Origin of the sequence: Methylobacterium sp. J-092, from assembly GCF_022829325.1 — a bacterium.
GTDB lineage: Bacteria > Pseudomonadota > Alphaproteobacteria > Rhizobiales > Beijerinckiaceae > Methylobacterium.
Genome location: NZ_JAKSXU010000128.1, coordinates 166,457 through 214,931, shown reverse-complemented (window position 1 = coordinate 214,931; position 48,475 = coordinate 166,457). Strand labels below are relative to the sequence as shown.

At 72.4% G+C, this 48,475-nt stretch carries 46 protein-coding genes, 1 tRNA gene and 2 pseudogenes (1 of these 49 only partly in view); 30 read left to right on the top strand and 19 right to left on the bottom strand.

Annotated features, from left to right (window positions below):
* Together MKK60_RS15770 and MKK60_RS15765 are read left to right on the top strand one after the other, a co-directional pair.
* Positions 1 to 533: pseudogene (locus MKK60_RS15770) on the top strand (ribonuclease E/G); the annotation flags it as partial.
* Between the two features lie 284 nt (positions 534 to 817).
* Entirely contained in the window at positions 818 to 2,080 is a 1,263-nt protein-coding gene (locus MKK60_RS15765) for a methyl-accepting chemotaxis protein (RefSeq protein ID WP_243987050.1), read from the top strand.
* Between the two features lie 20 nt (positions 2,081 to 2,100).
* On the opposite strand, the gene MKK60_RS15760 is transcribed toward MKK60_RS15765, so the two are convergent.
* A complete protein-coding gene (locus MKK60_RS15760; RefSeq protein WP_243987048.1) occupies positions 2,101 to 3,255 on the bottom strand; it encodes a pyridoxal phosphate-dependent aminotransferase in 1,155 nt (384 codons plus the stop codon).
* Positions 3,256 to 3,325: 70 nt separating this feature from the next.
* Positions 3,326 to 3,982: a DUF1345 domain-containing protein gene (locus MKK60_RS15755; protein WP_243951655.1), complete on the bottom strand. Its 657-nt coding sequence runs from the start codon at positions 3,980 to 3,982 to the stop codon at positions 3,326 to 3,328.
* A gap of 140 nt (positions 3,983 to 4,122) precedes the next feature.
* On the opposite strand from MKK60_RS15755, the gene MKK60_RS15750 reads away from it, so the two are divergent.
* From MKK60_RS15750 to MKK60_RS15730, 5 genes are all read left to right on the top strand, one after another.
* Positions 4,123 to 4,932, top strand: coding sequence for a DsbA family protein (locus tag MKK60_RS15750; protein WP_409567410.1), 810 nt, complete (start codon positions 4,123 to 4,125; stop codon positions 4,930 to 4,932).
* Positions 4,933 to 5,080: 148 nt separating this feature from the next.
* Entirely contained in the window at positions 5,081 to 5,551 is a 471-nt protein-coding gene (gene accB, locus MKK60_RS15745) for an acetyl-CoA carboxylase biotin carboxyl carrier protein (RefSeq protein ID WP_243937055.1), read from the top strand.
* A gap of 57 nt (positions 5,552 to 5,608) precedes the next feature.
* Entirely contained in the window at positions 5,609 to 6,961 is a 1,353-nt protein-coding gene (gene accC, locus MKK60_RS15740; protein ID WP_147729490.1) for an acetyl-CoA carboxylase biotin carboxylase subunit, read from the top strand.
* Between the two features lie 185 nt (positions 6,962 to 7,146).
* Positions 7,147 to 7,455 (top strand): hypothetical protein, encoded by a 309-nt coding sequence (locus MKK60_RS15735; RefSeq protein ID WP_243987040.1) that lies wholly within the window; start codon positions 7,147 to 7,149, stop codon positions 7,453 to 7,455.
* Positions 7,456 to 7,737: 282 nt separating this feature from the next.
* The gene (locus tag MKK60_RS15730) at positions 7,738 to 8,898 is read left to right on the top strand and encodes an acetyl-CoA C-acyltransferase (protein ID WP_243938322.1); all 1,161 of its coding nucleotides are present in this window, start codon (positions 7,738 to 7,740) and stop codon (positions 8,896 to 8,898) included.
* Between the two features lie 99 nt (positions 8,899 to 8,997).
* Here the strand turns inward: MKK60_RS15730 and MKK60_RS15725 are convergent, their stop codons facing one another.
* The 3 genes from MKK60_RS15725 to MKK60_RS15715 form a co-directional block, all read right to left on the bottom strand.
* Positions 8,998 to 10,122 (bottom strand): acyltransferase, encoded by a 1,125-nt coding sequence (locus MKK60_RS15725; RefSeq protein WP_147844088.1) that lies wholly within the window; start codon positions 10,120 to 10,122, stop codon positions 8,998 to 9,000.
* A gap of 457 nt (positions 10,123 to 10,579) precedes the next feature.
* Complete coding sequence (msrA, locus tag MKK60_RS15720; protein WP_243987076.1) at positions 10,580 to 11,236, bottom strand: peptide-methionine (S)-S-oxide reductase MsrA; 657 nt, start codon at positions 11,234 to 11,236, stop codon at positions 10,580 to 10,582.
* A gap of 82 nt (positions 11,237 to 11,318) precedes the next feature.
* A complete protein-coding gene (locus MKK60_RS15715) occupies positions 11,319 to 11,639 on the bottom strand; it encodes a PetM family of cytochrome b6f complex subunit 7 (RefSeq protein ID WP_147728517.1) in 321 nt (106 codons plus the stop codon).
* A 132-nt stretch (positions 11,640 to 11,771) separates the two neighbouring features.
* Here MKK60_RS15715 and MKK60_RS15710 point away from each other — a divergent pair, with 132 nt between their 5' ends.
* Both MKK60_RS15710 and MKK60_RS15705 read left to right on the top strand, forming a co-directional pair.
* Complete coding sequence (locus tag MKK60_RS15710) at positions 11,772 to 12,470, top strand: HAD family hydrolase (protein WP_243951650.1); 699 nt, start codon at positions 11,772 to 11,774, stop codon at positions 12,468 to 12,470.
* 394 nt (positions 12,471 to 12,864) lie between these two features.
* Positions 12,865 to 13,185 carry a hypothetical protein gene (locus MKK60_RS15705; protein ID WP_243937044.1) on the top strand — a complete coding sequence of 107 codons (321 nt, stop codon included), beginning with the start codon at positions 12,865 to 12,867 and terminating at the stop codon, positions 13,183 to 13,185.
* 54 nt (positions 13,186 to 13,239) lie between these two features.
* On the opposite strand, the gene MKK60_RS15700 is transcribed toward MKK60_RS15705, so the two are convergent.
* The 3 genes from MKK60_RS15700 to argH form a co-directional block, all read right to left on the bottom strand.
* On the bottom strand, positions 13,240 to 13,926 hold the full coding sequence (locus MKK60_RS15700) for an invasion associated locus b family protein (RefSeq protein WP_243938328.1): 687 nt from the start codon (positions 13,924 to 13,926) through the stop codon (positions 13,240 to 13,242).
* 150 nt (positions 13,927 to 14,076) lie between these two features.
* Positions 14,077 to 14,361 carry a hypothetical protein gene (locus tag MKK60_RS15695; protein ID WP_243987037.1) on the bottom strand — a complete coding sequence of 95 codons (285 nt, stop codon included), beginning with the start codon at positions 14,359 to 14,361 and terminating at the stop codon, positions 14,077 to 14,079.
* Positions 14,362 to 14,456: 95 nt separating this feature from the next.
* Positions 14,457 to 15,848, bottom strand: a complete 1,392-nt coding sequence (gene argH / locus MKK60_RS15690) for an argininosuccinate lyase (RefSeq protein ID WP_243937027.1) — start codon at positions 15,846 to 15,848, stop codon at positions 14,457 to 14,459.
* A gap of 146 nt (positions 15,849 to 15,994) precedes the next feature.
* Between argH and MKK60_RS15685 the strand changes: the two genes are divergently transcribed.
* Positions 15,995 to 16,654: a TlpA disulfide reductase family protein gene (locus MKK60_RS15685; RefSeq protein WP_243938377.1), complete on the top strand. Its 660-nt coding sequence runs from the start codon at positions 15,995 to 15,997 to the stop codon at positions 16,652 to 16,654.
* Positions 16,655 to 16,796: 142 nt separating this feature from the next.
* Positions 16,797 to 17,348 carry a PAS domain-containing protein gene (locus tag MKK60_RS15680; RefSeq protein ID WP_147844284.1) on the top strand — a complete coding sequence of 184 codons (552 nt, stop codon included), beginning with the start codon at positions 16,797 to 16,799 and terminating at the stop codon, positions 17,346 to 17,348.
* Positions 17,349 to 17,438: 90 nt separating this feature from the next.
* Here MKK60_RS15680 and MKK60_RS15675 read toward each other — a convergent pair whose 3' ends face one another.
* Positions 17,439 to 18,743, bottom strand: coding sequence for an MFS transporter (locus tag MKK60_RS15675; protein ID WP_243987034.1), 1,305 nt, complete (start codon positions 18,741 to 18,743; stop codon positions 17,439 to 17,441).
* Between the two features lie 100 nt (positions 18,744 to 18,843).
* Between MKK60_RS15675 and nhaA the strand changes: the two genes are divergently transcribed.
* Together nhaA and MKK60_RS15665 are read left to right on the top strand one after the other, a co-directional pair.
* The gene (gene nhaA / locus MKK60_RS15670) at positions 18,844 to 20,016 is read left to right on the top strand and encodes a Na+/H+ antiporter NhaA (RefSeq protein ID WP_147844285.1); all 1,173 of its coding nucleotides are present in this window, start codon (positions 18,844 to 18,846) and stop codon (positions 20,014 to 20,016) included.
* 583 nt (positions 20,017 to 20,599) lie between these two features.
* Complete coding sequence (locus MKK60_RS15665) at positions 20,600 to 20,761, top strand: hypothetical protein (protein WP_187274899.1); 162 nt, start codon at positions 20,600 to 20,602, stop codon at positions 20,759 to 20,761.
* Positions 20,762 to 20,769: 8 nt separating this feature from the next.
* Here MKK60_RS15665 and MKK60_RS15660 read toward each other — a convergent pair whose 3' ends face one another.
* The 3 genes and pseudogenes from MKK60_RS15660 to MKK60_RS15650 all read right to left on the bottom strand — a co-directional run.
* Entirely contained in the window at positions 20,770 to 21,702 is a 933-nt protein-coding gene (locus tag MKK60_RS15660) for a metallophosphoesterase family protein (protein ID WP_409567409.1), read from the bottom strand.
* Between the two features lie 87 nt (positions 21,703 to 21,789).
* On the bottom strand, positions 21,790 to 22,233 hold the full coding sequence (locus MKK60_RS15655; protein WP_147729846.1) for a DMT family transporter: 444 nt from the start codon (positions 22,231 to 22,233) through the stop codon (positions 21,790 to 21,792).
* 97 nt (positions 22,234 to 22,330) lie between these two features.
* Positions 22,331 to 22,810: pseudogene (locus tag MKK60_RS15650) on the bottom strand (VIT family protein); the annotation flags it as partial.
* Between the two features lie 464 nt (positions 22,811 to 23,274).
* On the opposite strand from MKK60_RS15650, the gene MKK60_RS15645 reads away from it, so the two are divergent.
* The 9 genes from MKK60_RS15645 to MKK60_RS15605 all read left to right on the top strand — a co-directional run bounded on the left by MKK60_RS15645 (position 23,275) and on the right by MKK60_RS15605 (position 30,839).
* Positions 23,275 to 24,036 (top strand): lysophospholipid acyltransferase family protein, encoded by a 762-nt coding sequence (locus MKK60_RS15645; protein WP_243987030.1) that lies wholly within the window; start codon positions 23,275 to 23,277, stop codon positions 24,034 to 24,036.
* A 24-nt stretch (positions 24,037 to 24,060) separates the two neighbouring features.
* Complete coding sequence (locus MKK60_RS15640) at positions 24,061 to 25,365, top strand: 3-deoxy-D-manno-octulosonic acid transferase (RefSeq protein ID WP_147860394.1); 1,305 nt, start codon at positions 24,061 to 24,063, stop codon at positions 25,363 to 25,365.
* Complete coding sequence (gene lpxK / locus MKK60_RS15635) at positions 25,365 to 26,363, top strand: tetraacyldisaccharide 4'-kinase (RefSeq protein ID WP_243987028.1); 999 nt, start codon at positions 25,365 to 25,367, stop codon at positions 26,361 to 26,363. Before MKK60_RS15640 ends, lpxK begins: the two co-directional genes overlap by 1 nt.
* Positions 26,364 to 26,534: 171 nt before the next feature.
* Complete coding sequence (locus tag MKK60_RS15630) at positions 26,535 to 27,227, top strand: 50S ribosomal protein L25/general stress protein Ctc (protein ID WP_147727247.1); 693 nt, start codon at positions 26,535 to 26,537, stop codon at positions 27,225 to 27,227.
* A gap of 116 nt (positions 27,228 to 27,343) precedes the next feature.
* Positions 27,344 to 27,961, top strand: coding sequence for an aminoacyl-tRNA hydrolase (gene pth, locus MKK60_RS15625; RefSeq protein ID WP_243987020.1), 618 nt, complete (start codon positions 27,344 to 27,346; stop codon positions 27,959 to 27,961).
* A gap of 47 nt (positions 27,962 to 28,008) precedes the next feature.
* Entirely contained in the window at positions 28,009 to 28,242 is a 234-nt protein-coding gene (locus MKK60_RS15620) for a hypothetical protein (protein WP_147727245.1), read from the top strand.
* Positions 28,232 to 28,717 (top strand): PIN domain-containing protein, encoded by a 486-nt coding sequence (locus tag MKK60_RS15615; RefSeq protein WP_243987006.1) that lies wholly within the window; start codon positions 28,232 to 28,234, stop codon positions 28,715 to 28,717. The genes MKK60_RS15620 and MKK60_RS15615 overlap by 11 nt, the downstream gene beginning before the upstream one ends.
* An 8-nt stretch (positions 28,718 to 28,725) precedes the next feature.
* Positions 28,726 to 29,823 (top strand): redox-regulated ATPase YchF, encoded by a 1,098-nt coding sequence (gene ychF, locus MKK60_RS15610; RefSeq protein WP_147727243.1) that lies wholly within the window; start codon positions 28,726 to 28,728, stop codon positions 29,821 to 29,823.
* An 11-nt stretch (positions 29,824 to 29,834) separates the two neighbouring features.
* Positions 29,835 to 30,839: a MaoC family dehydratase gene (locus MKK60_RS15605; RefSeq protein ID WP_243987004.1), complete on the top strand. Its 1,005-nt coding sequence runs from the start codon at positions 29,835 to 29,837 to the stop codon at positions 30,837 to 30,839.
* Positions 30,840 to 30,852: 13 nt separating this feature from the next.
* On the opposite strand, the gene MKK60_RS15600 is transcribed toward MKK60_RS15605, so the two are convergent.
* A complete protein-coding gene (locus MKK60_RS15600) occupies positions 30,853 to 31,851 on the bottom strand; it encodes an AraC family transcriptional regulator (protein ID WP_243987002.1) in 999 nt (332 codons plus the stop codon).
* A 160-nt stretch (positions 31,852 to 32,011) separates the two neighbouring features.
* A complete protein-coding gene (locus tag MKK60_RS15595; RefSeq protein ID WP_147727240.1) occupies positions 32,012 to 34,669 on the bottom strand; it encodes an MGH1-like glycoside hydrolase domain-containing protein in 2,658 nt (885 codons plus the stop codon).
* Positions 34,670 to 35,125: 456 nt separating this feature from the next.
* Here MKK60_RS15595 and MKK60_RS15590 point away from each other — a divergent pair, with 456 nt between their 5' ends.
* The gene (locus MKK60_RS15590; RefSeq protein WP_243951643.1) at positions 35,126 to 35,962 is read left to right on the top strand and encodes a transglutaminase-like domain-containing protein; all 837 of its coding nucleotides are present in this window, start codon (positions 35,126 to 35,128) and stop codon (positions 35,960 to 35,962) included.
* Here MKK60_RS15590 and MKK60_RS15585 read toward each other — a convergent pair.
* Positions 35,959 to 36,813, bottom strand: coding sequence for a type 1 glutamine amidotransferase (locus tag MKK60_RS15585; RefSeq protein ID WP_243987000.1), 855 nt, complete (start codon positions 36,811 to 36,813; stop codon positions 35,959 to 35,961). The genes MKK60_RS15590 and MKK60_RS15585 overlap by 4 nt on opposite strands.
* 251 nt (positions 36,814 to 37,064) lie before the next feature.
* Here MKK60_RS15585 and MKK60_RS15580 point away from each other — a divergent pair, with 251 nt between their 5' ends.
* The 4 genes from MKK60_RS15580 to MKK60_RS15565 all read left to right on the top strand — a co-directional run bounded on the left by MKK60_RS15580 (position 37,065) and on the right by MKK60_RS15565 (position 41,150).
* Positions 37,065 to 38,567, top strand: a complete 1,503-nt coding sequence (locus tag MKK60_RS15580) for an ATPase domain-containing protein (protein ID WP_243986998.1) — start codon at positions 37,065 to 37,067, stop codon at positions 38,565 to 38,567.
* Positions 38,564 to 40,618, top strand: coding sequence for an ATP-binding protein (locus tag MKK60_RS15575; RefSeq protein WP_243986996.1), 2,055 nt, complete (start codon positions 38,564 to 38,566; stop codon positions 40,616 to 40,618). The genes MKK60_RS15580 and MKK60_RS15575 overlap by 4 nt, the downstream gene beginning before the upstream one ends.
* A 38-nt stretch (positions 40,619 to 40,656) precedes the next feature.
* A complete protein-coding gene (locus MKK60_RS15570) occupies positions 40,657 to 40,986 on the top strand; it encodes a DMT family transporter (protein WP_147842700.1) in 330 nt (109 codons plus the stop codon).
* A gap of 80 nt (positions 40,987 to 41,066) precedes the next feature.
* A tRNA-Tyr gene (locus tag MKK60_RS15565) sits at positions 41,067 to 41,150 on the top strand.
* Between the two features lie 167 nt (positions 41,151 to 41,317).
* Here the strand turns inward: MKK60_RS15565 and MKK60_RS15560 are convergent.
* Positions 41,318 to 42,061, bottom strand: a complete 744-nt coding sequence (locus MKK60_RS15560) for a YggS family pyridoxal phosphate-dependent enzyme (protein ID WP_243986994.1) — start codon at positions 42,059 to 42,061, stop codon at positions 41,318 to 41,320.
* Positions 42,062 to 42,344: 283 nt separating this feature from the next.
* Here MKK60_RS15560 and leuS point away from each other — a divergent pair, with 283 nt between their 5' ends.
* Positions 42,345 to 44,945 carry a leucine--tRNA ligase gene (gene leuS / locus MKK60_RS15555; RefSeq protein ID WP_147842702.1) on the top strand — a complete coding sequence of 867 codons (2,601 nt, stop codon included), beginning with the start codon at positions 42,345 to 42,347 and terminating at the stop codon, positions 44,943 to 44,945.
* Between the two features lie 187 nt (positions 44,946 to 45,132).
* Here leuS and MKK60_RS15550 read toward each other — a convergent pair whose 3' ends face one another.
* The 3 genes from MKK60_RS15550 to MKK60_RS15540 form a co-directional block, all read right to left on the bottom strand.
* Positions 45,133 to 45,498, bottom strand: a complete 366-nt coding sequence (locus MKK60_RS15550; RefSeq protein ID WP_147727221.1) for a response regulator — start codon at positions 45,496 to 45,498, stop codon at positions 45,133 to 45,135.
* Positions 45,499 to 45,648: 150 nt separating this feature from the next.
* The gene (hpt, locus tag MKK60_RS15545) at positions 45,649 to 46,218 is read right to left on the bottom strand and encodes a hypoxanthine phosphoribosyltransferase (RefSeq protein ID WP_147727220.1); all 570 of its coding nucleotides are present in this window, start codon (positions 46,216 to 46,218) and stop codon (positions 45,649 to 45,651) included.
* Between the two features lie 79 nt (positions 46,219 to 46,297).
* Complete coding sequence (locus tag MKK60_RS15540; RefSeq protein WP_243986992.1) at positions 46,298 to 47,122, bottom strand: zinc-ribbon domain-containing protein; 825 nt, start codon at positions 47,120 to 47,122, stop codon at positions 46,298 to 46,300.
* 149 nt (positions 47,123 to 47,271) lie between these two features.
* On the opposite strand from MKK60_RS15540, the gene ftsE reads away from it, so the two are divergent.
* Together ftsE and MKK60_RS15530 are read left to right on the top strand one after the other, a co-directional pair.
* Positions 47,272 to 48,015, top strand: a complete 744-nt coding sequence (ftsE, locus tag MKK60_RS15535) for a cell division ATP-binding protein FtsE (RefSeq protein WP_147729645.1) — start codon at positions 47,272 to 47,274, stop codon at positions 48,013 to 48,015.
* A protein-coding gene (locus tag MKK60_RS15530; protein WP_243936981.1) for a cell division protein FtsX crosses the window boundary here: on the top strand, positions 48,015 to 48,475 show its beginning. It continues 511 nt past the right edge of the window; 461 of the gene's 972 nt are visible here — the first part of the coding sequence; it begins with the start codon at positions 48,015 to 48,017; its stop codon lies beyond the right edge, outside the window. Before ftsE ends, MKK60_RS15530 begins: the two co-directional genes overlap by 1 nt.

Below are 48,475 nucleotides of genomic sequence, written 5' to 3'. Positions count from 1 at the left end.
GGAGGGGCGGCGACGCCGGGCCGGCCGAGGGGCAGGCCCGCGAGTCCGCGGCGCCGGCGGACGGCGAGGAGGATGCCGGCGGCCGCCGCTGGCGCCGGGGACGTCGGGGCGGCCGCGGCCGCGCCGAGGGCCGCGGCCGGGACGGCGGCGAGGCCACGCTGTTCGAGTCCCCCCTGTCCGAAGGCGCCGCGTTCGAAGCCGACGCGTCGCCCGACGAGGCCGGCGATCCGATCGCCGAGCTGCAGCCGGAGCAGCCGGTGAGCGCCGAGGCCGTCGCCGAGGCGATCGCCGCGGCCGTGCCGCCCGTCGAGACCGCGGTCGAGCTGCCGGTCTCGAGCCCGGTGGAGGCGGCGCCCGCCGAAGCCCCGGCGCAGCCTTCCCCCGAGCCGGCCGCCGCCGAGGAGCCCGCGCCCGCAGCCCCCGCACGGGCTCCGGAGCCGGTGGCGGTGGTGCTCAGCGAGCCGTCCGATCCCGACCGGCCGAAGCGGGCCGGCTGGTGGTCGCGCACCAAGGCGGCGCTCACCGGCGAATGAGCCTGCGCGAGACAGGCTGAACCGGATCCGGCTCACGACACCCCGTGTCGTGAGCCGAATTTTTAGGGGCATGGACATGTATCGGCCGCTGGCGGCCGGGTGGAGCGCCGTTCCTGCGTCCGCCGCCGCCGGTCGCGCCGGGCGGTCCCCGCGGCCCACGGCAACGGGTCGAGGTCCCGGGAACAGCCGAATGTCGGCCGCTCACCGAGCAAACGCGCCCGGTCTAAACCCCTTATTGACCTATTCCATCTTAGGTTGAAGCTTTACGGCAGGGGACACAATCGATGTTGAGCTACTTCCGCAAAGCCAGGACTGAAAGGCCGGCCCTTTCGGTAGTCGCTCCCGCCAGCGTTGCCCCCGCCGTCCTCGACCGCGTCGCCGACGAGGCCCCCGCGCCGGTCGCGCCGCCGGCCGACCCCGAGACGTTGCGGCTGCCCGGGCGCCTGTCGGCCGCGGCCTCCTCGGCCGGGACCTCGATCGGCTGGCTCACCCACGATTCCGCCCAGGTCGCCGACCAGGCCCAGCTGATCGCGGCGGCGAGCGAGGAACTGGCCGCCTCGACCAGCGAGATCGCCGCCCGCTCGCAGACCTCGGCCGAGACGGCCGAGCGTGCGCGCGAGGGCATCGTGGTCTGCGCGGCCGACATGCGCCAGGCCGGCGAGCGGATGCAGGAGATCCAGGTCGGCACGTCCGAGATCGGCGGGCGCCTCGAAGGCTTCGCGGCGGCCGCGCGGCGGATCGAGGAGATGGCGACCGCGATCGCCTCGATCTCGGCCCAGACCAACCTGCTGGCGCTCAACGCCACCATCGAGGCGGCGCGCGCCGGCGAGGCGGGGCGGGGCTTCGCCGTCGTCGCCGGCGAGGTGAAGGCGCTGTCGGGCCAGACCGCCCGCGCCACCGACGAGATCCGCGCGCGGCTCTCCGCGCTCCAGACCGAGCTGTCGGCGATGCACGCCGCGGTCGGCCACAGCCGCGCCGCGGTCGCGGCGGGTTCCGAGGTGATGGACCGCGCCAACGCCCGCGTCGAGGCGGAGAGCGCGGCGGTCGCCGAGGCCGCCTCGGAGATGCGGGCGATGGCCGAGGTGATGGAGCAGCAGATCCTCGCCACCGGCGAGATCGCGACCAATGTCGGCCGGATCGCCGCCGGCACCGAGAAGTCCCGCGGCGAGATCCAGGACGCGATCGGCCAGCTCGAGGCGCTCGAAGCGATGAGCCGCACCCTGCTCGACCGCATGGACGGCGACCCGCTCACCCTCGCCCTCGCCCGCCTGCCGGCCGACTGCGCCGCCTGGAAGCGCCGCCTCGCCTCGGTGCTGATCGGCGCGGTGCCGCATACCGGCATGATGACGATCACCGTCGATCCGATCCTGCCCGCCGGCGTCCGCGCCGGCGTCGCCGATGCCGCCGCCCGCGCGGCTGCCCTCTGCGCCGGGGTGAAGGCGCAGGACTGGACCGCTGCGACCGCCGCCTTCCAGGCCTTCGAGGCGGCGACCGCGACGGCGCTGGCCGCCGCCTCGGTCGCGGACGCCGCCGTCCTGGCGGCCTGACCGGGGCGTCCGCGCCGCGCTCACGCCAGCCAGATTCGCAGGCGCCGCACCGCTTCCCGGCACTCGGCCTCCGAGCCGGCGAAGGAGAACCGGACGTGGTGGTGGCCGGCCTCCCGGTCGAAGTCGAGGCCGGGGGTGGCCGCCACCCCGGCCTCGTGGAGCATCCGCCGGCAGAAGGCGGAGGCGTCGTTGGTGAGGCGGGCCACGTCCGCGTAGAGGTAGAACGCGCCGTCGACCGGATGCGTCCGCCCGAGGCCGAGGCCCGGGAACGCGTCGAGCAGGATCGCGCGGTTGCGGGCGTAGCCGTCGCGCACCGCGTCGAGCTCCTCGGTGGCGTCGAAGGCGGCGAGCGCGCCGACCTGCGAGAGGGTGGGCGCCGAGATGTAGAGGTGCTGGGCCAGCCGCTCGATCGGGCGCACGAGGGCGTCGGGCACCACCATCCAGCCGACGCGCCAGCCGGTCATGCAGTGGTACTTCGAGAACGAGTTGATCACGATCGCGTCCGGGTCGAACCGCAGGGCGGTCGTCGTCGGCACGCCGTAGCCGAGCCCGTGGTAGATCTCGTCGGAGACGAAGGGCAGGCCGAGCGCCCGCGCCGCCGCGCACAGCTCCGCCAGCGCCGCCTCGCCGATCACCGTGCCCGAGGGGTTGGCCGGGCTCATCACCAGAACGCCCGAGAGGGCGTGCGCGGCATGGGTCTCCCGCAGCAGCGCGGCGGTGGGGGCGTAGCGGTCGGCCGCGCGGAGCCGCATCGGCACCGGCACCAGGTCGAGGGCCGCGAGGATGTTGTGATAGGCCGGGTAGCCCGGCTGGGGCACGCCGACGCGGGCGCCGGCGTCGAACAGGCTCAGGAACGCCAGGATGAAGCCGGCCGACGAGCCGGTGGTGACCACGACCCGCTCCGGCGCCACCGCGACGCCGTAACGCTCGCGGTAGTCCCGCGCGATGCGCGCGCGCAGCTCCGGCATCCCCAGGGCCTCGGTGTAGGGCACCCGGCCGCCCTCGAGCGCGCGCTGCGCGGCGGCGATCACCGCCCGCGGCGCCGGCGCCGAGGGCTGCCCGACCTCCATCCGCACCACGTCCTCGCCGGCGCGCGCCTTCCCGGCGGCGGCGGCCATCACGTCCATGGCGAGGAAGGGCGCGACGGCGGCGGCACGGCGGGAGATGGGGATCATCGGATGCTTGTACCCGGGCGGCGGCCGCGGGTCAGCCCTCGGACGGGTCGGCGATGCTGCGCAACCCCCCTCAATGCCCGACGAACCCCGCCGCCATGTTGACGGCGAGCGCCAGCACGCCGGTGTTGAACAGGTAGGCGTAGACCGTCTGCACGGTGGCGATCCGGCGCATGCGCTTGCTGGTGATGTTGGTGTCCGAGGTGGCCGCCGCCGCGCCGATGGTGACGGTGAAGTACAGGAAGTCCCAGAAGTCGGGGGCGTCGTCGCCGTGGAAGTCGAGGCCGCCGCGGCTCTCGCCGGGCGCGTCGTCGCCGTAGTAGACGTGGGCGTAGTGGATCGTGAAGACGAGCTGCACGAAGGCCCAGGTGCACAGCACGGTCGCCCCGGCGAGCGTCAGGTCGAAGACCTTGCCGGCGCCGCTCGCCTTGCCGCCGAGCACCAGCACGCCGACGGCGGCGAAGCTCGCCGCGGCCGCGAGCAGCGTGAACACCGTCACCAGGGCCGCGCTGTCGTCGAGGCGCGACGCCTGCAGGCGCAGGGCGTCGCGCGACTGCCCGGTGGATTGGTGGACGATCAGCATCGCGTAGGCCACGATCCCGGCGCACCAGCCGGCGAGCAGGCGGGTGACGAGGTCGTCGCCCGGCATCAGCAGCGCGCCCGCGGCCATGATGCCGAACGCCGCGAGCAGGCGCGGGCGGAGCCGGAAGGCCCGGATGGGATTGATCATCGGCGTGACGCCTCGCGGGAGAAACTTCGATCGGGCACGACGGGATTTGACCCGCCGCCGTGAAAACGCCTAACCCGGCCGATAGCGGACCGGCCAGACCCCGGTCCGGCCCGCCCGCCGCGCCCGCCCAGCGAGGACGTATGCCTCTCTTCCGTTTCCTCTCGGCCTCCCGCCGCGCGCTGCTGCTCGCCGTCCCCTTGGCCGTTCCCTTGGCCATGCCCTTCGGCCTCCCGGCCCGGGCGCAGACCGCGCCGGCCGCGCCCTTCACCGATGCGCAGCGCGCCGGGATCGAGGCGATCGTCAAGGACTACCTGATCAAGAACCCCGACGTGCTGCAGGAGGCGATCGCCGAGGGCGAGAAGCGCCAGGCCGAGACCCAGCGCCTGGCCCAGGCCGCCGCGCTCAAGGAATCGCAGAAGGCGTTGCTCGACAGCCCGCACGACGTCGTCGCCGGCAACCCGGCGGGCGACGTCACGATGATCGAGTTCTTCGACTACAATTGCGGCTATTGCCGCAAGGCGCTCGGCGACGTGCAGGCGCTGATCAAGGCCGATCCGAAGCTGCGCGTGGTGATCAAGGATTTCCCGGTGCTCGGCCCGGAATCGCTCGAGGCCAGCCAGATCGCGCTCGCCGCCAAGCAGCAGCTCAAGGGCGACAAGCTGTTCGAGTTCCACCAGAAGCTGCTCGAATCCAAGGGCCGGGCGAACGGCGCCAAGGCCCTCGACGTCGCCAAGGCGATGGGGCTCGACGTGGCCCGGCTGCAGAAGGACGCCCAAGGCCCCGAGGTGAAGGCGGCGCTCACCGAGAACCGCGGCCTCGGCGACAAGCTCGGCCTGTCCGGCACGCCCGCCTTCATCATCGGCGACGAGATCATCCCCGGCGCCGTCGGCGTCGACCCGATCCGCAAGACCATCGCCGACGTCCGCCAGTGCGGCCACGCCTCCTGCTGAGGCGAGAAAGGGTGTCGCGAACGCGCCCGGTCGTCTAAGACCGGCGCCTTCGCGGGATCCGGGCCCCGGTCGCGCGGCCGCGCCGGCGGATCGGCGCCGCCGCGGCGGTCACCCCAATCCCAGGTCAAGCCCCCAGAAGACAGGCCCGATGTCCAAGCACGACCCCATCGATGCCGATCTCGTGCGCGAGCTCGCCAACCTCGTCACCGAGACCGGCCTGTCCGAGATCGAGGTCGAGAAGGGGGATCTGCGCATCCGCGTCGTCCGCCGGATCGAGCCCGTGAGCGTCCAGGTGGCCGCGCCCGCCGCGATGGCGGCCCCGGCGGCGCTTGCGCCCGTGCCGAGCCCCGGCCCCGGCGCCGCCCCCGAGCGCGGCAAGACCCATCCCGGCGCCGTGCCGTCGCCGATGGTCGGCACCGCCTACCTGCGCCCCTCGCCCGAGGCGAAGGCCTTCGTCGAGGTCGGCTCCCGAGTCGAGGTCGGCGACAAGCTGCTGCTGATCGAGGCGATGAAGACCTTCAACGAGATCGTCGCGCCCCGCGCCGGCACGGTGGCCGCGATCTTCGTCGAGGACGGGCAGCCGGTCGAGTACGGCGAAGCCCTGATCGTCATCGAGTAGTCGGGCGCGCCTGTCCCCACCCGAACCGCGCACCCTCCGCTCGAAAGCGCCCCTGCCATGTTCGACAAGATCCTGATCGCCAACCGCGGCGAGATCGCGCTTCGCATCCTCCGGGCGTCGAAGGAGCTCGGCATCAAGACCGTGGCGGTGCACTCGACGGCCGACGCCGACGCGATGCACGTGCGGCTCGCCGACGAGAGCGTCTGCATCGGCCCGCCGGCCGCCCGCGACAGCTACCTCAACATCCCCTCGATCATCGCGGCCTGCGAGATCACCGGCGCCGACGCGGTCCATCCCGGCTACGGCTTCCTCTCGGAGAACGCGCGCTTCGCCGAGGTGCTGGCCCACCACGAGATCGGCTTCATCGGCCCCAAGGCCGAGCACATCCGGATCATGGGTGACAAGATCGAGGCCAAGCGCACCGCGCTCAAGCTCGGCATCCCGTGCGTGCCCGGCTCCGACGGCGGCATCGAGGACCCGGAGGAGGCCAAGCGCGTCGCCGCTGAGATCGGCTACCCGGTGCTGGTCAAGGCGGCGGCCGGCGGCGGCGGGCGCGGCATGAAGGTGGCGCGCTCGGAAGCCGAGCTGAGCCAAGCGCTCGGCATGGCCCGCTCCGAGGCCAAGGCGGCGTTCGGCGACGACGCGGTCTACCTGGAGAAGTACCTCACCAACCCGCGCCACATCGAGGTGCAGGTGCTGGGCGACGGCCGCGGCGGCGCGGTGCACCTGGCCGAGCGCGACTGCTCGCTCCAGCGCCGGCACCAGAAGGTCTGGGAGGAGGGCGGCTCGCCCGCGCTCAACGAGGCGATGCGGGCCGAGATCGGCGAGATCTGCGCCGACGCGATGCGCAAGCTCGGCTATCTGGGCGCCGGCACCGTCGAGTTCCTGTACGAGGACGGGCGGTTCTACTTCATCGAGATGAACACGCGGATCCAGGTGGAGCATCCCGTCACCGAGATGATCACCGGCATCGACCTCGTGATCGAGCAGATCCGGGTCGCGGCCGGCGGCGCCCTGTCGGTGGCGCAGGGCGACATCAAGGTCGAGGGGCACGCCATCGAGTGCCGCATCAACGCCGAGCACCCGGCGACCTTCCGGCCCTCGCCCGGCCTCATCACCTACTACCACCCGCCCGGCGGCCTCGGCGTGCGCGTCGACTCGGCCGCCTTCCAGGGCTACCGCGTGCCGCCGCACTACGATTCGCTGATCGGCAAGCTCATCGTCCACGGCCGCACCCGCAACGAGTGCCTGATGCGCCTGCGCCGGGCGCTCGACGAGTTCGTCATCGATGGCGTCGACACCACGCTGCCGCTGTTCCGCACCCTGGTGCGCAACCCCGACGTCCAGAACGGCGCCTACGACATCCACTGGCTCGAGCATTTCCTGGAGGGGGGCGGCCTCGACGCCTGATCTCGTCGCGGCGGATCGGCGCGAAACCGGTCTTCGGCAGGCCCGCGCGGGCTCGAGCCGGGCCCGAATCCAGGATCCCGCGGGGATCATCCGGATTCGATGCGGGGCGTCGGCCGGGGGAACCGGAACGGAAGCGCCCGCCGCCCGTTGCTCGGTCCCATCGCACGCCATCGAAACGGATCTCCATGCGCCTCGCATCCCTCGCCCTCGTCGGCGCCCTGATCTCCGGCCCCGCCCTCGCCCAGGATGCCGGCAACGTCGGCCAGCCCTCGCGCGCCATGCCCCAGGCCGGCCAGACCACCGGCGGCCCGCGCGACACGGCACCCGGCGCCGGCGGCGCGATGACCACCGGCAGCACCGCCACCCGCCCGGCCGGCGAGATGGGCGCGACCCCCGGCGCCGGTGCCGTCGACTCCGCCAAGGGCGGCAACGCCGACCAGACCAACAAGATGGCCCCCAACGCCGGCGCCACCTCGGGCGGCCCCGCCCGCTGATTCGCTCCGCCCGTCGCGAATCGCGAGGCCGGTTCCCGGAAGGGAGCCGGCCTTTTCGTTTTCCCGTCCTTCGCTGCGGCGACCCGGACAGATCGTTCGAGGCGCCGACCGGCCCCCTCTCCCGCACGGGAGAGGGGACCTGCGTTGTTTCCGGCCGCGACGCGGACGCATGACGGCCGGCGCGGTGGGCAGCGCAAGCCCGCCGCACCACCCAGGCTGGACATCCCACCGCCGCCGGACTGGAATGGCCGCATCAGGCGAAGGCCGGCACGGGAGGCGACGATGTCCGATCCGATCGTGATCGCGGGGGCGGCGCGCACGCCGATGGGCGCGTTCCAGGGGGAGCTGGCGCGGGTGGCGGCCCCGGAGCTCGGCGCCGCGGCGATCCGCGCGGCGGTGGCGCGGGCCGGGCTTCCCGCCGACGGCGTGTCCGAGGTGGTGATGGGCTGCGTCCTGCCGGCGGGCCTCGGCCAGGCGCCGGCGCGCCAGGCGGCGCTCGGGGCCGGCCTGTCCGAGGCGACCCCGTGCGCGACCCTGAACAAGGTCTGCGGCTCGGGCATGAAGGCGCTGATGCTCGGCCACGACATGATCGCGGCGGGCTCGGCCGGGACCGTGGTGGCGGGCGGCATGGAATCGATGTCGAACGCGCCCTACCTCCTCGACAAGGCGCGGGGCGGCCAGCGCCTCGGCCACGGGCGCATGCTCGACCACATGTTCCTGGACGGGCTGGAGGACGCCTACGATCGCGGCCGCCTGATGGGCACCTTCGCCGAGGACACCGCGCAAGCCTACCAGTTCACGCGGGAGGCGCAGGACGCCTACGCCCTCGAATCGCTGGCCCGCGCCACCCGCGCGACGGCGGAGGGCGCCTTCGCCGACGAGATCGTCCCCGTCGGCGGGGCCGCGACCGACGAGGGCCCGCGCCGGGCCCGGCCCGAGAAGATCCCGACCCTCAAGCCCGCCTTCCGGCCCGACGGCACGGTGACGGCGGCCAACGCCTCGTCGATCTCGGACGGGGCGGCGGCCCTGGTGCTGATGCGCCGGTCACAGGCCGAGCGCGGCGGCGTCGCGCCGCTGGGCATCGTCCGCGGGCACGCGAGCCACGCCGCGGCGCCGGCCTGGTTCTCGACCGCGCCGATCGGCGCGATCGGCAAGCTGCTCGACAAGGTCGGCTGGCGGGCCGGCGACGTCGACCTCTACGAGATCAACGAGGCCTTCGCGGTGGTGGCCATGGCCGCCATGCGCGACCTCGACCTGCAGCCCGACCGCGTCAACGTCCACGGCGGCGCCTGCGCCCTCGGCCACCCGATCGGCGCCTCGGGCGCCCGCATCGTGGTGACGCTGCTGGCTGCGCTCGCCCGCACCGGAGGCCGTCGCGGCATCGCGGCGCTCTGCATCGGCGGCGGCGAGGCGACGGCGATCGCGGTGGAGCGGACGTCCTGAAGCAGGGTCGAGCGTGGCGGATACCGCCTCGCGTGACGACAATGCGACCACGCCATGAGCCGGTGCTCGTTCCGTGATACGAGGATCGCAAAAAGGGTGCTAGCCGGCAAGCCGACGGTTCGGGGCGGCCGCAACGGCGACCGCCGATTCCCCGAGGCGGGGTCGGTCGCCGAACCGGTGCACGACGTGGCGGCCCAGCGCGATCGCCGGCCTCTCGATCCATCGATACATCAGCGTCGCGACGCCGACGGTCACGAGCGCGGTCGCCGCGGCGAAGACGTGGACCGGGACGACCGGCTCGTATCCCGCCAGCGCGTGCTCGAGCACGACCTGGACCACGGGCCCGAACAGGTAGATCGAATAGCTGATCGCACCGAGGCCGACGAAGACCCGTCCTTCGATCCTGACCTTCACGCCGAGGAGCGCGAAGAGCGCCATCGCCAGCCAGTAGGTGATGACGTACTTCACCCAGCTCTCGTGAAAACCCATGTCGCGATTGTAGGCGAGCACGGACACCAGTGGCACGGCGAGGATCAGCGCCGCCGTCACCAGGGCCGATGCGGAGCCCCAGCCCGCCCGCTGCTCGAAGACATGGTAGCGCAGGCACAGGCCCCAGAACATCACGGCGAGCGAGAGCGGCACCGCCACGGGGAACTTGCGTTCCAGATGGAAGCGCAGGCCGGCCAGGACGACGGCGGCCGCGATGAGCGAGAGCGCGCAGACCACGGCACCCGTGCGGTCGTCGAGGCGACCGATGACGAACAGGCCCACGCAGATGGCGTAGAAGATCAGCTCGATCTGGAGCGTCCAATACAGGCCGATGATGTTCTCCACGCCGAGGAACTGCTGCAGCATGGTCATGTTGGCCGGCACGAGCAGGTTCGGCACGTCGCGGCCGGCCCACACGAACAGGACGAGCAGGCCGCACGGGATCGAGAGCCAGTAGGCGGGATAGAGGCGGAAGAACCGCGAGACGGCGAAGGCCAGGACCGGTCGGCGGCTCGGCTTGAAGAGCGAGAACGGGACGACGAAGCCGGAGACGGCGAAGAACAGCGTGACCGCGATCTTGCCGACGTCGAGATACGCGGTCAGGTGCCCGAGCAGGTCTCGCTCCAGCGGAGACGGCCCGAGCTGAGCCCTGAGACCGAATTCGACGGTATGGGCGTAGATCACCGCCAAGGCGGCTAAGCCGCGGATCGAATCGATGCAGTGGAGGCGGCGCATGACGGCATCGATCGCGTTCGCCCTCGGATGCAGGGCGCGGCGACGATTGCAGGCGGTCCGAGTCTCGACAAGCCGCTTCGAAGGGCTTGGTTAAAGGCCGGCCGGCGACGCGACGGGTGCTCCGCGGAGGCTCGACGATCGGCAGGATCCGCCGTGGATCGGCGCAAGACACCTGAGGCGGGATTCTCGAGGCAGGCAGGAAGGCGAACCGGATCCGACCAGAGACGCACATCGAGCCCGAGGTCCGATCGAACGCCGGAGCGGTCGTCCTCGATCGGGGAGCCCGGCCGTCGGGCGAAGGTCCGCGCGGCATCGTCAACGCAAGGCTTCGTCGCCCGAGGACGCCGGCTTGGCGGAGCGCCCGCCTCGCGGCCGCGGCCCTGCGAGGCGGGGTCGGCGGCGACCGGAGCCGAACGCGATGCGCGGTCCGCGTTCGGCCGCTAGCGTTTGCGGGAGGCTAGGCCGCCACGCCGGTCCCGATCGGGCAGGCGACGCCCGTGCCGCCGAGGCCGCAATAGCCGGCCGGGTTCTTGGCCAGGTACTGCTGGTGGTAGGCCTCGGCGAAGTAGAAGATCTGGCCGGAGACGATCTCGGTGGTGACGTCCGGGAAGCCGCGGGCCTTCAGCGCGGCGGCGTAGGCCGAGCGCACGGCCTTGGCCGTCGCCTCCTGCGCGGGATCGGTGAGGTAGATGCCGGACCGGTACTGCGTGCCGACGTCGTTGCCCTGGCGGTACCCTTGCGTCGGGTCGTGGCTCTCGAAAAAGGTCTTGAGCACGGATTCGAGCGGCAGCACCGCCGGATCGAAGGCGACCAGCACGACCTCGTTGTGCCCGGTGCGGCCGGAGCAGACCTCCTCGTAGGTCGGGTTCGGGGTGTACCCGCCCTGGTAGCCCACCGCCGTGACGAACACGCCCGCGGGCAGCTGCCAGAACTTGCGCTCCGCGCCCCAGAAGCAGCCGAAGCCGAGGCCGATCATCTCGGTGCCCGGCGGGTACGGGCCCTTGAGCGGGTTGCCGTTGACGAAGTGGGTCTCGGCGGTCGGCAGCGGATCGGGGCGGCCGGGCAGCGCGTCGGCCGGGCTCGGCATCTCGGCCTTCTTGCGGAACATCTGCAGCATCGGGCATCCTTCGGGCGGCGGGTTCGCGTCAAACCCGTATATGGGGTCGCCCGCCCGGTTGATGAAGCGGCCGGTCGCCTCAGGAGCGCGTGAGGAACCCGATCGGCTCGCGCGCCGGCTGCCCGAGCCAGAGCAGCACCGCGCCGAGGCCGAGGCCGAGCAGCGAGGCCGGCGCCAGGGTGAGCGGCAGCACCGCGAGGTTCCACAGCCACGGCGCCACGCCCTCGACCGTGGCCTGGAGCGCGCTCGCCTTGTCCTTGAACAGCGTGAACAGCAATTCGCTCAGCGGTGTGATCCGCAGGCCGTTGTTGGCGACCGAGCGGGCGCCGTCGTAGACCAGGGCCACGAAGCCGCCGGCCAGCAGCACGAAGCCGAGGAGGCGCAGGAGGAAACGGAACATCGTCGGGTCTCGGGAGCACGCGCGTCGGCCGGTCCGGAGGGCGTACGAGCCCCGCCCCCGCCGCGCAAGCGGTTGCCGCGCCCGCGCCCGCCGTGCCACAGGGGCGGCCCCGGCGACAGGAACCGACCACCCGTGACCATCCGCGTACAGGCCCCGGTGCCGCCGGCCCTCGTCATCTTCGATTGCGACGGCGTTCTGGTGGACAGCGAGCCCCTGAGCCTCGCCTGCCTCACCGCCGGGCTCAACCGCATCGGCGTCGCGATCGACGTCGAGACCGTGCGGGCGCGCTTCGCCGGCACCTCCATGGCCTCGATCATGGGCCACGTCGCGCGCGACTACGGCGTCACGGCGCCCGATGGGTTCGTCGCGGCGGTGAAGGCCGAGACCCTGGCGATCTTCGACGCGGAGCTGCGCGCCATGGCCGGGATCGCCGAGGCGGTGGCCGCCCTCTCGCTGCCGACCTGCGTCGCCTCGAGCAGCGATCCCGTGCGGCTGCGCCACTCGCTCGGCCTCACCGGCCTGCTGCCGCTGTTCGACGGGCGGATCTACTCGGCGGTCGAGGTCGCCCGCGGCAAGCCGTTTCCCGACCTGTTCCTGCACGCCGCCGCCCGGATGGGGGTCTCGCCCGACGCCTGCCTGGTGATCGAGGACAGCGTGCCCGGCGTCACCGCCGCGCGGGCGGCCGGGATGCGGGTGCTCGGCTTCACCGGCGGCGGCCATTGGGGCCACGACCGCGACGGGGCCGACCTGCTCGCGGCCGGGGCCGCGCGGGTCTATCGCGACCACCGCGACCTCGCCGCGAGCCTGGCGGCGATCGGCGCGCAGGGCTGAGGCAGGATCGGGCTGCCGCCCGGGACGGCGGCGCGGGTTTGTGTCCGAAAACTGCAAAAAAACGGAAACGGCTTCCTTTGACGCCGCGCCGGCAAATCTCCATCTTAGCGAGGTCGGGCGATGCCAAGCATCGCCGACCGCGGTGATTTGAGGAGCATCGCTTGCGCCGCGTCATCAAACGCTAAAGCACTGCCGGACGACGCCGTCCTGCGGTCCTTCAACGTCAGGAGGACTCCTACCGTGATCCGATACCCCTCGACCCCCGCTCTCCCCGTGCACGGCGCGCGTATGCGCCGGCCTCGTGGTTGCTGTCGCGGCTGACGTTCGCGCGCCGACAGACGATCCGACCGCCCAGCACCGCCGGCATCGCGACCGGCCCCGGGAGACATCCGTCATGCCACAGCTTCATCCGGCCGCGCAGGCCGCCCCGACGCACGACCTGTTCGCCGACCACCTGACCCAGCGCGCCCGCAACCGCCTGCACGCGGAGCCGCCGCCGACCCGGATCATCGAGGTGGGCGAGATCGCCGCCGGCATCGCCGTGCCCGAGCCCGGCGGGGTGCGGTTCTTCTCCTCGGCCCGTGCCTTCGACGAGCTCGACGGCACGGTGTTCCGCAGCACCGAGCAGGCCGCCCGCGCCGCCCGCGAGCGGTTCCGAGCCCGCACCCGGGTGTCGGGCGCCCGACCGGGCGGGGGCAGGCCGGCCGCGGTCTGAGGGGGGCTACCCTTCTCTCCCTCCCCGCTTCAGGGGGGGAGGGAGGATCCCCCCTTACTTGCACTCCTCGCGGGTGCGCTTCATCGCCTCGCCGAAGCCGGCCAGCGCGTACTCGTCGCTGGTCGGCCGGCCGCGCATCGAGATGGTCTTGACCAAGAGCTTGGGCACCCGGCCGCTCATCTCGGAGACGACGCGGGCCTCCTCCGAGGGGTTCTGGAGCCAGGCGTTGCCGTCCTTCACCACGAGGCCGTAGCGGGCGCTGCCCAGGGTGATCGCCGGGTCGCTCGGGGCGGCGGCGGCACCGGGCCTGGCCTGTGCGGCCGCGGGCTTGGACGGGAAGCCGAGCATCACCGCGATCTCGTTCTGGACGTTCTCGCCCTTGCGCACGGTGACGAACAGGTAGGCGGTGTCGCGCTTGAGCGTCGCCGGCGAGCGGGTCTGCGGCTGGGCGATGGCGTAGCACAGGCGGGTCTTGCCCTGGCCGCTGGCGAACACGTTCCAGTCGCCGAAGATCGCCACCGGCGTCGCCTGCTGCATGCCGGGCGGCGTCGGCGCTTCCTTCGGCGTCCGCTCGCGGCCGCCCCGGCGGCGGCGGTGGGAGGCGGCGGCCGGCGCCTCCGCGTCCTGCGCCGAGGCCGCCGAGATCCCGAGCAGCCGCGCAACCGTCGGTGCGCTGCCGGCGGGCAGCAGGCACGTCAGCGCGAGCGCGCCGAGCGGGAGCAGGCAGAGGGCTGAACGCATCGTCACTTCCCGGTCGGCTGGCCGGCGCGCCGGGCGCGCCGAGGGCTCGGTCGGCGCGACACCGGCACCGGACGCGGGAGTCATGAAGCCTGCGCGCCGCTTCGGCAAGATGGGGTCTCGGGCCGCCCGGATCGGCGCCGCCCGGCGCCGTCAGCCGGCGTGGATCTCAGTGGCGGCGTTCTGGGCCGCCATCGCCGCGACCGGCAGAGCCGGCGCCTCGCCGAGGTCGATCCGAACCGGGGGTTGCGGCGCGGTCGGCGCGGGGGCCGGCTTGGGCTGGGGATCGTTGTAGGGCGTGTTGTAGCCCTTGCGCACGGCGGCCCAGTAGGCGTCGCGCGCGAGGCCGGAGCCGACGAGGGCCGCGTCGATCATCGCGGTGGCGGTGGCGGCGAGTGCCGGGGTCTCTTCCGGCTTCGTCCAACTCTCGACGGGCATGCTCGCGGTCTCCGATGCGCTTGCGCCGCTGTAGCAGGGCTTACCTAGCTAGACCGTGAACGCGCCAGGCGGCTTTCGGTTGCTGTGCACCATTTTCAGGCAGCCGGCTCCGCGAGCCGCGCGAGCCAGCCCTCGGCCTGCGCGCGGACGTTGGCCGGGGCGGTGCCGCCGAAGCTGACCCGGCTCGCCACCGAGTTCGCGACGCCCAGCACCGCGTAGACCGCTTGCGTGATCTGCGGCTCCGCCTCCTGCATCTCGGGCAGCGACAGCGCCTCCAGCCCGACGCCCTTGGCCGAGGCCATGCCGACGAGGCGGCCGGTGACGTGGTGCGCCTGGCGGAACGGCAGCCCGAGCTCGCGCACCAGCCAGTCGGCGAGGTCGGTCGCGGTGCTGTAGCCGGAGCCCGCGGCCCGCGCGAGGACCTCCGCGTTCGGCTCGAGGTCGCGGACCATGCCGGTCATCGCGGCCAGGCACAGCGACAGCGCCTGCAGCGCGTCGAAGGTGCCCTCCTTGTCCTCCTGCATGTCCTTCGAATAGGCCAGCGGCAGGCCCTTCATCACCGTGAGCAGGCCCATCAGCGCGCCGACGATGCGCCCGCTCTTGGCCCGCACCAGCTCCGCCGCGTCGGGGTTGCGCTTCTGCGGCATGATCGACGAGCCGGTGGTGTACCCGTCCGACAGCTTGACGAAGTCGAACTGCGCCGAGGTCCACACCACCAGCTCCTCGGCGAAGCGCGAGAGGTGGATCGCGCAGATCGAGGCGGCCGAGAGCGATTCGAGGGCGAAGTCGCGGTCGGCGACGGAGTCGAGCGAGTTCGCCGTCGGGCGGTCGAAGCCCAGCGCCGCGGCCGTGGCGTGCCGGTCGATCGGGAACGAGGTGCCGGCGAGCGCGGCCGCGCCCAGCGGGCACTCGTTGAGCCGGGCGCGCGCATCGCGAAAACGGCCGCGGTCGCGCGCCAGCATCTCGACATAGGCGAGGCAATGGTGCCCGAAGGTGACCGGCTGGGCCGATTGCAGGTGGGTGAAGCCCGGCATCACCGTGCCGGCATGGGCCAGCGCCTTCTCCGCCAGCGCCCGCTGCAGCCCGGCGGCCTGCGCGTCGAGGTTGTCGAGGGTGTCGCGCACCCACAGCTTCATGTCGGTGGCGACCTGGTCGTTGCGCGAGCGCGCGGTGTGCAGGCGCCCGGCGGCCGGGCCGACGATCTCGGTCAGCCGGCTCTCGACCGACATGTGGATGTCCTCGAGCTCGCGCTTGAACACGAAGCCGCCGGACTCGATCTCCGCCTGCACGGCCTTGAGGCCGCCCTCGATGGCTGCCACATCGTCGGCCGGCAGGATGCCCTGGGCGCCCAGCATCGCGACATGCGCCAGCGAGCCGCGGATGTCCTGGGGGGCGAGGCGCTTGTCGAATCCGATGGAGGCGTTGATCTCCTCCATGATCTCGGCGGGGCCGCTCGCGAAGCGTCCGCCCCACATCCGGTTGCTCATGGTCTTCCCGATCCTTCCGCTCGCGCTCGAGCATTCCCCGTGATCCCGCGATCACGGGGAATGCGCCCGCCTCTCGTGTGGTCGCATTCTCTTCACGCGCGCCGGCATCCGCCGCGCTCGAAAATGCTCTGGGGTACGCAACGATGATGCCTGGACGATTGATGGGCGCCGCGATCGGCGCCGGCCTCGTCACCGCCTTGGCCGCCGGCCTCGCCCTATACGGGACCGGTGCGGGGCCCGGCAACGCCCCCGCGCCCTGTGCCGCCTCGGCCGCCGCGGTGGCCCGGGTCGACGCCGCCGCCCGCGGGGACGTCGTGGCGATGCAGGCGCCCGAGAAGGCCCGGCCGGCACCCGACATCGCGTTCAAGGGGCCGGGCAAAGCGGCGAAGGACGGGGGAGGGGAGGCCGACCTGCGGCTCTCGGATTTCCGCGGCCGCCTCGTCCTCCTGAACCTGTGGGCGACGTGGTGCGCGCCGTGCAAGGCCGAGATGCCGGCCCTCGACCGGCTCGAGGCCGCGCTCGGCGGCAAGGATTTCGCGGTGGTCGCGATCAACCTCGACACGCGCAACCTCGACAGGCCGCCGGTCTGGATGCGGGACAACGGCATCGCGCGGCTGGCCTACTACGCCGATCCCGGCGGGCGCGTGCTGCCGGCGGTGCAGCGCGACACCGGCTCGCCCGGCCTGCCGACGACCCTGCTGGTCGACCCCGCCGGCTGCACCATCGGCGTGATGAAGGGGCCGGCCGAATGGTCGAGCCCGGACGGGCTCGCGCTGATCCGGGCGGCCCTCGGGCGCACGTCCTGAGCCCGCTTCGGAGCGCGGGCGCGCTGTCCATTGGACTTTAAGGCAAGGCGCGAAGCCGGGGGCCGGCGGATGATTTGCCGCGATGCCCGATTGCCTGAGGCCGGACCCTGCGCCATAGCTCGGCTATAGCCGAGGTTGGGCCATGATCTTCGTAACGGATGCAGCCGGAAAGGTGGTCTATCTCAGTGATGAATGGACTGTTCTGACCGGTCAGCAGATCGAAGACGTATCGCAACAGGGATGGAGCAAGGTCATCCATCCGGACGACCTCGCCGTCGTGCGGACCGTGGTCGCCGAGGCGAGCGTCGCCCGCAGCGAGTTCACGGTGCGCTATCGCCTGCTGTCGCCGGACGGGCGGGCGACCTGGGTCGTGGCCGGCGCGGTGCCGTCCTTCGGGCCGCCCGAGCGGACCTTCCTCGGCTTCTTCGGCTCCATCAGCCGGCTCGCGTCGCCGCCGCCCAAGAGCACGGCGACCGGGTCGCTCGGCCGCTTCACCCTGCCGTCGCCGGTGGCGGATTCCGAGCCGCGCTCGGTCTTGGAGCTGGTCGCCGACCACCTGATCACCGCGCACGCGCTGATCATGCAGGGCGGCGGCACCTGCGCGCTGGCCGCGGTCGAGGTCGCCCTGCACGAGGTCGGCCGCGAGCTCGTCCGGGCCTCCGCCACCGCGCAGGACGGCTCGAACCTGCATTAAAGCCTCGTCGCGCGCGGCGGATTCCGGCTCGCGTGAGGACGATGCGATCTCACGACAGGCCCTGACGGCGCGGCGTCGGTTCGGCGCGCCTCACGCCTCGGTGTCGGCGTCGAGGTCGCGCCCGCGGGTCTCGTGCATCATCCAGGCGGCGATCGTGCCGAGCACGCTGAACGCGACGAGGTAGTAGGCCGGCGCCAGCCGGTCGCCGGTGATCGCGATCAGCTTGTTGACGACGTAGTTCGTGCTGCCGCCGAAGATCGAGACCGAGAAGGCGTAGACGATCGAGAGCCCGGCGCTGCGCACCGCCCGCGGCAGCGATTCGGGGATCGCGACGATGATCGCCGCCGCGTTGATCGAGGACAGCGCCGACATCAGGAGCGTCACCGCGTAGACCGAGGCCGCGGTCGGCGCCTGCGCCAGCCACCAGAAGGCCGGCACCGCCAGCACCACGATCGCGGCCCGCGGCCACACCAGCACCGGGCGCCGCCCGAACCGGTCGGCGAGCCAGCCGCCCAGCAGCGGGAACACCACCGAGGCGAGGCCGAGGGCGATCGGCACCGCCGTCGACACCGTCTCGGTGAGCCCCAGGGTGGCGTGCGCGTAGACCGGCATGTTGGTGCCAATGGCGTTCGAGACGGTCGAGGCGGCGATGACGACGAAGGTCAGGAGCAGCAGGCGCCCGTGCTCGCGCAGCAGCCGCACCACCACCGCGCCGGTGGAGGCGGCCGCCGCCGGATCCTCGCCCTCGCCCGCGGTCTCGGGCAGGTGGCTGCGGATCACGAGGCCGACCGGCACGACGCCGATGCCGAGCAGGAACATGACGCGCCAGCCCCAATCCGCCATCGCCGCCTCGCCGAGGACGATGGTGAGCCCCGTCGCGACGATGCCGGCGAACAGGGCGGCGCAGCCCTGGCTCGCGATCTGCCAGCTCGCCACGAAGCCGCGGTGCCTCGGGGGCGCCGCCTCCAGCAGGTAGGCGGTGGAGGGGCCGACCTCGCCGCCGAGCGCCAGCCCCTGGATCAGCCGCCCGACGATGACGATCACCTGCGCCCAGCCGCCGAGCGTCGCGTAGGACGGCGCCAGCGCCAGCATCAGCATGCCGACCGCCATCAGCGCGATGGTGATCAGCATGGCGGGCTTGCGCCCGGCCCGGTCGGCGAAGGCGCCGATCACGATGCCGCCGATCGGCCGCATCACGTAGCCCATGCCGAACAGGGCGAGCGAGGCGAGCAGGCTGTCGGTGGCGTTGTCGGACGGGAAGAACGCCGCGCCGATCGGCACGGCGAAGAAGGCGTAGAGCGTGAAGTCGTAGAACTCGAGCGCGTTGCCGAGGACCACGGCGCCGACAGCCTTGCGGTTCAGGGCCGGGTGGTCCGGTGTCGTCGTGGCGGTCATCGCGCGTCCTTGCGTCATCGGTGCCCGCATAGACGTCCCGAGCCCGGACCGCCACCGGCAGGGCTTGCCCGTGGGCGCAAACCCGGGCACCCCCGGCGCCATGACGAAGCCGCGCCCCCGTTCCGCGATCCGCGCCGCGCTCGCGAGCGAGGCGGCCGGCGGCCTCGTGCTGATGGCGGCCGCCGCCTGCGCCCTCGTCGTCGCCAATACCGGGCTCGCCGGGACCTACGCCCAGGCGCTGCACGCGCCGCTCGGCCCGTTGAGCATCCAGCACTGGATCAACGACGGCCTGATGGCGGTGTTCTTCCTGCTCGTCGGCCTCGAGATCAAGCGCGAGGCGCTGGACGGCGCGTTGCGGACCTGGCCCGACCGGGCGCTGCCCGGCATCGCGGCGCTCGGCGGGATGGTGGTGCCGGCCCTGGTCTACCTCGCCTTCAATGCCGGCGCCGGGACCGCGCGGGGCTGGGCGATCCCGGCGGCGACCGACATCGCCTTCGCGCTCGGCGTGCTGGCGCTGCTCGGCCGGCGGGCGCCGGTCTCGCTCAAGATCCTGCTCGGCGCGGTGGCGATCGTCGACGACCTCGGCGCCGTGCTGATCATCGCGCTGGCCTATACCGGCGGCCTCGACCCGACGATGCTCGGGCTCGCGGCCGTGGTGCTGGCGCTCCTCGTCGGCCTGAACCGCTTCGGCGTCGTCGCGCTCGCGCCCTACCTGCTGCTCGGCCTCGTGCTCTGGGTGCTGGTGCTGCGCTCGGGCGTCCACGCCACGGTGGCGGGCGTGCTGCTGGCGCTGACCATCCCGATCCGCGTGAGCCCGGGCCGGCCGGAGGACGCGACCTCGCCGCTGCACCGGCTGGAGCACGCAATCACGCCTTTCGTCGCCTTCGGGATCGTGCCGCTGTTCGGCTTCGCCAATGCCGGGGTGCCGCTGCGCGGCCTGTCGCCCACCGCCTTCCTCGACCCGGTGACGCTGGGCGTCGCGTTCGGGCTGTTCCTCGGCAAGCAGGCCGGCGTGTTCGCCGCCCTTCGCCTCGCGGTGGCGCTCGGCCTCGCGCGCCGGCCCGGCGGGGCGAGCTGGGTCCAGGTCTACGGCGTCGCCGTGCTGTGCGGCATCGGCTTCACCATGAGCCTGTTCATCGGCGCGCTCGCCTTCTCCGATGCCGCCCACGAGACGGAGGTGAAGCTCGGGGTGCTCGCCGGCTCCCTGCTCTCCGGCCTGGTCGGCGCCGCGATCCTCGGGCTCCCGTCCGCGCGGAGCCCCGCCCGGGCCTGAGCCGGGTCCGGCGAGCCGGCTGGCGAATCCTCGAAAACGCCCCTTGCCAGCGTGGGCCGGGCGGGTCTAGCCTCTCCTCGTGGCGACGCGGCCCCCCGATGCGAGGCTCCGTCGCCGGAGCGAGACGAAGAGGAGGTCTGCCATGCATGCAAGCCCCACCCACGTCCATTCCGCCGACACCGGTGCCGGTGACCAGGACGATCCGCCGAGCGTCCATCGACAGGGATAGAGGTTTTCGGGAGGGTTTTAGGCGCCCGACCCCGCGGCCCCGAGCGCCGCGGGACGCGCGCCGGACAGCACCCTCGAACCCGGGAACGTGGCCCCTGCCACCGGCCCGTCGGCGAAAGCCGGCGGGCTTTTCGTTCGTGCCTCCCGCTTGCCGCCACGGTGCGAAGCGCGCCGCCCGCGCGTCGTCCCGTGCTCCATGCCGATCGAATGCAAAATTACTTACGTATCCGCGCCGCGCCGCCCTTGCGCGCGGAAGCCGAAGCGGTAACGTCGGGCATCATTACAGGATCGGAGAATCACCGCGGAAGAAGAGCGACGGCTAACGATTCGGTCAACGCAGCACAGGATGGTCCCCATGTCCGAGACGATTCGCGTCAAGCCTACCCAGGACGGCACCTATACGGTCTATCGTGGGTCCACCGCCCTGATCTCCGGCCTCACGCGCCTCCAGGCCGAACGCTACGAGGCCAGCATCGGCGACCGCCGGCGTTCCGGGCTTCTCGCCGCCACCGCCTGAGCCGAACGTCAGCCCAGCGCGAGCGGGCCGAGATCCATCACGGTTCCGCCCGCTCCGATCCCGCGCTGCGCCGCCGAGACGACGTGGCGCCCCCCGCTCTCCGAGAACGCGTACAGGATGTAGGCTGCCCGCCGGGCGGCCTCCGACCCGTGCCCGCCGGCCTGCGCGCCGGGCCGCGCCGAGGCGGATGCGCCGCCGACCACCGGGATCGCCCGCCCGCCCGGCCCCGCCACGTGGGCGACGCTCGCCACGTGGTTGTGCCCGTGCAGGACGAGGTCGGCGCCGACGCGGCCGAGCATCGCGCTGAAGGCCGCGGCATCGCGCAGGTCGCGTCCCGGGCTCGCGCCGCCGGGATGGGGCGGGTGGTGGATCATCACGACGCGCGCCGGCCGCGACGGGTCGGTCGCCAGCGTGCGCAGGAGCGATTCGGCCGCCGCGATCTGGCGCGGCCCGAGCCGGCCGGTGGCGACGAACGGCACCGTCGGGATCGCGCTCGACAAGCCGACCAGAGCCAGCGGCCCGCGCCGGCGCAGATAGGGAAACGTGCCGCTGCCGCCGGCGTCGTCGGCGGTCCAGGCACCGCAGGCCGCGAGCAGGCCCTCGAGGGAGCCGCGCACGTAGGCGTCGTGGTTTCCCGGCACGAAGCTGACCGCCTCGGGCGTGCCGAGCGCTTCCAGGAAGATGCGCGCGGTGTCCCACTCGCTCGGCAGGCCGATGTTGCACAGGTCGCCGGTGCAGGCGACGTGGTCGGGCGCCTGCAGCTTCAGATCGGCGACGAGCGCGCCGAGCACGTCCATGTCGTGGCTGCGCGAGCGCCCGCGGCGCCAGTTGGCGTAGCCCGTCGCGCGCTTGCCGAAGAGCTGGCGCAGGCGCGGCCGCGGCAGGGGGCCGACATGCGGGTCGGTGAGGTGGGCGAGGCGGAAGGACACGGGGGACCGCATCGCGGTTGAGGCCGGCCGCGTCAAGCGAGCCGGCGCGTGCCGCACGCCGCGCGACGATCGAGGTTCATGCCGCGCGACGATCAGGGTTCATGTGAAGGCGACCATCCCGACGCCGACGATCATCAGGGCTGCCCCGAGCACGCGCCACAGGCTGGCCGGATGGACCTCGAACCCGACCCAGCCGTAGTTGTCGAGCACGATCGAGGCGACGACGCCGACCGTCACGATGAGGCCGAGGAACGACGCGGCGCCGATCGCGGGCGCGGCGTAGAGCTGGGCCAGGATCAGCAGGACGCTGAGGCAGCCGCCGAGCCAGCCCCACCAGGGCACCGCCGCGACCTGCTCCCAGCTCGGCACGGCGAGCTTGCCGAATGCCAGGCCGCCCAGCAGCATGAAGGCCGTGCTGACGAAGAGGATCACCACGGCCGCCGTGACCGGCAGGCCGAAGGTCTTCGAGAGGGTCGCGTTCTGCCCGGGCTGGATCGCGTTCGCGAGGCCGGCGAGGACGGTCAGTCCGTAGAGATACCACATGACCCGGTATCGCGCGGCCGAACCGCCCAGTTTCCCGATTCGGATCGCCTGCGACGAAATGGTGGCGGCCGGCGCCCCGTCGGATCGGGCGACGCGCTCAGGCGCTGCCGATCAGCACCCCCACCGCCAGCACCAGCGCGCCGCCGAGCACGATCTGCAGCACCGCGCGGCCGAACGGGGTCGCCATGTAGCGGGTGCGGATCGCGGCGATGGCGAGCAGCTCGATCGCCACCACCAGCACCGCGAGGCCGGTCGCGAGCGCGAAGGCGTTCGGCCAGTGGCTCGGGATCGCGTAGGGCAGGGTGTGGCCGAGCCCGCCGAGCGCCGTCATCGCGCCGCAGACCAGGCCGCGCATCCACGGGCTCCCGCGCCCGGTGACGCGGCCGTCGTCCGAGAGCGCCTCGGTGAAGCCCATGCTGATCCCGGCCCCGAGCGAGGCCGCGAGCCCGACGAGGAAGGTCGCGCCGTTGCTGTGCGTGGCGAAGGCGGCGGCGAAGATCGGGGCCAGCGTCGAGACCGATCCGTCGATCAGCCCGGCGAGCCCCGGCTGGACGTAGGCGAGCACGAAGGCGCGGTGGGCGTCGTCGTGGGGTTGCGGGGTATGGGGGTCGACGACGAGGGTCGCGTCCATGATCGATATCCTATTTAGATCGATTCCAAGCTACACATTGGAATTGATCCAAACAACCCGTTTCGCGCGGTTTCGAGGTGTTTTCGGGCACGCCGCGCAGCGATCGGCCGCCCCGGAACGCCCGGTCTCGGTTGCGCGGGCCGAGGCGACGGGTCTAGACAGCCACCGGGCGGCGCAGGACGGTGCCGTCCCGCTGTCGCGTCCGAACTGCCCGACCCGTCGCCAGGCGCGGTCGGCGCCTTGCCGCCCTCCGGCCGTCGCGCCCCCGCGCAAGCCCGGCCGAGCCTCGGAAAGCGAGACATGAATCCCACGCCGACCGTTCCCGCCGTTCGCGTGCCGCAGCATTGCGCGGCCTCGCCCGGCGATCGCGGCCCGTCCGCACGGGGCCGGGTGCGCCGGGCTTCGGCACGATGAGCCTGGGCAAGCGCGTCATCCGCCATCCGGCCGTGCAGGGCGCCCTGGGACGGCTCGCGGCCGGCTATCTCACGCTCGTGCGCCGCACCAACCGCTTCACCGTCGAGCCCGCCGGCGCCGATCCCTGGCTCGACGGGATGTCGCCGTTCATCGCCGGGATGTGGCACGGCCAGCACATCATGGTGTCGTTCGCCGGGCGGCCGGTGGACCGGGTCGCGACGATCATCTCGAAGAATCCCGACGGCAACATCAACACCATCGCCCTGGAGCGGATGGGCGTGCGGGTGATCCGCGCCTCCGGCGCCCGCGGCCGCGTGGTCAAGGACGCCAAGGCCAAGGGCGGCGCCGAGGGCCTGCGCGCGATGATCCGGGCCCTGAAGAACGGCGAGATCGTCGCCTTCTCGGCCGACGTTCCGAAGGTCTCGCGCCGGGCCGATGCCGGCATCCTCACCCTGGCGCGCTTCTCCGGCCGGCCGATCGTGCCGGTGGCGGTGGTGACGAGCCGCCACATCCGCTTCGGCAGCTGGGACCGCGCCTGCCTCGGGCTGCCGTTCGGCCGCGGCGCGGTGGTGTTCGGCGAGGCGGTCTTCGTGCCGCGCGATCCCGACCCGGAGACGTTCGAGGCCCTGCGCGCCCGCCTCGAGGCCGAGATGAACCGGGTCCACGACCGCGCCTACACCCTCGTCGGCCGCCTCGACCGGGTCGGGGACAACTGGCTCGGGGCCGCCGCCGCCGCGCCGCGCGCCGAGGCGGCATGAGGAGCCCGGCATGAGGATCCGGGCATGAGGGCGCCGCCCCTCACCTTGGCCCTCAAGGCCTATCGCGGCGGCCTGTGGCTCGGCGAGCCGGCGGTCGCCGGCCTGCTGGCGTGGCGGGCGCGGCAGGGCAAGGAGGACCCGACGCGGCTGCCCGAGCGCCGCGGCCTGCCCGGGCGGGCGCGGCCGGTCGGGTCGCTGGTCTGGATGCACGGTGCCTCGGTCGGCGAATCGCTCTCGCTGGTCGGCCTGGTCGAGGGCATGATCGCCCGCGGCTTCTCGGTGCTGGTCACCACCGGCACCCGCAGCGCCGCCGAGCTGATCGGCGCGCGCCTGCCGGCCGGCGCCGTGCACCAGTACATGCCGCTCGACGCGCCGCGCTGGGTCGAGCGTTTCCTCGACCATTGGCAGCCCGACCTCGCCCTGGTGGCCGAATCCGAGATCTGGCCGAACACGGTGGTGGCGCTGCATGCCCGCGCCATCCCGCTGCTGCTCGTCAACGGGCGGATGTCGGAACGCTCGTACGCGGGCTGGGCGCGCGCGCCGCGCACGGCGCGGGCCCTGCTCGCGCGGATCGCGATCTGCCTGACGCAGACGCGGGACGACGCCGAGCGCTTCGTGCGCCTCGGCGCGCCGCGGGTGAGCGTGGCGGGGAACCTCAAGTACGACGCCGCCGTTCAGCCGGCCGATCCGCAGCAGGTGGCCTATCTCGGCGACATGATCGGCGACCGCCCGGTCTGGGTCGCGGCGAGCACCCATCCGGGCGAGGACGCGGCGGCGGCCGAGGCCCATGCCGCGCTCAAGGGCCGGTTTCCGCGGCTCCTGACCATCGTCGCCCCGCGCCACCCCCATCGCGGCGGCGAGGTGGCGGCCTGCGCCACGGCGCAGGGCCTGCGCAGCGCGCGCCGCTCGGCGGGCGGGCGCCCGCACCCGTCGATCGACCTCTACGTCGCCGACACGATCGGCGAGCTCGGGCTGTTCTACCGCCTGAGCCCGCTGGTGTTCCTCGGCGGCTCGCTGGTGCCGCATGGCGGCCAGAACCCGATTGAGCCGGTGCGCCTGAGCAGCGCCGTGCTGCACGGTCCGCACACGGAGAATTTCACCGAGGTCTACCGCGCCCTCGATGCCGGAGGGGGCGCCGCCGCGGTCGCCGACGCCGCCGAGCTCGCCGCGACGCTGGCCGACCTGATGGCCGCCCCCGACCGCATCGACGCGATGACCCGGGCCGGGCAGCGCGCCCTGGTGCCGTTCGAGGGCGCGGTGGAGCGGACGCTGGCGGTGCTCGACCCCTTCATCGCCCAGATGAAGCTCGCCGCCTTCCACCACGGCTGATGCGCCCGCCGCGCTTCTGGCAGGACGGCCCGGACCATCCGGCCGCACGTCTGCTGGCGCCGCTCGGGCGCGCCTACGGCCGCCACACCGCCGCCCGCATGGACCGGCCCGGCGCGCGGGCGGAGTGCCCGGTCCTGTGCCTCGGCAACTTCACCCTCGGCGGCGCCGGCAAGACCCCGAGCGCGATCGCCCTGGCCGCGCTGCTGCGCGACCTCGGACGGACGCCCGCCTTCCTCAGCCGCGGCTACGGCGGGCGCCTGCCCGGGCCGGTCCTCGTCGATCCCGCCCGCCACGGCTGGCGCGACGTCGGCGACGAGCCGCTGCTGCTCGCCCGCCACGCGCCGGTCGTCGTCGCCCGCGACCGCGTCGCCGGCGCGCGCCTCTGCGTGGCGGCGGGCGCCGACGTCGTCGTCATGGACGATGGCCTGCAGAACCCGACCCTGGCGAAGGACCTCGCGCTCGCCGTCGTCGATGCCGGCGTCGGCACCGGCAACGGGCTGGCCTTCCCCGCCGGGCCGCTGCGCGCGCCGCTGGCGCGGCAATGGCCGCATGTCGGCGGCCTCGTGCTGATCGGCGAGGGCAGGGCCGGCGAAGGCGCGGCCGGCGAGGCGGTGGCGGCGCAGGCCCTGGCGCGCGGCCTGCCGGTTCTTCGCGCCCGCCTGGTCCCCGAGGGCGCCGCGGTCGCCGGCCGCCGCGTGCTGGCCTTCGCCGGCATCGGCCGTCCCGAGAAAGTCTTCGCGTCGCTGCGCGAGGCCGGCGCCGAGATCGCCGCGACCCGCAGCTTCCCCGACCACCATCCCTACCGCGACGCCGACCTCGCGCGGCTCGCAGCGGAGGCCGGCCGCCTCGGCGCGGAATTGGCCACCACCGAGAAGGACCACGTCCGCCTGCCCGAATCCTTCGCCGCGCGGGTGCGGGTGCTGCCGGTGCGCCTGGCCTTCGCCGATCCGGACGGCGTGCGGGCGCGGGTGCTGTCCGGGCTCCGGATCGGGCCGTGAGCCGCCGGACGATCCGCCCTCCGCGTTGCCATCGGGGCCCAACCCCGCTATAGGCGCTCCACGCCCGCCAGACACCCTTGGAGGCACGGGCGCGTGGGGTTTCGGTTCGGCCGTCCGTCTCGGGCGGCCTTCGTCGTTTCCCCGACCATTCATCAATCGAAGGATCACGCCATGAGCGCAGTCAAGACGCTTGAGGCCGTGGCACGCGACCGGGTCGGCAAGGGGGCCGCCCGGGCCGTTCGTCGCCAGGGCCAGGTTCCCGCCGTCGTGTACGGTGGCGGCCAGCCGCCGCAGTCGATCGCCATCGACCTCATCCGCACCCGCACCCTGATCTACGCCGGCGGCTTCAAGACCACGCTGTTCGAGATCAACGCCGGCGGCAAGAAGACCCGCGCGATCCCGCGCGACTTCCAGCTCGACCCGGTCAGCGGCGTGCCGATGCACGTCGACTTCCTGCGCGTCGTCGCCGGCCAGACCGTCACCGTCGAGGTGCCGGTGCACTTCCACAACGAGGACGCGGCCCCCGGCATCAAGCAGCAGGGCGGCACGCTCAACATCTCGCTGCACACCCTGGCCGTCGAGGTCGCCCCCGACCAGATCCCCGACGGGATCGAGATCGACCTCACCGGCCGCCAGATCGGCGACGTGATCCACGTCTCCGACGTCACCCTGCCGGCCGGCGTCACCTACACCGGCGAGGCCGCCGACCCGATCGCCAACGTCGTGCCGCCGACCGTGCTCGGCGCCGAGGTCGAGGCCGAGGAGGCCGCGATCGCCGAGGCGCAGTCGGCGGAAGCCGAGGCCGAGAAGGTCGAAGCCGAGGCCGAAGAGGCCGAGGCCACCGAGGAGAAGAAGGAGGACTGAGCCCTTCGCGGGCGCGATCCTCCCGCGCCGCCGCCCCGCGGCGGCGCGGCTTCGAGACGATGCCCCGGCCGCGAGGCCGGGGCATCGTCGTTTCGGGAAGGTCGGAGACAGTCGTCATGCGGCTCATCGTGGGCCTGGGCAATCCGGGCAAAGCCTACGCCCGCAACCGTCACAACATCGGGTTCCTCGCGGTGGACGAGATCGCCCGGGTCCACCGGGCGAGCCCGTTCCGGCGCCGCTTCCAGGGGGAGGCGGCCGAGGTGACGTTCGGGGCCGAGCGCGCGATCCTGCTGAAGCCGCAGACCTTCATGAACGAGTCCGGCCGCTCGGTCTCGGAGGCGCAGCGCTTCTACAAGATCGCGCTGTCGGACGTGATCGTCCTGCACGACGAGCTCGATCTCGCCGCGGCCAAGATCCGGGTGAAGCTCGGCGGCGGGAATGCCGGGCACAACGGCCTGCGCTCGATCACCGCCCAGTGCGGCAACGACTATCGCCGGGTGCGCCTCGGCATCGGCCATCCCGGCGACAAGGCCCTGGTGCACGCCTACGTGCTCAACGACTTCGCGAAGTCCGAGGAGCCGTGGGTCGAGGACCTGTGCCGGGCGATCGCCGACGAGGTGGCCCTGCTGGCGGCCAACGAGAACGAAAGCTTCCAGAACAAGGTCCACCTCGCCATGGTCGGCCGCGGCTGGGCCGACGTGAAGCGGCCGGGCGAGAAGGCCGCCAAGAATTGACACGAAAACACGAGGACACGATATCGAAGACCGTTGGAGGCCGTCCGATGAAGAACGTGACCGTGACGATGGACGAGGCGGTGCTCCGTCGCGCGCGGATCGCCGCCGCGACGGAGGGCAAGAGCCTGTCGAAGTTCATCAGCGAGACCGTCGAACGTCGGATCGGGCATCCGACGACCCAGACGGAGGCTTTGGAGCGGTTCCTCGCCGGGCCGCCGCTCCACGTTCTGGACGAGAACGGGAAGGCGCCGCCGAGGAACGAGCGCTATCGTGACGAGTGATCCGGCCTTCGCTGCCGGATCCGCGATCGTCGACCCGCGCGTGTTCGTCGACACGAACGTGTTCCTGTATGCCCGGGACGACCGATTTCCGGAGAAGCAGGCCGAAGCCTTGCGCTGGCTCGCGGCGTTGGCGAAACGAGGTTCGATCGTCGTCGGTCCGCAGGTTCTCGGTGAGATTCACGCCGTCCTCCTGCGGGGAAAGCTTCGAATCGCGCCGGAGGAGGCGCGCCGTACGACGCTCGCGCTGGAAGGCTGGTCCTCCGGTGCGACGGATCTCGATCTGATCGCCGATGCATGGTCGTTGCGCGAGCGGACCGGTTTTCAATGGTGGGACTGCGTGATCCTCGGGGCGGCGATCCGATCGGGTTGCCGGTTCCTGCTCTCCGAGGATTATCAACACGGCCGCGAGGTCGAGGGAACGACAATCATCAATCCGTTCCGGGTTTTACCCGAGACGATCCTGATGGACTCTTGAGGAATATCATGGGCTTCAAATGCGGCATCGTCGGCCTGCCGAACGTCGGCAAGTCGACCCTCTTCAACGCGCTGACGCAGACGGCGGCGGCGCAGGCCGCCAACTATCCGTTCTGCACCATCGAGCCCAACGTCGGCGACGTGGCGGTGCCCGACCCGCGGCTCGACGACCTGGCGAAGATCGCCGCCTCGAAGGAGATCATCCCGACGCGGCTGACCTTCGTCGACATCGCCGGCCTCGTGCGCGGCGCCTCGAAGGGCGAAGGGCTCGGCAACCAGTTCCTCGCCAACATCCGCGAATGCGACGCGATCGCCCACGTGGTGCGCTGCTTCGACGACGGCGACGTCACCCATGTCGAGGGCAAGGTCGACCCGGGCGCCGACATCGAGACGATCGAGACCGAGCTGATGCTGGCCGACCTCGACAGCCTGGAGAAGCGCGTCTTCGCCCTGGAGAAGCGGGCCCGCGGCGCCGACAAGGAGGCCAAGGAATTCCTGGACCTCGTCAACCGCGCCCTGCCGTACCTGCGCGAGGGCAAGCCCGCCCGCATGGTCGCGCGCAAGCCCGAGGAGGAGCGCCTGTTCCAGCAGCTCGGCCTGATGACGGCCAAGCCCGTGCTCTACGTCTGCAACGTCGACGAGGGCGACGCCGACAAGGGCAACGCCTACTCGAAGGCGGTGCAGGAGCGCGCGGCGGCGGAGGGCGCCCAGGCGGTGGTGGTCTCGGCCAAGATCGAGAGCGAGATCGCGGTGATGCCGGCCGCCGACCAGGGCGACTACCTCGAGGCGGTGGGGCTGGCCGAGCCCGGCCTGAACCGGGTGATCCGCGCCGGCTACGACCTGCTCGGGCTGATCACCTACTTCACCGTCGGCCCGAAGGAGGCCCGCGCCTGGACGATCACCAAGGGCACCCGCGCGCCCGCGGCGGCCGGCGTGATCCACACCGACTTCGAGAAGGGCTTCATCCGCGCCGAGACCATCGCGTTCTCCGACTACACCGCGCTGAAGGGCGAGTCCGGCGCGCGGGACGCCGGCAAGCTCCGCCTCGAGGGCAAGGAGTACCTCGTGCAGGACGGCGACGTGCTGCATTTCCGCTTCGCCAACTGAGGCGCGCGCCCATGCCCGGCCCCGACACGTCCGGCCTCCACTTCGAGGATTTCGCCGCCGGCCAGGTCCGCACCGGCGTGCCGCTGACGGTGAGCCGCGACGACATCGTCGCCTTCGCCCGCGCGTTCGATGCGCAGCCGTTCCATCTCGACGAGCGGCTCGCGGAGACGACCTTCGCCGGGCGGCTGATCGCGTCGGGCTGGCACACGGCCTCCCTCGGCATGCGGCTGCTGCAGGCCGGGCCGATGGGCGGGCACTCCTCGCTCGGATCGCCCGGCATCGCCGAGCTGCGCTGGCTGAAGCCGGTGCTGCCGGGCGATACGCTCTCCGCCACCCTGCGCGTCGACGAGACCCGCGCCTCGGCCTCGAAGCCCGACCGGGGCTTCGCCGCCTGCCTGCTCACCCTGGAGAACGGCCGCGGCGAGGCGGTGATGACCCAGGCCTTCACCGTGATGCTCGCCCGGCGCGGGGCCGAGCCGGCGCCGCCGCGGATCGTCGAGACCGGCGTCCCGCCCGCGGTGGTCGAGCCGGACGACGCCGAGATCCTGCCGTTCCTGAAGGACGCGGCGATCGGCGCGACCCGCGATCTCGGCGCCTACGCCTTCCCGGCCGAGGCGATCCTGGCCTTCGGCCGCGCCTACGACCCGCAGGTGTTCCACACCGATCCCGAGGCCGCCAAGGCGACGCATTTCGGCGGGCTGTGCGCCTCGGGCTGGCACACGGCCTCGGCCTACATGAAGCGGCTGCTCGCGACCCGCGCCCGCGACCACGCCCACACCGCCGCCCGCGGGCAGGCGCCGACCACCGGCCCGTCGCCGGGTTTTCGCGACATGCGCTGGCTGAAGCCCGTCTATGCCGGCGACACCGTGCGCTACGCCACGACGCTCACCGACAAGCGCGCCTCCGCCTCCCGCCCCGGCTGGGGCCTCGCCTTCGCCGACAACGTCGGCGTCAACCAGCGCGGCGAGACCGTATTCTCGTTCAAAAGCTCGGTGTTCTGGCAGTGGGCGCCGTGAGGCGGGCGCGGGGTCAGTCCCGCGGGCCGGCATCGCGCCGTGCCTCGGAGGGCGTGCGCCCATAGGCACGCCTGTAGCGTTGCCCGAAGTCGCTCATGTGCACGAAGCCCCACCGCCGGGCGATCTCCGCGATCGTGATCTCGGGATCGAAGGCGGAGGTCAGGTCCTCGTGGGTGCGCGCGAGCCGCCGCTCGGTGATGAACGCGATCGCCGTCTGCCCCATCCGTTGACGGAACTGGCTCTGGAGGGAGCGGACGCTGAGCCCGGCCGCCGTCGCGATGAGCGACAGGGTCATGGGCCGCGAGAGGTTCGCCTCGATGAACTCGAGAGCGATGCCGAGGCGCGACGCGGAGGCGTCCGTCGCCGGGGCCGGTGCCACGCGCGCGCGCTTCGGCCAGACGGACAGCAGCTGATAGCTGAGGATCTCCTGGATCAGCGGAAACGCGATGTCGCCGCCGCGATCCGACGCCTGCCCGCGGCGCTGCACCTGCCGCATCATGTGGAACAGGGCGATCATGCCCGGTGTCGAGACATCGGCGATCGGCTCGAAGGACGGCACGCCGTGCTGTCCGCCCGTCAGCGCGGCGTTGGCGGCCGCGAGCGCTTCGAACGTGATCGTGCCGTTGATCGCGTTGAAGGCCTGCGAGGCCTGGATCTCGCCGACCTCCTCGAAGCCGACGAGGGTCGCATGTTTCGGCGTGCCGCGCGTCCTGCCCGCATGATTGCGGTAGGTGATGTGCCCGTTCGCGATGAACCGGACCGTCATCATGTCGGAATCGACCCTGGGCTTGCTGATGAAGCCGCTGGACGAACGGGTTTCCCACAAGCACAGGGTGCTGCCCTTGCTGCCGATCATCTGGATGTCGGGCTTGACCGAGCGGAGCACGTCGAAGTTGATCGCGAAGCTGCTCAGGTCGTTGAAGCTCTGAAGCTGGCGCGCGGAAGCGATGCGGGCGGCGAATCCGTTCTGCGGAAGCCACGCGGCGCGGTGGTTCGAAGCCTGACCCGTCATCCCGTCAACGTGAAGCCCGTGCCTGCGAACCTGTCCCGATCGCGTCGCCCATGATGACATCCCGCGGCCGCGTCCGCCAATCGCGGGCGTCCACGCAGGGATCCCGGGCGGAGCGCACCGTGCGAAAGCCCCGCCGGGACCCGCCCCGCTGGACGATGCCCTAGGCACCCCCGCGCTGCGCCCGGTGGTGCAGCAGGTTGACGATCAGCGCGGTCCAGCCGGTCTGGTGCGAGGCGCCGAGACCGCGGCCGGTGTCGCCGTCGAAGAACTCGTGAAACAGCAGCGCCTCCTCGGCGCCCTCGGCCGACGGGATCGGCGCGCGCGCACCGTGGACCGGGCGGCGGCCCTCCGCGTCCTTGGCGAACAGGCCGATCAGGCGCTCCTGCAGGGCGTCGGCGATGGCGGCCAGCGTGCACATCGCGCCCGAGCCGGTCGGGAACTCCACCAGGAAGTCGGTGCCGTAATAGGAGTGGAAGCGGCGCAGCGCCTCGATGATCAGGTAGTTCGTCGGCATCCACACCGGCCCGCGCCAGTTCGAGTTGCCGCCGAACATGTTCGAGGTCGAATCGGCCGGGTCGTAGCGCACCGTGAAGGAGGCGCCGAACTCGTTGAGCACGTAGGGCTGGTCGCGGTGCGCCTTGGAGAGCGAGCGCACGCCGAAGGGCGAGAGGAACTCGGCCTCGTCGAGCATGCGTCGCAGCAGCGCCTTCATCCGGTGGCCGCGCAGCAGCGAAAGCAGCTTTCGGTCGCCGACGCCGCCCTCGTCCCAGCGCGAGACCAGGCAGGCGAGGTGCGGGCGGTTCTCCAGGAGCCAGTTGAGGCGCCGGGCGAAGTCCGGCAGGCGCTGGAGCACGAAGGGCTCGATCACCTCCACCGCGAACAGCGGCACGAGCCCGACCATCGAGCGCACGCGCAGCGGCAGCATCCCGCCGCCGGGCATGTCGACCTCGTCGTAGTAGAACGCGTCCTCCTCGTCCCAGAGGCCGAAGCCCTCGCCGCCCATGTCGGTCATCGCCTCGGCGATGAGGAGGAAGTGCTCGAAGAACTTCGAGGCGGTGCTCTCGTAGACGTCGTTGTGGAGCGCGAGCTCGAGGGCGATGCGCATCATGTTGAGCGCGTACATCGCCATCCAGGCGGTGCCGTCGGCCTGGTGCACCATGCCGAAGCCCGGCGGCGGGCGCGAGCGGTCGAACACGCCGACGTTGTCGAGCCCGAGGAAGCCGCCCTGGAAGACGTTGCGGCCGCCGGCATCCTTGCGGTTCACCCACCAGGTGAAGTTGATCAGCAGCTTGTGGAAGACGCCTTCGAGGAAGGCGAGGTCGCCGCGGCCGCCGCGCCGGTCGCGGTCGATCTCGAACACCCGGTAGGTCGCCCAGGCGTGGACCGGCGGGTTGGTGTCGGAGAACTCCCACTCGTAGGCCGGGAGCTGGCCGTTGGGGTGCATGTACCATTCGCGGGTCAGCAGCAGGAGCTGCTTCTTGGCGAAGTCCGGGTCGAGCAGCGCCAGCGGCAGGCAGTGGAAGGCGAGGTCCCAGGCGGCGAACCACGGATATTCCCACTTGTCGGGCATCGAGAGCACGTCGGAGGCGGCGAAGTGGCGCCACTGCGTGTTGCGGCCGCCGTCGCGCTCCCGCGGCGGCACCGGCTGGAGCGGGTCGCCCTGCAGCCAGCGCCGCACGTCGTAGGCGTAGAGCTGCTTCGACCAGATCAACCCGGCGGAGGCCTGCCGGAAGATCGCGCGCGCGTCCGCATCCGCGATCCCGTCCTGCAGGTCGTCGTAGAACGCGTCCGCCTCGGCGATGCGGCGGTCGCGCACGGCGTCGTCGGCGTCGATCGGGCGCGTCCGCGTCCCGGCGGAGAGCCGCAGGCGCACCCGCCGGGTCTCGCCGGGCGCGAGGCGAAGCGCGTAGTGCAGGCCGAGCTTGGTCCCGGCGTCGCGGCGGACCGCCGCGGCGTCGCCCTCGACGATCGCGGCGTGGAGCCCGTCCTTGAACGGGCCCTCGGCCTCCGGCTGGCCGGCGTGCCGGCGTAAGTTGGTGTCGTTCTCGCAGAACAGCACCTCGGGCTCGCCCTCGAAGGCCAGCCGGTAGCGCCCGAGCCGCGGGTGCTCGCAGGCGATGCCGCCCTCCGGATGGCGCGCGATCCGGGGCCGCGGCAGCGCACCGTCGTTCCGCCACGACCAGGTGTTGCGGAACCAGAGCTGCGGCACGAGGTGGAGGTCGGCGGCGTCCGCGCCGCGGTTCGTCGCGGTGATCGTGGCGTGGACGTCGTCGACGTCCGACTTGGCGTATTCCACCGTCACGTCGAAGAAGCGCGACCCCTCGAACAGGCCGGTCTCCTCGATCTCGTATTCCGGCACCTCGCGGCTGCGCTGCAGCCCCTCGCGCACGAGGTCCTCGTAGGGGTAGGCCCCTTGCGGATAGCGGTAGAGGAACTTCAGGTAGGCGTGGCTCGGGACCGCGTCGAGGTAGTGGTAGATCTCCTTAACGTCCTCGCCGTGGTTGCCCTCCTCGTTGGTCAGGCCGAACAGGCGTTCCTTCAGGATGCGGTCGCGCCCGTTCCACAGGGCGAGCCCGAGGCAGAGCTGCCCGCGCTCGTCGCAGATCCCCGCGAGCCCGTCCTCGCCCCAGCGGTAGGCGCGCGAGCGGGCCTCCTCGTGGGTGAGCGAGCGCCACGCGTTGCCGTCGCGGCTGTAATCCTCGCGCACGGTGCCCCATTGCCGCTCGCTGAGATACGGCCCCCACAGCGACCACGCCCGCTCGCCGCGCGCCTGCTCGGCGATGCGGCGGCGCTCCGCCCAGGCGATCGCCTCGCTCATGCGCTGGACCCGCAGCCCGGCGCGGGGCGGGCGTCGGCCCCGGCGCCGCGAAGGATCGCCCCGACGGGCCTGGGGGAATGCGGAGGAACGGTCATGACATCCCGAGGGGCCGATGGGTCGATGCCCCGCCCCGGATGCATCATCAGAGCCAGTCGGCGGGCCGGCACGGAAATCGGGCCGACCGCGCGTCCCGGGCGTCCGGAGCTTCGGCGCGCGGGCCGGCCGGATCGGACCCGTGCCGAGGCTCGAGCCCGGGCCGACACCTTCGTCTGCGGATGACGAGGTCTGTCGACCGGCAGCAACGGCGGCGGCTCGAGCGATGAAGACTGCCTTTAATCTGGGCAGAACCTGCGCCGGAAGCACGCCTGATCTGCGGAACCTCGCGTATCGGCTCGGTGTTCAACGGCTACCTGCGACCCTACCTGCGACACCACGCGCGGCTTCCACGGATCTACGATGCTCGTCCAGACCGGTTTCACCATCGCCTTCAACACCTTCGGCCCGACCCCGATGAACCTGCTGCTGAACGTGCGGCCGGAGCGCCGGGCCGACCTCGTCACGCCCGAGGTCATCGCCTTCGATCCGCCGGTACCGGCGACGCAGCACGTCGACGCCTTCGGCAACGTCTGCACCCGCATCGTCGCGCCGGGCGGCCGGATCACCATGTCGGCCGACTTCACCATCGGCGATTCCGGCGAGCCCGACGCGTTCGCGCCGCAGGCCCGCCAGCACCCGGTGCAGGACCTGCCCGACGACGTGCTGCCGTTCCTCCTCGGCTCGCGCTACTGCGACACCGACAAGCTCTCTGCCACCGCTTGGTCGCTGTTCGGCGCGACGCCGGAGGGCTGGGCCCGCGTGCAGGCGATCGTCGACTTCGTCCACAACCACCTGCGGTTCGACTACCAGCTGGCCGACAACACCCGCACCGCCCATGACGGCTACGTCCAGCGCGTCGGCGTCTGCCGCGACTTCGCCCACCTGGCGATCGCGCTGTGCCGCTGCATGAACATCCCGGCCCGCTACGCCACCGGCTATCTCGGCGACATCGGCGTGCCGAAGGACCCGGCGCCGATGGATTTCTCGGCCTGGTTCGAGGTCTATCTCGGCGATCGCTGGTACACGTTCGACGCCCGCCACAACACGCCGCGCATCGCCCGCATCGTCATGGCGCGCGGGCGCGACGCGACGGACTGCGCGCTCACCACCAGCTTCGGCACCGCCTACCTGATGCAGTTCGACGTGCACACCGACGAGGTGTCGCCGGACGCGGGCGCCATGGCCGAGGCGGCCTAAGGCGCGCCGGCACCCGTCTCGACCAGCCGGTCGAGGAAATTGCCGATCTCGCGGCGTCTCTGGTCCGGCTCTAGGACGTCGGCGCCGAGCCCGTGCCGCCAGGCGAGCGGGCCGGCCGCCGCGCCGCCCGCGTGGAGCGCGGCGATCTCCGCGGCATAGGCCGAGACCGCGGCGGCATCGGGCGCGAGGCCGGCCTCGACCACGTCCGCGGCGCTGACCCGCAGCATCGCCGCGAGCTCGTCGAAGTCGAGCTCGGGGTGGTACTGCGTGCCCCAGAACAGGCCGCCGCCGTGCGGGATCTCGATCGCCTGCACCTCGAGCAGCGCGTTCCCGGCCAGTACTCGCGCGCCCGGCGGCGGCGCGATCACCGCGTCCGAATGGATCGCCGGGGCGTCCCAGGCCGCGCCCCGGCCCGACAGCAGCGGGTGGCCGCGGCCTTCCGCCGTCGCCGTGATGCGGCGAGCGAAGCCGTATTCCGGCCCGCGCGGATTGGGGCCGACGTCGCCGCCGGCGACGACCGCGGCCAGTTGCGTCCCCCAGCACGAGCCGAACACCGGCAGCCCGGCCTCCAGAGCCGCGCGCATCAGGTCGCACTGGCGCGTCACCGCCGGGCTGCGCTCGCCGACCTTCAGGGGCGAGCCGGTGAAGATCACGCCGTCGTAGGAGGTAAGCGCCGCGCCGTCGGGCAGGGCGGCGTCGGCGTCGGCCGGGCTGAGCAGCCGGCATTGCGCCTCCGGGCGATAGGCGTGGACGACGTCGGCGTAGGATTCGGCCGAGGTGCGGCCGGTGACCGCGACGTGCTGGGCGCGGTCGTCGCGCGTGTTGCCGTCCGCGATGAGCAGTCGAAGCATGGGGGCCTTGCGGGAGATCGTCGGGATCCGGTCACGGGCAACGTCCGGCGCCGCCCGATGGTGCTGCGGCATAGGTGCAGCCGCGACGCCGGGCGTGATCCGGCGCCGGTCCGGACGATCGCCGCGGTGCCCGCCATCCGAGGGTCTCGGGACCTATCGACGGCTGCCGCGTTGAGGCAGGGCCGTTCCTGAGGCAAAGCACTCCCTCAGGGGCCGCCGGCCGAGCGCCCGATCCACCCTGCGTGATGACGATGACGACTGATCAGACACCGCGCGTCGCATCCTACGTCCGGGACACCCTGTCGACCGGGATCGCCGGGCTCGACGACGTCCTGTCCGGCGGCCTGACCAAGGGGCGGCTCTACCTGCTCGAGGGCACGCCCGGCGCCGGCAAGACCACGCTCGCCCTGCAGTTCCTGCTCGACGGCGTCGCGCACGGCGAGAAGAGCCTCTACGTCACCTTGTCGGAGAGCGCCGAGGAGCTGCGGGCCTCGGCGGCGTCGCATGGCTGGTCGCTCGACGGCGTCGAGCTCTACGAGCTCGTCAACGAGCTCGGCCTCGACCCCGAGAGCGAGCAGTCGATCCTGCACCCCTCCGAGGTGGAGCTCGGCGAGACCGTCCGCGAGGTCATCGAGCGGGTGGACGCGCTGCAGCCGAACCGCGTGGTGTTCGACAGCCTGTCCGAATTGCGGCTGCTCGCCCAGAACCCGCTGCGCTACCGCCGCCAGATCCTGGCGCTGAAGCAGCTCTTCGCGGCGCGGGGCTGCACGGTGTTCCTGCTCGACGACGGCACCACCGACGTGCAGCTCCACAGCATCGCGCACGGCGTCCTGCTCCTGGAGCACACCCCGCGCGAGTTCGGCGCGGGACGGCGCCGCCTCCGCGTCCTGAAGATGCGCGGCGTGAAGGCGCGGGGCGGGTACCACGACTTCGTCCTCGAGACCGGCGGGATCGAGGTGTTCCCGAGCCTGATCGCCGCCGAGCACCACGCCGACTTCGCGCCGGTGACCGTCACGACCGGCGCGCCAGGCCTCGACCTCCTGCTCGGCGGTGGGCTGGTGCGCGGCACCAACACGCTGCTGCTCGGGCCGTCCGGGGCCGGCAAGACCACGACCGCGGTGCGCTGCATGCTGGCGGCCCTGGAGCGGGGCGAGAAGGCCACCTACTTCCTGTTCGACGAGGGCCGGGCGACCCTGCTGGCGCGCGCGGCCATCCTCGGGATGGACCTGCAGCCGCACATCGCCGACGGCGACCTCAGCATCGCGCAGATCGATCCGGCCGAGCTGGCGCCGGGCGAGTTCGCCTGCCGCGTCCGCGAGGCGGTGGAGCGGGACGGTGCGTCCTGCGTCGTCGTCGACAGCCTCAACGCCTACATCCACGCGATGCCGGGCGAGCAGTTCCTGATCCTGCAGATGCACGAGCTGCTGACCTACCTGAACCAGAAGGGCGTCACGACCCTGCTGGTGCTCGGGCAGCACGGCGTCATCGGCGAGGTCCGCTCCGACATCGACCTGAGCTATCTCAGCGACGGCATCCTCCTGTTCCGCTACTTCGAGGCCAAGGGCGAGGTCCGAACCGCGCTCTCGGCGGTCAAGAGCCGGGTCAACGCGCACGAGCGCACGATCCGCGAGCTGAGGCTCTCCCGCAACGGGATCCAGGTCGGGGAGACGCTGACCGACTTCGAGGGCGTGCTCTCGGGCCTGCCCGCCTACGGCGGCAAGGTCGCGATGCTGCGCAGCGACACGGCGGAATGAGCCGGCCCGGCCCCGACGAGACCCGCGTCCTCATCCTGGCGCCGCGCGGACGCGACGCGGTGGTGATGGAGCAGCTGCTGGCCAAGTCCGGCACCGCCGCCACGGTCTGCGCCGACGGGGCCGCGTGGCTCGCCGGCCTCGAGGCCTCGGCCGGCTCGGCGATCGTCACCGAGGAGGCGCTGGCCGAGGTCGACCCGGACGCCCTCGCGGCCTGGATCGAGCGCCAGCCGCCCTGGTCGGACTTCCCGTTCATCATGCTGGCGACGCGCCAGGCGGGGCGCCGCCCGGCGCGGGGCGCGGCCATGGTGGAGCGCCTCGGCAACGTCGTGCTGCTGGAGCGCCCGATCAACGCCGAGACCCTGATCAGCGCCGTCGCCTCGGCGCTGCGGGTGCGGCGGCGCCAGTACCAGGCCCGCGGGCACATCCGCGAGCGCGAACAGGACCAGGAGCGCCTGCGCGTCGCCAACGAGACCCTGGAGCGGCGGGTCGCCGAGCGCACCCGCGAGGTCGAGGCCGCCCGCGAGACCCTGGCCTTCGCCCTCGATTCCGCCGGCATGGGAACCTGGGACCTCGACCTCCTCACCGACACCGCCCGCCGGTCGGCCCGCCACGACGCGATCTTCGGCTACGACGCGCCGCTGCCGCATTGGGGCCGGCAGACCTTCCTCGCCCACGTCCACCCGGAGGATCGGGAGGCGGTGACGGCGGCCTTCGCGCAGGCGGCGCGGGCGGGGACGCTCGACATCGAATACCGGATCGTGCGCCCCGACGGGGCCGTGCGCTGGATCGCGGCCAAGGGCCGGGCGGAATACCGCGCCGACGGCACGCCGGTCCGCATGGCCGGCATCGTCCTCGACCGCTCCGACCAGCGCAACACCGAGGAGGCGCTGCGCCAGGCGCAGAAGATGGAGGCGATCGGCCAGCTCACCGGCGGCGTCGCGCACGACTTCAACAACCTCTTGACGGTCATCGTCGGCGGCCTCGACATGGTCCTGCGCAAGCCCGACAACGTCGACCGGGTCAAGCGCCTCGCCGACGCTGCGATGACGGCGGCCCGGCGCGGCGAGCAGCTGACGCAGCAGCTCCTCGCCTTCTCGCGCCGGCAGATGCTGCGGCCGCAGACGCTGAACCCGAACCGCCTGCTCATCGACTTCCGGCCGCTGGCCGAGCGCGCCGCCGGCGCCGCGATCGAGCTCGCCTTCGACCTCGACCCCGCCCTCGACCCGATCCGCGTCGACCCCGCCCAATTCGAGGCGGCGATCCTCAACCTCGTCGTCAACGCCCGCGACGCGATGGAGGCGGGAACCGGCAGCGCCCGGATCGAGGTCCGCAGCCGCAACGTCCGGCTCGACACCGCGGCCGTCGCCGACAAGGGGGTGCCGCCGGGCGCCTATGTCGAGATCGCGGTGTCCGACACCGGCAGCGGCATCGCGCCGGACCTGATGGCGCGGGTGTTCGAGCCGTTCTTCACCACCAAGGAGGTCGGCAAGGGCACCGGCCTCGGCCTGAGCCAGGTCTACGGCTTCACCCGCAGCGCCAAGGGCTTCGTCGCGATCGAGTCCGAGGTCGGGCGCGGCACCACCTTCCGCCTGCGCTTCCCGCGCTCGGCCGACCCCGCCGGCGAGGAGACGGGCATGGGCGAGCGCGGCGTGCTGCCGCTGCGCCGCGCCGGCGAGGGCGAGACCGTGCTGCTCGTCGAGGACGACGAGCAGGTCCTCACCATGGCCGTCGAGAGCCTGGAGGAGCTGCGCTACAAGGTCGTCGTCGCGCGCAACGCGGCCGAGGCGCTGGCCCATCTCAAGGACGTCCAGCGCATCGACATCCTGTTCTCGGACGTGATGATGCCCGGCGGCATGAACGGCTCGCAGCTCGCCGCCGAGGCGCAGCGCCTGCGCCCCGGCCTCAAGGTCCTGCTCACCTCGGGCTACGTCGCCGACCTCGACGAGGGCCAGGTCATCGGCCGCGGCGAGCTGCCGGTGCTCAACAAGCCCTATCGCCGCGACGAGCTCGCCCGGTCGCTCCGCCTCGTCCTCGGGGCCGACGACGGCTGAATGGGCCGCCGATCCGACGAACCGGGAGTGCAGCGGCCGTGAACTGGATCTATCTGGCGATCGCGATCGTCGCCGAGGTGATCGGCACCAGCGCGCTGAAGGCCTCCGCCGGGTTCTCGCGGCCGGTGCCGCTGCTGATCACGGTCGCGGGCTACGGCGTCGCGTTCTTCTTCCTCGCGCTCACCCTGCGGACGATCCCGATGGGGGTCGCCTACGCGGTCTGGTCGGGCGTCGGCATCGTCCTGATCTCGCTCGTCGGCTGGCTGGTGTTCCGCCAGGGCCTCGACGCCCCGGCCCTGATCGGCCTCGGCCTGATCGTCGCCGGCGTGGTGGTGATCAACGGCTTCTCGAGCACCGCCGGGCACTGAGCCGCCGGCCGCGCGGCACGGTTGACACGCCGCCCCCCCCTCACCATAAGGGCCCCGCGCGGCCCGATGGGCTGTCCTTTGGGGGAATGTCCCGAGCGGCAAAGGGGGCGGACTGTAAATCCGCTGCGTAAGCTTCGTAGGTTCGAGTCCTACTTCCCCCACCACGTCCTTCCTTGCGATCATCACCGGCATCGCCCTGCTTCGCACGGGCCTTGCCGCGCCGGGCGAGCCTCCGGGCGGTCCGTGACGGCGGCGGATTTCGCCCTGCGACCGCAGGGTCCGCCGGCTCGCCCAAGGCAACCTTCCGTCGCCGGCGACGACACGGCGCGGATCAGGCCTTCCGCGTCCGCGCCCCGAAGATCGACGTGCCGACCCGGACATGGGTCGCGCCCATCTGGATCGCGGCCGGGTAATCGGCGCTCATGCCCATCGAGAGGATCGGCAGGTTGTGCCGCCGGGCGAGCGCGGCGAGCAGGGCGAAGTGGGCCGAGGGCGGGTCCTCCACCGGCGGCACGCACATCAGCCCCTGGATCGCCAGCCCGTGGGTGCCGACGCATTCGGCGAGCAGCACGTCGAGGGCGTCGGGCGAGACGCCGCCCTTCTGCGGCTCGTCCCCGGTGTTGACCTGGATCAGCAGCTTCGGCGTGCGCCCCGTGCGGGCGATCTCCTTGGCCAGCGCCGCGGCCAGGGACAGCCGGTCCAGCGAATGGATCACGTCGAACAGCTCGACCGCCTCGCGCGCCTTGTTCGATTGCAGCGGCCCGACGAGGTGGAGCTCCACGTCCGGGTAGCAGTCCTTGAGCGCGGGCCACTTGGCGCGCGATTCCTGCACGTAGTTCTCGCCGAACAGGCGCTGGCCGGCTTCGAGGGCCGGCAGGATGCCCTCGGCCGGCACGGTCTTCGAGACGGCGATGAGGCGGATGCCGGCGGGATCCCGCGCGCAATCCTCGCTCGCCCGGGCGATCCCGGCCAGCACCTCGGCGAGGCCCGCGGCGACGTCGGCCTCGCCGACGGGCGGCTTGCCGGAGATCGGTGGCTCCGAGGTCGGGGGCGTATCGATCGGCGTGTCGGTCATTGAAGTCCTTTGGGCGGGTCGTCCGGCCATCGCCGGGGAAAGGTGGGCGGGCCCGCGGCGCTGTCCAACGCCGCCGCGCGGGTGAGGGCGATTCTGCACCTCAATGCCGGGATCGCGCGCCCGGCGCAAAGCCATCTGTGCTTGCATCCGCCACAGGGATCACGCGCCGATGGATCGGCCTCGATTGCCACGCCGGCAGATCCGTTGGCCGAGCCCGCTGCGAATGTGCTAACGCCGCCGCTTCCCCGGTCCGCCCCGCCCGATCCCGGTTTTCGACGACGCCATGACCCATCCTCCCAGCCACCAGACCCTCGAGCGCTACAACGCCAAGGATTCCGAGCCGCGCTGGCAGGAGGCCTGGGCGCAGGCGCGGCTGTTCGAGACCGACAACGCCGACGCCCGCCCGAAATACTACGTGCTGGAGATGTTCCCCTATCCGTCGGGGCGCATCCACATGGGCCACGTGCGCAACTACGCGATGGGCGACGTGGTGGCGCGCTACAAGCGGGCCAAGGGGTTCGCGGTGCTGCACCCGATGGGCTGGGACGCTTTCGGGCTGCCGGCCGAGAACGCCGCGATCGAGCGGAAGACCAACCCGCGGGACTGGACCTACGCCAACATCGCGACGATGCGCGGGCAGCTGCAATCCATGGGCCTGTCGCTCGATTGGAGCCGCGAGATCGCGACCTGCGATCCGGACTACTACAAGCACCAGCAGCGCATGTTCCTCGACTTCCTCGGCAAGGGGCTGGTCACGCGCCGCACCGCCAAGGTGAACTGGGACCCGGTCGACCACACCGTGCTCGCCAACGAGCAGGTGATCGACGGGCGCGGCTGGCGCTCGGGCGCGCCGGTCGAGCAGCGCGAGCTGACGCAGTGGTTCTTCAAGATCACCGACTTCGCGCAGGATCTCTACGACGCGCTCGACGGTCTCGAGCGCTGGCCGGAGAAGGTCCGGCTGATGCAGCGGAACTGGATCGGGCGCTCGCAGGGGTTGCAGGTCCGGTTCGCCCTCGCGACGGCGGTCGAGGGGGTCGGCGAGGCGATCGAGGTCTACACCACCCGGCCCGACACCCTGTTCGGCGCGCGCTTCCTGGCGATCGCCGCCGACCATCCCGTGGCGGCGGCCCTGTCCGGCGCGAACCCGGCGCTGCAGGCCTTCGTCGACGAATGCCGGCGCATGGGCACGGCGCAGGCGGCGATCGACACGGCGGAGAAGCTCGGCTTCGACACCGGGCTCACCGTGCGCCATCCGCTCGACCCGTCCTGGACGCTGCCGGTCTACGTCGCGAACTTCGTGCTGATGGAGTACGGCACCGGCGCCGTCTTCGGCTGCCCGGCGCACGACCAGCGCGATCTCGACTTCGCCAACAAGTACGGCCTCGGCAACACCCCCGTGGTCTGCCCCGAGGACCAGGATCAGGACAGCTTCGTCATCACCGACACCGCCTTCGACGGCGACGGGCGGATGATCAACTCGCGCTACCTCGACGGCATGACGACGGGCGAGGCCTTCGAGGCGGTGGCGAACCGCCTGGAGGCGGAGGTCCTCTCCGGCCGGCCGGTCGCGGCCCGCAAGGTGCAGTTCCGCCTGCGCGACTGGGGCGTGTCGCGCCAGCGCTACTGGGGCTGCCCGATCCCGATCATCCACTGCGAGGCCTGCGGCCCCGTGCCGGTGCCGGTCGCCGACCTGCCGGTGAGGCTGCCCGAGGAGGTCTCGTTCGACCAGCCCGGCAACCCGCTGGAGCGCGACCACGCCTGGCGCACCGTGCCGTGCCCGTCCTGCGGCGCTGCGGCGCGGCGCGAGACCGACACGATGGACACCTTCGTCGACTCGTCCTGGTACTACGCCCGGTTCACCGCGCCGTGGCTCGCCGACCGGCCGACCGACCCGGCGGCGGTGAACCGCTGGCTCGCTGTCGACCAGTATATCGGCGGCATCGAGCACGCGATCCTGCACCTGCTCTACGCGCGCTTCTTCATGCGGGCGATGCAGGCGACCGGCTGGTCCGGCGTCTCGGAGCCGTTCGCCGGCCTGTTCACCCAGGGCATGGTCGTCCACGAGACCTACAAGGACGCGGCCGGCGCTTGGGTGCCGCCGGCGGAGGTGCGGTTCTCGACCGAAGACGGCGAGCGACGCGGGTTCCACGTGAAAACCTCGGCGCCCATCGCGATCGGCCCGATCGAGAAGATGTCGAAGTCGAAGAAGAACGTCGTCGACCCCGACGACATCATCGCCTCCTTCGGCGCCGACACCGCGCGCTGGTTCATGCTCTCGGATTCGCCGCCGGAGCGCGACGTGATCTGGACGGAGGAGGGCGTGCAGGGCGCCGCCCGCTTCGTGCAGCGGGTGTGGCGGCTGGTGAACGCCGCCGTCTCGGCCACCGGATCGGGCGGCGGCGACGCGGCCTTGCGCAAGGCCGCGCACAAGGCGCTCGCCGCCTTCGGCGAGGATGTCGAGCGCCTGCGCTTCAACCGCTGCGTCGCCCACGTCTACACCCTCGCCAACGCCCTCGAGGACGCGTTCCGCGGCGGCGCCTCGGCGGCGGCCGGCCGGGAGGCCGCCGGCATCCTGGTCCAGCTGATCGCGCCGATGATGCCGCACCTGGCCGAGAGCTGCTGGGCGGTGCTCGGCCGCGACGGGCTGGTCGCGCAGGCGCCGTGGCCCGGCTTCGACCCCGCTTTGCTGGTCGAGGATACGGTCGCGCTCCCGGTGCAGGTCAACGGCAAGAAGCGCGCCGACGTCACCGTCCCGCGCGACGCCGACGCGGCGGCTGTCGAGGCCCTGGTGCTCGCCGACGAGGCGGTCCGGCGCGCCCTCGAAGGCCGGACGCCCCGCAAGGTCATCGTCGTGCCCGGGCGGATCGTGAACCTGGTGGTGTGAGGAGGGGCTGCCCCCTCCCCCCTTAAGCGGGGGAGGGTGGCCCGCGCAGCGAGTCGGGAGAGGGGAGCGGCATTTCCGGATACGGCGCTCCCCTCTCCCGACCCTCGCTGACGCGAGGCCCACCCTCCCCCGCTTAAGGGGGGAGGGAAGAGGCGTGCGATCGCTCGTGGATCGACCGAACGTCGTCTCAGGCCGCGAGCGCCCGGCTCACCGTGGCGCGCAGGTCCGCCAGCGAGAACGGCTTCGTCAGCACGTCGGTGACGATGGCGTCGAGGCCGCGCGCGCGCTCGCGCTGGTCGGCGAAGCCGGTCATCAGCAGGATGGTCAGGTCGGGGAAGTCGCGCTTGGCCGCGAGCGCCAGCGCGATGCCGTCCATCAGCGGCATGCGGATGTCGGTGAGCATCAGGTCGAAGGCGCCGTCGGATTCGTTCAGCCGGTCGAGGCCGTCGCTGCCGTCGATCGCCGTGACCACGGCATGGCCGTCGATCTCGAGGCCTCGCTTGAGGAAGCCGCGGACCGTCTCTTCGTCATCCACCAGAAGGATGCGCGCCATGTCGCCTGTATTCGATCCACCGAGGGAAGGCCGTCCGGCCCGGACACGTCTAGAGATCGTCTAAACATCGGCCGTCCTGTCAAGACATTTGAGGACGAAAAGCCTGGAAGTGCCGGAGGGTTGCGAAAATGCCGCGTCCCGAAACGCGGTTCAGGCCCCGCCGAACAGGTCCGGATCTTGGCTGTCGTAGTCGACGACGCCGACGAAGGGGAGCTGGCGGAAGGCGTGGGCCGCATCCATGCCGTAGCCGACGACGAAGGCGTCGGGGCAGGTGAAGCCGACGAAGTCGGCGTCGATCTGCACCGCGCGCTTGCCCGGCTTCTCGAGCAGCACCGCGGTGAGGACGCGCGAGGCGCCGCGGGCCATCAGCAGGTCCTTGGCGAAGACCACCGTGCGGCCGGATTCGAGGATGTCGTCGACGAGCAGCACGTCGCGGCCGCGCACCTCGCTCTGGACGTCGCGCAGGATCTCGACCTGGCCGGAGGAGATCGTGCCGGTGCGGTAGCTCGACAGGTGCACGAACTCGACCTGCGGCGACAGCCCGACCCGGTGCAGGGCCCGCAGCAGGTCGGCGGCGAACATGAAGCTGCCCTTCAGCACCGCCACCACGAGCAGGTTCTGCGGGGCGGCCGCCTTGATCTCGCGGGCCAACGCCTCGTTGCGCGTGGCGATGGTGGCTTCGTCGAAGAGGACGCGGACGCGTCGGGAGGGCGTGGTCATGCGCCTCCATACCCTATTCCGGCGCCGTCCGGCCACGGGCCGCCGGCGGAAAATCGACGGCGGCGCGGTCGCCCGCGACCTACTCCGCTTTCGCCGTCTCGGGTCTGGCCGTCTCCGGCTTGCTCGTCTCCGGCTTGCCCGCATCCGAGAACCGGACCTCGATGCCGCGGCCCCGCTCGGGCGGATCGGAAAACCGGCCGGCGAATCGCGCGGTCTCGCCCTGTGCCAGCCGGCTGCGCGGCGGGGCGATGGTGTAGGTCCTCACGACGCCCGCGGCGGCGTCGCGCATCACGACGCTGATCGGCGGCACCGGCACGCCGCCGCGGGCGATGCCGACGAGGTCGCCCTCGACCGCGAGCTCGGCCGGCTTCTCGCCGTCGGCCGGGGTGCGGACCGCGGCGACGTCCCGGATCTCGAGGCCGCGCAGGTTCACCGGCAGGCCGATGCGGGCGAACAGCCCGGCCGCCTGCGGCAGCGCCTGCACCACCGGCACGCGGGCGAGGCAGGCGAGCGGGATCGCGGCCAACACCACGAGGCAGGCGGCCAGGGCCGGCGACAGCCCGGCGATCCCGCCCTTGCCCTGGTTCCGGCCGAGCGGCTTGTAGCCGAGCTTGGCCTTCTTCGCCCGCGTGCCGCGCGGCGGTGCGGGGACGTTGTCGATGGTGTCGGCCGTCGCGGCGCTGCGCACCGCGGCGGAGGCCTCGGCCCAGGCATCCTCGGAGACCGTCTCGTCGGCGCCGGGGCTTGCGGCCTGCAGCTCGGCCTCGTGGGCGGCGATCACCTCGGCCGGCGACACGAACCAGGTCTCGCGGCAGGCGGCGCAGCGCACCGAACGCCCCTCGGTGCCGACGCGGGCGGTCTCGATGCGATATTCGCTGGCGCAGGTCGGGCAGACGATCAGCATACGCGGCACGCTCGTTGGCGGGGGCAGCCGGGCGGGACCTGCGGCGAAAACCCTTGGGCGATCGTCTTCGGTTAGGGTTAAGCTCCGGTGAAACCGCCGGGAGCCGGCTTGAAATGGCCATGCGCGGCGGTCATCCCGGTGCGGACGGCATGGACCGGGACGGAACGGGAGCGAACGGGCCCTTGCGCGAAACGGCGACGACGAAAAGCCTGCTCTCCGGGGCGGAAGGGCCTGTGGTCCAGTTCGAGAACGTCGGCATGCGCTACGGCCTCGGGCCGGAGGTGCTGTCCGACGTGAGCTTCCGCATCCAGCCGCACTCGTTCCAGTTCCTCACCGGGCCGTCGGGGGCCGGCAAGACGACGCTGCTGCGGCTGATCCTGCTCTCGGTGCGCCCGACCCGCGGGCTGGTCTCGGTGTTCGGCAACGAGGTCAGCGGCATCTCCAGCGCGTCGCTCACCGGCCTGCGCCGCCGCATGGGCGTGGTGTTCCAGGATTTCCGCCTGCTCGACCACCTCACGACCTACGAGAACGTGGCGCTGCCGCTGCGCGTCCAGGGCCGGGCAGAGACCAGCTACCGGGCCGAGGTCGTCGAGCTGCTGCGCTGGGTCGGCCTCGGCGAGCGCATGCACGTGCTGCCGCCGCTGCTCTCGGGCGGCGAGAAGCAGCGCGCGGCCATCGCCCGGGCGCTCATCGCCCGGCCCGACCTGCTGCTCGCCGACGAGCCGACCGGCAACGTCGACCCGAGCCTCGGGCGCCGCCTGCTGCGGCTCTTCCTCGAGCTGAACAAGCTCGGCACCTCGGTGATCATCGCCACCCACGATTTCGGGATCATGGACTCGGTCGATGCCCGCCGGATGGTGATCGGCGACGGCCGCCTGCGGATCGAAGGCTGATGGACACGACCCGCGAACGCAGCCAGGCCGCCAGGACGGCCCCGGACAGGGGCGCGGTCGATCCGGCGCTGCCCCCGACCCTGCGGCGCAACGCGCCCCTGGTCCCGACCGATTCGGCCGCGAGCCGCTCGCTCGCCGCCGTCATCGCCATCCTCACCTTCCTCGCGGGCCTGTGCGCGGGCGCGGCCGAGATCGTCGCGTCGAGCGCCGGCCAGTGGCAGGGCACCGTGGCGCAGGAGGTAACGATCCAGGTACGCCCGGCCCCCGGCCGCGACCTCGACGCCGACATCGCCCGGGCCGACGCCATCGCCAAGGCCGAGCCCGGCATCGCCGCGACGCGGGTGTTCTCCAAGGCGGAGGCCGAGCGCCTGCTCGAGCCCTGGCTCGGCAGCGGCCTCGACCTCTCCGACCTGCCGGTGCCGCGCCTGATCACCCTGAAGCTCGGCGACCAGTCCCCCGA

Bases quoted from the DNA above. Each gene is read 5' to 3' on its own strand.
- MKK60_RS15765 (WP_243987050.1), top strand. From the start codon at position 818: ATGTTGAGCTACTTCCGCAAAGCCAGGACTGAAAGGCCGGCCCTTTCG.
- MKK60_RS15760 (WP_243987048.1), bottom strand. From the start codon at position 3,255: ATGATCCCCATCTCCCGCCGTGCCGCCGCCGTCGCGCCCTTCCTCGCC.
- MKK60_RS15755 (WP_243951655.1), bottom strand. From the start codon at position 3,982: ATGATCAATCCCATCCGGGCCTTCCGGCTCCGCCCGCGCCTGCTCGCG.
- MKK60_RS15750 (WP_409567410.1), top strand. From the start codon at position 4,123: ATGCCTCTCTTCCGTTTCCTCTCGGCCTCCCGCCGCGCGCTGCTGCTC.
- accB (WP_243937055.1), top strand. From the start codon at position 5,081: ATGTCCAAGCACGACCCCATCGATGCCGATCTCGTGCGCGAGCTCGCC.
- accC (WP_147729490.1), top strand. From the start codon at position 5,609: ATGTTCGACAAGATCCTGATCGCCAACCGCGGCGAGATCGCGCTTCGC.
- MKK60_RS15735 (WP_243987040.1), top strand. From the start codon at position 7,147: ATGCGCCTCGCATCCCTCGCCCTCGTCGGCGCCCTGATCTCCGGCCCC.
- MKK60_RS15730 (WP_243938322.1), top strand. From the start codon at position 7,738: ATGTCCGATCCGATCGTGATCGCGGGGGCGGCGCGCACGCCGATGGGC.
- MKK60_RS15725 (WP_147844088.1), bottom strand. From the start codon at position 10,122: ATGCGCCGCCTCCACTGCATCGATTCGATCCGCGGCTTAGCCGCCTTG.
- MKK60_RS15715 (WP_147728517.1), bottom strand. From the start codon at position 11,639: ATGTTCCGTTTCCTCCTGCGCCTCCTCGGCTTCGTGCTGCTGGCCGGC.
- MKK60_RS15705 (WP_243937044.1), top strand. From the start codon at position 12,865: ATGCCACAGCTTCATCCGGCCGCGCAGGCCGCCCCGACGCACGACCTG.
- MKK60_RS15700 (WP_243938328.1), bottom strand. From the start codon at position 13,926: ATGCGTTCAGCCCTCTGCCTGCTCCCGCTCGGCGCGCTCGCGCTGACG.
- MKK60_RS15695 (WP_243987037.1), bottom strand. From the start codon at position 14,361: ATGCCCGTCGAGAGTTGGACGAAGCCGGAAGAGACCCCGGCACTCGCC.
- argH (WP_243937027.1), bottom strand. From the start codon at position 15,848: ATGAGCAACCGGATGTGGGGCGGACGCTTCGCGAGCGGCCCCGCCGAG.
- MKK60_RS15685 (WP_243938377.1), top strand. From the start codon at position 15,995: ATGCCTGGACGATTGATGGGCGCCGCGATCGGCGCCGGCCTCGTCACC.
- MKK60_RS15680 (WP_147844284.1), top strand. From the start codon at position 16,797: ATGATCTTCGTAACGGATGCAGCCGGAAAGGTGGTCTATCTCAGTGAT.
- MKK60_RS15675 (WP_243987034.1), bottom strand. From the start codon at position 18,743: ATGACCGCCACGACGACACCGGACCACCCGGCCCTGAACCGCAAGGCT.
- nhaA (WP_147844285.1), top strand. From the start codon at position 18,844: ATGACGAAGCCGCGCCCCCGTTCCGCGATCCGCGCCGCGCTCGCGAGC.
- MKK60_RS15665 (WP_187274899.1), top strand. From the start codon at position 20,600: ATGTCCGAGACGATTCGCGTCAAGCCTACCCAGGACGGCACCTATACG.
- MKK60_RS15660 (WP_409567409.1), bottom strand. From the start codon at position 21,702: ATGCGGTCCCCCGTGTCCTTCCGCCTCGCCCACCTCACCGACCCGCAT.
- MKK60_RS15655 (WP_147729846.1), bottom strand. From the start codon at position 22,233: ATGTGGTATCTCTACGGACTGACCGTCCTCGCCGGCCTCGCGAACGCG.
- MKK60_RS15645 (WP_243987030.1), top strand. From the start codon at position 23,275: ATGAGCCTGGGCAAGCGCGTCATCCGCCATCCGGCCGTGCAGGGCGCC.
- MKK60_RS15640 (WP_147860394.1), top strand. From the start codon at position 24,061: ATGAGGGCGCCGCCCCTCACCTTGGCCCTCAAGGCCTATCGCGGCGGC.
- lpxK (WP_243987028.1), top strand. From the start codon at position 25,365: ATGCGCCCGCCGCGCTTCTGGCAGGACGGCCCGGACCATCCGGCCGCA.
- MKK60_RS15630 (WP_147727247.1), top strand. From the start codon at position 26,535: ATGAGCGCAGTCAAGACGCTTGAGGCCGTGGCACGCGACCGGGTCGGC.
- pth (WP_243987020.1), top strand. From the start codon at position 27,344: ATGCGGCTCATCGTGGGCCTGGGCAATCCGGGCAAAGCCTACGCCCGC.
- MKK60_RS15620 (WP_147727245.1), top strand. From the start codon at position 28,009: ATGAAGAACGTGACCGTGACGATGGACGAGGCGGTGCTCCGTCGCGCG.
- ychF (WP_147727243.1), top strand. From the start codon at position 28,726: ATGGGCTTCAAATGCGGCATCGTCGGCCTGCCGAACGTCGGCAAGTCG.
- MKK60_RS15605 (WP_243987004.1), top strand. From the start codon at position 29,835: ATGCCCGGCCCCGACACGTCCGGCCTCCACTTCGAGGATTTCGCCGCC.
- MKK60_RS15600 (WP_243987002.1), bottom strand. From the start codon at position 31,851: ATGACGGGTCAGGCTTCGAACCACCGCGCCGCGTGGCTTCCGCAGAAC.
- MKK60_RS15595 (WP_147727240.1), bottom strand. From the start codon at position 34,669: ATGAGCGAGGCGATCGCCTGGGCGGAGCGCCGCCGCATCGCCGAGCAG.
- MKK60_RS15590 (WP_243951643.1), top strand. From the start codon at position 35,126: ATGCTCGTCCAGACCGGTTTCACCATCGCCTTCAACACCTTCGGCCCG.
- MKK60_RS15585 (WP_243987000.1), bottom strand. From the start codon at position 36,813: ATGCTTCGACTGCTCATCGCGGACGGCAACACGCGCGACGACCGCGCC.
- MKK60_RS15580 (WP_243986998.1), top strand. From the start codon at position 37,065: ATGACGACTGATCAGACACCGCGCGTCGCATCCTACGTCCGGGACACC.
- MKK60_RS15575 (WP_243986996.1), top strand. From the start codon at position 38,564: ATGAGCCGGCCCGGCCCCGACGAGACCCGCGTCCTCATCCTGGCGCCG.
- MKK60_RS15560 (WP_243986994.1), bottom strand. From the start codon at position 42,061: ATGACCGACACGCCGATCGATACGCCCCCGACCTCGGAGCCACCGATC.
- leuS (WP_147842702.1), top strand. From the start codon at position 42,345: ATGACCCATCCTCCCAGCCACCAGACCCTCGAGCGCTACAACGCCAAG.
- MKK60_RS15550 (WP_147727221.1), bottom strand. From the start codon at position 45,498: ATGGCGCGCATCCTTCTGGTGGATGACGAAGAGACGGTCCGCGGCTTC.
- hpt (WP_147727220.1), bottom strand. From the start codon at position 46,218: ATGACCACGCCCTCCCGACGCGTCCGCGTCCTCTTCGACGAAGCCACC.
- MKK60_RS15540 (WP_243986992.1), bottom strand. From the start codon at position 47,122: ATGCTGATCGTCTGCCCGACCTGCGCCAGCGAATATCGCATCGAGACC.
- ftsE (WP_147729645.1), top strand. From the start codon at position 47,272: ATGGACCGGGACGGAACGGGAGCGAACGGGCCCTTGCGCGAAACGGCG.